The following is a 57,671-nucleotide window of genomic DNA, read 5'->3' on the forward strand; positions in this document are numbered from 1 at the left end:
AAGAGAAATTCGAATAGCTCGAGTTTCTTGCTGGCATCATTTAAGATGTCAATTTCGAATCCGAAGATTCGTTTTGTCCCTTTCACCGACAGGGTCGGCTCCAGAACTTTATTTGTTGACGTTTTGCTGTTCAGTTTTCAAGGTTCATTTGTTGGTTGTTCTTATCGAGAAGAACTTTACCAATATAACATCTATCATCTATCGAGTCAAGTGTTATTTTTAAAATAATTGGAGCGGGTGAAGGGAATCGAACCCTCATCATCAGCTTGGAAGGCTGAGGTTTTACCACTAAACTACACCCGCGTATTATATTGTATTATATTATATGGCGCGCCCGGCAGGAGTCGAACCCACAACCTTCTGATCCGTAGTCAGACGCTCTATCCAATTGAGCTACGGGCGCTCATTGTATAAATAGAAGTTGGTGCGGTAAAGAGGACTTGAACCTCCACGGGGTAACCCCCACTAGGCCCTCAACCTAGCGCGTCTGCCATTCCGCCACTACCGCGTTAATCTGCGACATAGTTTATTATACAACTTTTATTTAAAATGTCAATAACTTTTTCAAAGAGAAAGTTAGGATGGTGAGCCATGCAGGATTCGAACCTGCGACCCTCTGATTAAAAGTCAGATGCTCTACCGACTGAGCTAATGGCTCGTGTTGTAATAATGCTTTGATGTTTGTTTTTAGCTCTTTGGTAAGAACTTGGATTGCTTCGGCATTAAAACCGTTTGCTCCTTCGCTTTAATACCTATAATGCTTTGGCATTAAAACCTTTTGCTCCTAATCCCTTGCGGGATTACTCGCAAATCATTTTTTTCGCTTCTCGAAAAAAATGATTGGCTGGGGTAGCTGGATTCGAACCAACGAATGACGGAGTCAAAGTCCGTTGCCTTACCGCTTGGCTATACCCCAATAATTTTTATGTGAACTTCATGTTCTTCAGTTAAGGCGCTTATTACGTTTACCCTTTTTACTATGAACCTAAACATGGAAGTTATACATTTTAAAAAGTGGTGACCCCTACGGGATTCGAACCCGTGTTACCGCCGTGAAAGGGCGGTGTCTTAACCGCTTGACCAAGGGGCCGTTTTTATTAATTTGATAAGGAGTTTCAAACTGTTTTGTTCGCAGCGCCTTATCGACTTTTCCTATTATAGACACCCCTATCCAATTCGTCAACAGTTTTATTCAAGTTTTTTTCAAAGAATATTAAGCAACCTCGCCAAGCCTTGATACAATAAGCTTGGCGTGGTTGTTAGGAAGGGATATTTATTATGTTACCTTTGCATTTCCCACATCTATATCTCCGCACATCCATTCTTCTCTTGCGCCTATATTCCAGGCCACATAATTTACATCTATATAGATGGATCTTTTTCGGTTTAGGATTTTCTGTTGTCATCGGTTTGCAATATCGTGGTGAATTCGTTGCCTTTAATAACTCTTTGAAGTCCGAGTCGCCGTGGCGATAGCCTTTTCCTTCCTGATGCAGATGGTAATGGCAAAGCTCGTGTTTGATGATTCCTATCAGTTCATCCCTATCATACAGTTCAAGGACGTTCGGGTTTATCTCAATGGAGCCGTCCTGAAGTTTATATCTCCCGCCTGTTGTCCGAAGCCTTGGATTGAAGGAAGCGATATGCGTGAATGGCTTTCTGAAAACCTCAATTGATAGATTCTGGACGAGTTGCTGCAGTTCTTGTTGTTGCATTTATCCGTTCACCCCGGCAATCATTTCCCCGCTAACGGGATCATCGTCAAGGAGATTCTTCCTTTATTCTTATCAACGCTTTCTACCCATACAGTAACTATGTCCCCTGACGCGACAACATCCAATGGATGCTTGACGAATCCTTTTTTAAGTTTCGAAATATGGACGAGTCCGTCTTCATGTACACCGATATCGACGAATGCACCGAAATCGACAACGTTCCGTACCGTTCCTTGCATTTCAAGCCCTTCATATAAGTCTTTCATATCAAGGACATCCGCCTTCAATAGTGGTTGGGGATATTCGTCACGGGGATCTCGATTCGGACGTTGCAATGTGTCGATAATATCATGCAATGTCACTTCTCCCACTTCCAACTTTTTCGCCAATGCCTTAACATCCAAGTTCGCAAGGGCATCTATTGCCTCTTGTTTACCAATCATATTTTTATCAATAGTAGCTTCAGCCAACACTTGTTCAGCTACCGAATAACTTTCGGGATGAAGTCCAGTTGAGTCGAAGCGATCCTTCGCCTCAGGGATTCGAAGGAAACCGATTGCTTGTTCATAGGTCTTCGCACCAAGACGTGGAACTTTTTTAAGTTGCGTCCGTTTTTCGAAGTGTCCTACTTCCTCACGCGCTTTTACAATATTTTCTGCAACGGTCTTCGAAAGGCCCGCTACGTATTGCAATAGTGAAGAGGATGCGGTATTTACATTGACGCCGACTCGGTTAACAGCAGTTTCAACGACGAATGAAAGTGATTCCGAAAGCTTTTTCCGTGCAACATCATGCTGGTATTGACCAACGCCGATTGACTCCGGATCGATTTTAACAAGTTCGGACAGAGGATCCTGCAACCTACGTGCGATGGAAACTGCACTTCGTTGTTCCACCTGGAGATCCGGGAATTCTTCACGTGCTTGGGATGATGCGGAGTACACACTTGCCCCTGCCTCATTGACAATAACATATGATACCGGATTGGAATTTTCCCTGATACAGTCAGCAATGAACTTTTCGGTTTCCCTTGACGCTGTACCGTTCCCGATTGCAATGATCGGGATATTGTATTTCTTGAGTAACTTTAGGATTGTTTTCTTGGAACCTTCTTTATCCGGCTTCGGCTGATGAGGATAAATGACAGATACCTCAAGCATTTTACCGGTTTCATCAATTACCGCAAGTTTACACCCGGTACGGAATGCAGGGTCGACTCCTAAAACCATTCTCCCTTTCAACGGGGGTTGCAATAGTAAGCTTTTCAGATTTTCCGAGAATACATGGATTGCTTGGGCTTCCGCCTTTTCCGTTAATGCCGTTCTTATTTCCCGCTCTACCGAAGGAGCGATTAGACGTTTGAATGCATCCTCTGCAGCTTCGCTCACTTGAGCCGCTGAAGGAGAATGTTGTTTTTTGATCAATGCCCGTTCCAGCCCCGAAATAATTCGTTCCACTGGAAAGGCGACGCTGACACGGAGTACTTCTTCCTTCTCCCCACGATTCAAGGCAAGTACACGGTGTGGCACAACTTTTTTCAGGGGTTCTTCATATTCATAATACATTTCATAGACACTACGCTCATCATCGGCATCTTTTTTCAATGCAGAAACGATCTGTCCATCAGACCACGCAAGTTTTCGCACATTTTCGCGAAGGGCTGCATCATCCGCAATCCTTTCCGCAATAATATCGCGAGCTCCTGCCAACGCTTCCTCGATGGATGTGATTTTCTTCTCTTCATTCAGGAAATTCACAGCAAGATCCTCAGGCTTTTCCTGACCAAACGCCATTAAGCGATCCGCCAAGGGTTCAAGTCCATTTTCAATCGCAATCATTGCCCTTGTTCGACGCTTCTGTTTGTACGGCCTGTACAAATCTTCGACTCTTTGGAGGACAGTCGCTTCCTCAATTTCTTTTCTTAATTCATCATTCAACTTCCCTTGTTCTTCTATTAACCGGATGACTTCTTCTTTTCGCTGTTCAAGACCTTTTTCATAATGATAGGCATCTTCGATTGCTTTGATTTGTACTTCGTCGAGAGATCCTGTCGCTTCTTTTCGATAACGCGCAATGAAAGGGACCGTATTGCCTTCGTCAAGTAGCGAAATGACATTGGCGGTTTGCTTTGCGTTTAAGCCCGCTCTTTTTGCTGTTGCTTCTATAATAGTATTCGTCATTCATTTCCACCCTTTCTTTCGTTGTTACCAGTTTACCATTTAACAGCTCATCTACTCCAATCCAACCAAAAAATCACCAAAAGAAAAACCTGCGCCATCATTGAAGAAGGCTGCAGGCTATAAAAGTTGCGTCGTCGCCGGCTGTTGCCGAGTCTTTGACGTAGTTGTACAATTCTAAAGCATTCGAGCTTTGTTTCATAGTTGCTTTTGGGCTTTTCAGCAATACTCCATCTGAATGGAGAAAGAAAAGGTCTCCGATATCGTAGTTGTATTTTTGTGTATTCATCTTTTGAGGTTTTCCCGATAAAAACCCCATAACCGGCAATGGATAAATCATCTTTTCACGACCATGTAGTATATACATGCGAACGTTGCCTATGCAGTTATACTCAATCGTACTTTCAACATAATTCACCCGAACAATCGCAACCGCCGCACCGCGTTTTTGGACCATTAATTCATTACACCGATTCATAAGATCATCGAGTGATTCATGATGATATTGTTCAAGGATTTTCGGGATGACCTCGGCGGATTGCCTCGCAACCACTCCATTACCCAAACCATCTGCTATCGCACAGATGAAGTAGTCCTTTTCCGAATGGAGGAAATACATATCACCCGATTCGTTATTCCCTTGTTTTGCAGCATTATAGACATAAGCTTCGACATATTCGTTTATGAATTTCTGCACTAAGAAGCACCGCCTGCTGCCATTATAGCCTCTTGCAGTTTTTTAATTGCTTTTCTTTGAAGTCTTGAAACATGCATCTGAGAAATGCCAAGGCGTTCCCCGGCTTCTTTTTGGCTTAGCTGCTCGATGTATGTATACTGGATAATCTGCCTTTCACGCTCCGACAACACATTTAGAGCATTTGCCACAACAAGGCGATGATCTGTTCTTTCATAACCATCATCAGATTCACCAATAATATCGAACAATGTCACCGTGCCACCTTCTGAATCCGCTTCTAATGTATGGTCCATCGAAAGCGCTTGATAGCTTCTACCCATCTCCATCGCTTCAAGTACTAATTCCTCGTCCGTTTCAAGGTATTCCGCTATTTCGCTTACGAGTGGCGATCGTTGCATTTCAATTGTTAACGTTTCAACGGCGGCTTTGATTTTCGGACCAAGTTCCTTGATACGCCTCGGAACATGGACTGCCCATGTCTTGTCGCGCAAAAACCTTTTAATTTCACCTACGATAGTTGGGACGGCAAAAGCTTCGAAACTGCGGCCCAAATCCGGATCATACCTCCGGATTGCACCTAACAGGCCAAGCATTCCTACCTGCACAATATCTTCGTGATATGGTTTCCCGTTAGAATATTTTCGTGCGATGGAATGTACAAGTCGTTCATAATGAAGGACAAGATTCGTCTGCGCATCATCATCATTCGTTTCTTGGTATTGTTTGATCCATTCTAAAACTTGCTCTTTTGTATCCGGCTTATGAGTTGGCTGATCGTTTGACATTTTCTTCGCCCCGCTCTCTGCCGAGATATTTAGTCATTAAGACTGTCACGCCCTCCTCATGATGAATTTTAACTTCATCCATTAGCGTCTCCATTAAATAAAGTCCTAGTCCTCCCTCGCGCTGGAACCGTTCTTCTGAAGTGGTGCTATATGGCCCGATATGTTTTTTTGTTTCTTCAAAATCGAAACTTGCACCGTGATCTGCAATCATTATTTCGAGGCGTTCTTCATACATAGCGCATCCTACAACAATTTCTCCATCTTCACTATCTCCGTATGCATGTTGGACTGCATTCGTGATCGCTTCACTGGAGGCAATCTTCAAATCTTCGATGTCGTCGTATGTAAATCCAAGACGGCTTGCAATTCCAGAGATCATAAGCCGTGCTACGCCAACGTATTGTGCCTTGGCAGGTATTTTGATTTCTATATAATCATATTGTGCCATCATTGTCCTCACTTTCCCTCATTTCAATATCGATAATTTCATCTAATCCAGTAATCTCAAAAAGCCGGTTCAATCTTCTGTTCAAACCAGTTATTTTCACATGCCCACCATTAGCAGTGACCGCCTTATAGAATCCGACGAACACTCCTAACCCCGTACTATCCATATAATCTACTTCCGACAAATCGAGTTGAGCCTTAAGTCCTTGTACGCTTTGCACGGTGGCAAGCCTTTCCTTCAGAACAGGTGCTGTAAATGCATCTATTTCGCCGACCACCTTAAAATATTGAACACTGTTGTCTTCCAGTATATTAACTTGTAAATTCATTTCTACACCCCGACTCTCTATTTTCATAGTAACTAAATTACTAACTTATTTAATACCCCCATATCCTAAAACTAAACCTTGTTTTACTTCTTTTTGAAGATAACAATCGTAAAGTCATCACTTAGTCTATGGTTTTGGGCTTCCGTTAAATTATTGTAAACATGTTCAGCAATTTGGCTTGCAGATTTCTCTTTCACTTCTAATAAAAGATTTTGGATCTCTTTCATCTCAATAAAACCTTCTTCGGTTCTCGTTTCGGTTACACCGTCTGTCATCATCACGATGAAATCACCTTCCTGCATGTAAACCGAACGCTCTTCGTAAACCGAATCCACCTTGACACCTAACAGCAACCCTTTCGCATCCAACTCCAAAAAAGTTCCTGTTTCATTGCTGAAATGCCATGCAGGTTCATGACCCGCTGAAGCATAGGAGAACATTTTGTTTTCCGAATTATATTTTCCATAGAACATAGATATGAACATTGAATCATCTACGCTTTTTTCAACAATGCGATTAATAGTGGACAGCGCTTTTCCCGGATTTGAATTTTCGCCTACCAGGCCGTCCATTCCGAATTTGATCATCGACATGCAAAGTGCAGCAGGAATCCCCTTCCCCATAACGTCAGCAACCGCTACACTCGATTCATGCTCACGATTGATAAAATGGACGTAGTCCCCGTTCATCTGTCTAGCCGGCTCGGAAATCCAGCCGACATCCAATCCCTCAACTATAGGGCTTTCAGTTTTCAAGAGGGTATTCTGAACTTTTGTAGCAACGTTCATTTCCATTTGAATGATTTCTTGTTTACGTATCAGGCTTTGGCGTTCGCGCAATGTAAACCCGTAATGGATCATCATCTCAATAAGAAAGTCCAGGGAATCCCATACTTCATCCTGCAATTCGGGGTGAAGTTCAAGAAGGGCTGTTTTATGTATACTAATGACATCTTCAGGGGCAATTTCCTTTTCAATGAAACGCCTGCTGAATTGTTGTCCTACATAAAGATCCTCTTCACTATGGCTTTCCAAATACTTTTTCAATATTTCTTTGTATTGTTTACCAACTACTTGTGGCATTCCCTTTCACCTCCTTAGTGGAGCCATTTAGTCGCCGTTATCGTAGTACCGTTGTTAGGTTCGGAAATAACTTTGAATTCATCCATAAGTCTTTTCACGCCAGGCATCCCGGCACCTAACCCGCCAGATGTCGAGAAGCCATCTTCCATCACTTTACGCAAATCAGGGATTCCCGGACCTTCGTCTGATGCAACGACTTTAATGCCATCCTTCCCGCCATCCGTCACTCTTTCAATTTCGATCCTACCTTTTCCTGCATACAAATAAATGTTCCTTGCTAATTCGCTGATTGCAGTTGTGATTCTTGCCTGGTCAACAGTTCCAAACCCTGCTTTTTTTGCCTCGTTACGCCCCAATTGCCTTGCAGCAACAATATCCCATTCCGTGATTATTTCTACAGAAGACCTTTTCATTGTCAGGCCTCCAATTCTTTATTAAGTTTATCCAACCCGTTTTCCAAATCCAATGCCGTCATTACATTATTTAACCGAATCCCTAACTCGATCAATGTAATGGCAACTGCTGGTTGAATCCCCGTAATAACGACCTTAGCGCCCATTAAGCCCGTCATATTGATAACATCCCCCAAGACTTTTGCGATAAAGGAATCAATGAAATCTATCGGAGTCAAATCGATCACTACCCCGAGAGCGGCTGTTTCATGCATTTTGTTCAATAAATCCTCTTGGAATTGGATCGCCGTCTGGTCATCCAATTCCCACTGGATGGATACGATAAGAACATCATTTAATTTCAAAATCGGAATACGGGTTTTCATTGTTCTTCCACCTCCACAATCGCTCGGTTAGTCAAGCCTAAGGCTGCTTGCATTCCTTTTTGTAATGTACTTTTCGTTGTGAATTCATGCAGGTTGATACCTAAAGCTACGATTGTCTGCGCAATTTCAGGACGAATACCTACAAGCATGCATTTCGCTCCAACTAAACGAACTGCATCCGCCGCCTGTATAATATGATGCGCTACCATCGTGTCAACGACAGGGACCCCAGTAATATCAAGCAATACTACTTCAGCCCGTTGGCTGACAACACCTTCAAGAAGATTTTCCATTATTAATTTAGCCCGTTCAGTATCGATTGTTCCGACAAGGGGCATTACTGAAATCTTTTCAAATACCGGAATCAAAGAAGCCGATAATTCTTGCAATGCTATTTTCTGTAAGCTAACCGTTCTTTCCCATTCTGTTGAGTAAGCATCTATAATGCTTTCCCTGAGCGGGTTAATCCAATTTTTAAACAGTTGATTAAAAGATTTAAAGTTTGCATCATTAATGATATGTTTTTCTTCAAGTAATTCAAATACGATATCTGAAAAATTATCGATTGCTTTGTTTACGAACTTAATCGCCCATCCGAAGCGTACGACTTTTTCGGTAAAATCATTTATTTTCTCAGTACTTGCAGCATCTGATTCATCTATATTCGATGTCATTAATTCCGCAAATTCCCTGCTTGTCTTTTCGATAAGATGATCAGGCATGAAGTGGAAAAATCGTTCTCCTTTTTCTTCCTTCATCGTTTTTATCCAGCGTTCAATAATTTCATCCATGTTTTGACGGATGCCTTCTACTGTGATTTTATTCATATCTTTGCAAGCCTCCCAAACTGATTAAGAATCCCTTGTCCCTATTGTACAGAAAAATGCGGATGTGGGCATCTATTTACATTTAGGTAAAAAATAAAAAACACTCCGGAATCTTAGATCCAGAGTGCTTTTCTATATGTATTCTAAAACTTGACTAAACCAAAACTTATTTCAAGTGCTTCATCTACCTGCTCCATCACTACTTCGTCCAAATGGGTGATTTTATCCGTGAGCCTTGACTTGTCGATTGTGCGGACTTGTTCGAGCAGGATGACAGAATCCCGCTCGAACCCATAGCGTTCCGCTTTGATTTCTACATGTGTCGGCAATTTAGCCTTCTGGATTTGTGCAGTTATCGCTGCAACAATCACTGTAGGGCTAAACCGGTTACCAATGTCATTCTGGATGACAAGCACCGGTCTCGTCCCTCCTTGTTCGGAACCAACGACGGGTGACAGGTCTGCAAAAAAGACGTCTCCACGTTTTATTGCCAACTTTTCATCCTCCGCTTACGAGACGTTCCATCGTACGCTGGGCTTCGAGTTCCGCATGCAAGCATTCTTTGGCGATTCTAAGGTTGATTTGCGACATTTCAACGTAGCCGACCATCATCGCTTCTCGGATTGTATCCGCTTCGCGACCAGTCACGTACCGCTTTGTTGAAACATAAACGAATTCTCCACGCTCCGGCTCTTGATGAACGGCCGTATGTTCATTTTCATTTATATTCCTTTTTGGAACCTTTATGATTTTGACATTTTTTTCGCGCACTACTAGCACCTCCGACAGACCCCGTTCCCTCGATCGATTCTATTCAAGTCTATCTTACCATTGAAGTTCGACAATGAGAAGACAAAGTAGGGTTTTTATTGACAAGAATCTTCAAATAATGTGGTCATTTGTCGAAAGCCGGAACAGTATCATCTTATCCATGAGAGGTTCAATATATTCTTGGTACACGTCTTGCTATTGTTACTGCGATTTCGTATGGAATCGTTCCGAGGCGGTCCGCCCATTCTTCCATTTTTATTTCTTCATTGCCTTGGCGACCAATCAATGTTACTTTCTCGCCGACTGGCATTTCACATGGAAGTTTCACCATGCATTGATCCATGCAAATGGTGCCGACAATCGGCATCCTTTCACCCGCAATGAGAACTTCCTGGTTTCGGAGTCCACGTTTAAGCCCGTCCGCATAACCAATCGGCAAGGTTCCGATCCATTCACTTTGCTCCGTTTCGTATGCCCCGCCATAGCTGACCCCACTACCCTTTTCAAGGAACTTCACATAAGCAAGTTCTGTTTCCAATGTGAATGACCTCTTCAAATCGAATGGTAATCTTGTTTCAACATACCGAGATGGTGGGATTCCGTACATGCCGATGCCAAAACGCACAGCATCAAGCGCATAATCCGGATACAACAAAGCAGCTGCGCTATTCGACGCATGGATATGCTTTGGTCGTTCTGGGAATGCATCCACCAAATCCATAAAACGATTGAATTGCACTTCCGTCTTTTTGGAATCCTCTTCATCTGCACAGGCAAAATGTGTGAAGGCCCCTTCAAGACGAATCGCCGTTGTCCCCTTGATCACATCTACAAGATCATTTAATGATTTTTCATCCCTCAGCCCAATCCTACCCATTCCACTATCTATTTTTACATGCACTTTTAAGGAAAAACCTGAACCGATTTTCAGGATGGCCTCACGTAGCCATTCAGTATCCGAGACAGTAATATGAATCCCTAACACCGCTGCCTTATCTGCAACCTCCACGGGCGAGGGCCCCATGACAAGTATGTCCGCGGTTATACCCCTATTCCTTAAATCGACAGCCTCTTCCAGCGTGGCGACTGCCAACATCATAGCACCGGCGTTAATAGCTGTTTTCGCCACTTCAAACGCGCCATGGCCATAGCCGTCCGCTTTCACGACAGCTATGACCGAGGTGCGGGAAGGTAAATATTGCTTAAGACTTTTAATATTATCCCTGATTGCCTGTAAATCGATGATTGCCTTTGTCGGACGGTAATTTTCCATAGTGACCCCTCGATTGTAGGTTAATGTTTCTATCTATTATCAATCTGCAGGCCACCTCCGTCAATTAAACTTATTTGCTATTTTCCGGATGCATAGATGAAGCAACCGTTATCAATTCATCCGCTGTCAATGTGGATGAGGCTACGAAAAATGCCACTCCATTTTGTTCCCAACGGATTGAGTTTTCCGTTAAAGCGGCAACTGCGAAACCAAGGTCCACCGGATCCCCTTCGACTGATACCGCTACAAGATCGTTAGGGGCAGATGCCGGTTCTTGGATAACGACAAACTCCTTATCTCCGCCTCCATACGTCATGAATGTTCTCGTACCATTTTCGACCTCTACTGATTCCTCTTCAAGAACAGTTCCGTTCCAGTCAAGGTTCGGGTAGTACTTCATGCCTGTTTTTCCATCTCCCGTTGACTGTGGTTTTTTCTCAGATTTAATTTCTTCCATGTCGACCTGATAGTCCGACGCTTTATGCTCAACACCAAGTGTTATCTTTTTAAATGTCACACGGATTTTTTCATCCTTGTTATCATCCATTACAGACACAAACTTTGGAAGTAAGGTTTTCTTATCAATGTGAATCTGTTGAAGCGGTAAAACCTTCTTATGATTATTCCTGGAGGCCGTTTCGAATATATACGTCTTATCCTTCTCTTCCATCGTTGCGTTCTTATCCGCTTTAATGTCATCGGATAATGTGCCGATTAAATACGGCATGCTGTTTTGTGTCGGCCAATCACTTTGGAATTTATATGTTTTTCCAAGAGACGGCGTAATAACAAATACACCTTCTTCATTTCTGACGATCATTTGTGATTCCGAGCTGCCCGCTTGCGTTACATTGACTTTGTAAAAGTCGGGCTTCGTATGCCAAACGACAACATCATACATCCGCGGCTCGGAGCCCGTCTTTATTTCCATCGTCGCCTCCAATTCGTACCCTTTTGCCTCGTTCCACTTACCACTAAGCTTTTTCATGACGTCCTCTTTCGATGGTGATCCACATGCTGCAAGAAGTACCATGACTGCAACTAGCATTAAAACAAAAATTCGGCTACGCATTCAGTTCATCCTTTCTCATTTCAATCGGGTAGGTCATCTTATGAGAGTGGACAGTCATTTATGCGAGCTTGTTCAATTTGTATTTATTATTTCACTAAAACAACCTGCGCAGCTGCTACTGTTTGCGTATGTGTTATTGACACGAATCCTGCCACTTCCATATCTTTGAAGTATAAAATCGGCTTTCCGGACGGTGCCGGCAATATTTCTATCTGTTCAAATCGGCACTCTTTCCCAATCCCCGTTCCCCTCGCTTTGGCAAATGCCTCTTTTGCCGCAAAACGTCCTGCTAAAAACTCAGTTCGCCGGTGAGCCGTTTGTAACGTTGCATATATTTCTTGTTCACGAGCGGATAGGATCCTTAATCGGAATTTATCCGATGCGGTGTCCAGTCTAAAGATCCGATCTAATTCCACGATATCCAAACCGATTCCTTCTATCATGTATCTATCCCCTTTCAAGGTAAGTTTTTGGTACTTCAGACTTCTTATCCGATTGCAAACTATGTATAATGAATCCAAAGGTAAGGTGAAAAAATGTTTATCAGAACAGAAAGTTTTTCCCAATATATTCGTCTATATCCATTTGTAACTGCATTGTTAGCAATTAACATCCTTGTTTTCATCGTAACTGGTTTGCCGATACAAGCGAGCCGGGAGTTGTATTATTCAGGTGTCGGCGTCAACTATTTGATTTCCGATGGTGAATGGTGGCGGCTCATTACGCCGATGTTTTTACATGTCGGACTCATGCATCTTCTATTTAATATGTTTTCGTTGTTCATCTTCGGTCCCGAACTTGAACGGGTAGCGGGAAAGATGAGATTCTTGACGATTTACCTTCTCTCGGGGCTTTTCGCAAATGTTGCCTCATTCTTCCTTGGCGGATGGGATTTCTCCCATGTCGGGGCGAGTGGCGCGATTTTCGGCATTTTCGGTGCATTCGGAGCCCTTGTGCATTATACGAAAAAGGCATTCCCTCAATTACGCCAAATCATTTTGCCGATTATCGTTATTAGCATTATCATGACCTTCCTTCAACCCGGCGTCAATGTCATCGGCCATATTGCGGGTCTAATTGTCGGGTTCATAATCGGGTTGAGTTACTTCCATCCGAAGAGAATTATTAGCTGGAGATAATATATAAACAGGTGAAGGGGATGTTAATAGCCCCTTCACCTGTTTTATTAGTTTATAATCTCTTTATCCACAATCACTTCACTTGTCTTCTTACCCTTCTCGTACCAATCCAAAATCATCTCTGCATCCTCAACATCCATGTGCTGAACAGTGGCCTGGTAGCTGCCCATGCCGGATTTGACATTAACTAAAATAGTCGCGACCCCTTTACGTCGATGGAAGTAGCTTTGTTTCATCTCCATTGACTGTATCCTTTTTTTCATCGTGTAGGCTGTCTGCAAGCTAAACGTTCTGAAACGCATAATCAGTTGATGATCAACAATTTCATATGCCGCGGAACGATGTTGCCATATACCGTACGCTACGATGACAGGTATGATAGCGAGTGAAAATAGTCCATAAGGGAAAAAGAAATAAATTAGTGCCCCGATTACAGGCAACATCCACACGAAATCGATACGGTAATAATAAGGACGTCCTTTTGATGTCGGCTTTTTTGAGGGTTCTTCTAAATATAATTCAGGGAATATTTCGCTTAAATATGTTTCCACTTCACTTCTTTTGACGAGTGGGAATAAATTAATCCTAGAGCTTTCTCCAACTCCCCCACCCGCACTATGGATTTTCACGGAAACATAACCGAATACTTTCCGGAATGGGTTTTCGATGAGAACTACGCTTTGGATCCGTTTCAACGGGACGGTCACCCTTTTCTTCTCGAGTAACCCTCTTGTAATGATGATATCTTCCTTGTCCAAGGAAACTGTAAAATTATAATGGGAAAGGAAGGTCATCCCTACGGATAAAATCCAAACACCTAACAATCCAAGAAACACTGCTATCGCGACGATTAATACACCAAATTTGATAAATGCGGAAATCTCCTCATACATCCATTCAAACGGTATTAGATCCGCGAATTGGGACATAAAGATGGCGACCCCCGATAGAATGACCCCTATACCGCCTGATGTCGTTGCGAGTATCAATAAATCTTTTGTCGACATCGAGAAGATCTTTCGCACTGAAACCGTCTCTTCAACCGGAACTTCCCAACTGTCATCAGCAAGAAGAGTCACTTCCCCTTCAACAACCGGTTTTTCCTTTTTCCGTTTTTTTGCCTCTGCAAGCTCGATTTTAATACGTTCAGCAGCTACCTTCGTAATGGCAGTCAATTCACCTTCCGCCTTCTTCATCGAGGAGCCACCTGCTGTTTCCACCTTCACCTTGACAAGTCCAAACGGTCTGTGGAAAATCCCTTCAGTATAATCAAGGCTTTGAATTCTATCAAAAGGAATATAACGTTTCTTTTTGACGAACAAACCCGATTCAATCCGAAGCTCGTCATCTTCGAACCAATACTCGAACCGTTTCCACTTAATAATTCCGCTTACGAATAAACTTATGATCAATACTCCAAAGATGATAAAAGACAAATACTCAAAATACCACGGTCCCGTTCCGCCGCCTTTCCAGCCATTCGCAAATACCAGGACGACGAGGGGAAGAATTGCCTCTTTCATTGTTTTTAACATTTCAATAATAGCAGTTATCCAATGTAATTTATAACGTTGTTGTTCAGACATCGTCTTCCGCCACCCTTGCAAGTACCGAAATCCTTCCACGTAGTTCATCCGCTTCCGCCATTATCAATGCAGGAATTGTATGAACTGTGGCAGCTGTAGAAATCGAGATTTCCGCCAGCCCATATTTCCTTAGAATAGGTCCTTGTGATGTATCGACATGCTGGACCCGCACCATCGGGATCAACGTTCGTTTCACGATGAATATCCCATGTTGCAACTCAATTTCAGAGTCCCTCACCTCATAACGCCACCGCATCCATCGGACTTTCGGGAATAAAATAATAAGTAAATAACCGATTATCAAAAGAAACACGGTTTCAACAGCATAAATCCACCAAGGCCCCTCCAAAAAATAGGTCAGCACTCCGCCGCCAATTGCTAACACCGCAAGGATAATCGTTTGAATCAAGCCATACAATCTCCATACTTTCAAACCTTTTTTAGAAATCCTATTTGCCGGTTGTGATCTCATTCCCCTACCACCTCTTTCTATCTTCCTATTTTATACGTTTAGCCTACAAAAATGTTTCACTAAAAGAAAAAACCTCCGAAGATGATGTCTCATCAACGGAGGTTTTATGATTATCTTTCTGTTCTGCCGCCTTTTGAACGGTCTCTGCGACCATCGCGGTCACGGCTGCTACGGCGTGAACCACCGCCACCGCTTCCATATCCACGACCGCCACCGAAGGAACGTCCGCCGCCACGGCTGCCTTTAAAGCCGCCACGGTCACGGGATTGCGTTTTGCGATTAGGCAATGGACGCTCTTCCGTAATTTTTACCGGAGTATCATCTGGTTCTTTCGTTAATGATCTAATTGCAGCTGCAACGATTTCTTTCGCATCAAACTTCTCAAGAAGTTCTGAAGCCAATGGCAAGTAGTCATTTAAATTGTTTTTCGCAATAAGCTCTTCCAATTGTTCCACAGCAAGGCGTTGCTGACCGATCAATGCTTCGTCTTCTGTCGGCGGCTGAAGTGGAGTCATCCGCTTCTTAGTCGTTTCTTCAACGACACGGAGGTAACCCATTTCGCGCGGAGTTACAAATGTGACTGCCATACCGCTTTTGCCCGCACGACCTGTACGGCCGATACGGTGAACATAGCTTTCCGGATCTTGTGGAATATCGAAGTTGTATACATGCGTTACGCCTGAAATGTCCAATCCACGAGCTGCCACATCTGTTGCAACAAGGATATCGATTTTATTATCTTTGAATTGGCGAAGAACCGACATACGCTTCGCTTGCGTCAAATCTCCGTGGATCCCTTCAGCAAGGTAACCGCGGATGCTTAATGCGTGCGAAAGCTCATCAACACGGCGCTTCGTGCGTCCGAAGATGATTGCAAGTTCAGGTTGGTGAACGTTCAACAAACGTGAAAGGACATCGAACTTTTCCCTTTCTTGCGCTTTTACGAAGAACTGGTCAATGTTTTCGACTGTCATTTCCTTCGATTTGATTTTCACGATTTCCGGCTCTTTCATGAATGTTTCTGCAATCTTGCGGATTGCAGGAGGCATTGTAGCCGAGAAAAGAAGTGTCTGGCGTTCTGCTGGAACAGCTTCCAAAATTGTATTGATATCTTCGATGAAGCCCATGTTCAACATTTCATCCGCTTCGTCAAGGACAAGCGTCTGTACGTTGTTCAATTTCAATGTTCTACGGTTGATATGGTCAAGGATTCGTCCCGGAGTTCCGACAATAATTTGTGGATTGTTGCGTAAAGCTCGAATTTGTCGTCCGATTTCTTGGCCGCCGTACACAGTCAAAACACGCGCGCGTTTTCCATAACCGATTTTATAGATTTCTTCGGATACTTGGATTGCCAATTCACGTGTAGGTGCGATAACAAGGGCTTGCACTGATGGGTTGTTCACATCGATCTTTTCGATGATTGGAATCCCGAATGCAGCTGTCTTACCAGTACCTGTCTGCGCTTGACCGATTACATCACGGCCTTCCATGCCGTATGTGATCGTACCTTCTTGAATCGGTGTTGCTTCTTCAAATCCCATGCGCAGCAATGCATTTTGTGTGGATTCACTGATGTTAAGTTCTGAAAATTTCGTCAAACTTCTCAATCTCCTTTGATTTCTTCATTTAGCAATTGGTTACATTTGCAAATGAAAGCACGGCAAATTCGAGCCTTAAACTTCTATGGGAACGTTTCCGATATTTTTGATTCTCTGTAGTGGGCAAAAGTTCAAAGGGGCTTGAACTTCATAAATTTCAGAGGCAATAGTGAAAAGGAAAGCTGGTCTTTGCCGGTCGGTTTATTTGAAATGAGGCAAGTGACTATAAACCGTTTTATTCAAAAAAAAGTACTCTTCGCCACCGGAAGAGTCACGTGTAAATGTATCCAATACTCATAGTAGTTTATCACGGTCGTGCTTTATCCGCAATCATTCCGCATTATAAAGTAATAATCAGATTTCGCACTGGCCTTTTCTCATGAATTCATAAACGTGTGGAAACCATTCAAGATAATCATCACTGTAGCAAATATGGTGCTTCCCTTTTTCAGAAACGATCAATTGCTTTTGTACAGAGCCAAGGGAACGCAATAAATGCTCACCCGTCGAAAACGGGACAATTCCGTCTCTTTTCCCTTGCACAACACAAACGGGAGTAGTGATTTTACCGTAATACGGCTCCACCATTTTGACGACACGTAAAAATTCCTTCGTTGCATGCAATGGTGTATTCCGTAATTTATATTCATACAAATGGTAAAACGTGTTCGGTGGATAGTTTTTTGTCACCGACTCTGACAACATGACCGCCATATCTTCAAGTAGGATTCGCGGACTGATGTACTTGGCTGCAGCACTCAGCAGTACAAGCTTATCGATCGGGTAGCGAAGCGCTAAATACAGTGCAATGATACCGCCCATCGAAAAGCCGACAACAATGACTCGGTCAACCTCTTTCCTCAATCGATTCAGGCCAAGCTCAGCCTCCATCATCCACGCTTCCGCCGATGCTTTGCCCAAATCCATCGGGAAGTCATGCCCTGGCAACACCGGAATCTGAATGGTCCAGTCTGTCCTCTCCTTCAAATAGTCGATGAGAGGACGGACTTCAAAAGGACCTCCAGTGAACCCGTGGAGAAATAATACACCCGTTTTCACGCGTCTATTACGCCGTTCATGATTTTTTCAAGAGCCATTCCCCTTGACCCTTTCAATAAAATAATCGAGTCTTTGTCGGTGGATTTCACAAGTTCTTGAATAAGCGGGTCATAATTGTCTTCCGACCAAATAATCTTTGATTCGTTCCCGGTTTTCTTCAGCTCATCGTAAAGCCATTTCATTCGCGGTCCAAATAAAAGGATCCCCTTCAATGGTATTTTGGTGAGCTGATGGGCAATCGATTCATGGTAAGTCCGTTCATTATCGCCAAGTTCTAACATATCTCCTAAGACAGCCCATTTTTCAGGACGCAACTTTGTCTCTTGCAAGAAGGCAAGTGCCGCTTTCATGGACGTCGGTGCAGCATTGAAAGCATCATTGATGAAAAGGGCACCGCATTTTGAAATAACAGGTTGCATTCTCATATCTGTAAGGCTTGCTTTTTGAAGTGAAGTGCGAATCTGTTCTTGGCTAAGTCCCAATTCATTCGCAATCAGAATTGCCGCCAATGAATTTTTCACCTGATGTGCGCCGAAGACAGGGATAGTGAAACTGCCCTCGACTTCACCAGCAACCGTGAAATCGCTCCCCTCGTCACCGGACTCCATATCGATAATCGAAAGATCTAAAGCTCGTGTATAACCAAAAGTCACAGACTGTAGTGACGGGTGGGATTTAACAAGAGTCTGTAATAGCGGCTCATCTCCATCGAAGAATAGTTTGCCATCTTCCTGCAAGCCATCGATGATCTCGAATTTAGCCTTTGCGATTCCCTCACGTGAACCAAGATCTTGCATATGTGCTTCCCCAATATTTGAAATGACTGCATAATGCGGCTTCGCCAACTCCGATAAGAAGGAAATTTCACCGAAACCGCTCATACCCATTTCAAGAACAGCAATATCCGTATCCTCTTCCAAAGAAAGAATCGTCAAAGGCAGGCCTAACTGATTATTAAAATTACCTTCTGTTTTCTTTACCTTGAAATAAGGTGTAAGGACGCTTGTGATCAAATCCTTTGTAGACGTTTTGCCATTTGATCCTGTGACGCCTATAAATTTACATGTAAGTTCATTTCTGTACGCACGTGCAAGTTGCTGAAGTGCAATTTCAGAATCATCGACAAAGATCAAAGGCAAGTCTGTTGGCGCCCCCGGTTCATCCTTCAGCCATAAAGAAGCGGCCGCTCCTTTTTCAAATGCTTGTCGGACATATTGATGTCCATTCACCAGTTCACCACGGAACGGGATGAATAAGTCCCCTTTCTCCAACGTTCGCGTATCAATCGAAGCCCCTGTCACGATTGCCCCTTCCATATTCTGCCCTTCAGCTTTCAGCCATCCTGTAAGTTCAGTCAATTGTCTTTTCATGATCCATCACACTCAATCCATTGTATATTGTATCTGTTTCTTTTCCTCATGACGGTCCAATGCAAGTTCTATTAGTTGGTCAATCAATTCAGGATAGGAAATGCCCGTATTTTGCCAAAGTAGCGGGAACATACTTGTCGGTGTGAATCCTGGCATTGTATTTACTTCATTGATTAGCACTTCATCCTGATCTGTTACAAAAAAGTCAGCCCGAACAAGCCCTGAGCAATCGAGAACTTTGAATGCGCGTATCGCCATTTCCTTCAATGTCGTTTCGACAGCATTCGTGACCGGTGCAGGTATGAGTAATTCCGTATTGCCGTCCTGATATTTCGCTTCATAATCGTAGAATGCAGCGACAGGTTTAATCTCACCAAGGACAGAGCATTTAGGATCATCATTCCCTAAAACAGCTACTTCTACTTCTCGAGCTGAGACACCTTGCTCAACGATAATTTTACGGTCGAATTTCAAAGCGAACTCAACTGCCGCAATCAGGCTTTCGTGATCCACAGCTTTACTAATCCCTACACTTGAACCTAAATTTGCAGGCTTAACGAACATAGGAAAGGTCAATTCGCTCTCCATTTTTCGGATCCAGTGATCTTGATCCTTCCTCCACTCTGAACGGATGAAATAGACATAAGGAACTTGCTTCAATCCGACATGGGCGAAAAGCTGTTTCATGATAACCTTATCCATGCCGGCTGAAGACGCAAGTACTCCATTTCCTGCGTAAGGTATATTCATCACTTCAAACAGACCTTGTACCGTTCCGTCCTCCCCATTCGTACCATGCAATAGTGGAAGGATGATATCCGGCATGTCATTCCCATTCAGGAAGTCATCAATGCAATCCGGCTTTTCCACATCTTTTTTAAAACGCAGTTGTTCGATGGTTTCCGCTGGTGCAAGGAGTGGCTCCCCTTTCCTCCACTCACCTTCGTATGTTATATAGACTGGTATCACTTCATATTTTCCAAAGTCAATCGCATTTGTCACTGCTCTGGCAGTCGATAGGGATACTTCATGCTCCGCGGATTTCCCGCCGTACACAATACCCAGTTTCTTTTTCATATTTCTCCCTCGCTAACCGTTAGATTTCGTTATTATAGTTTACCATGAAAACTTTATTCCGATTAAGAAAATGCATAGTATAGAAGGACCTTTTTCTTTTAGGAACCTACTATTCTTAATGGCGTCCTTTGAAGGACATGATTAAGTCTGCTTTATACGTTATACTCTATATATATTTGTGTAGTGTAACAGAAAAGGTGATTTCTTTTGGATTTACAAAACAGACCGTCCGACCGTTTCGATTGGACGCTTGCTTTCATATTGGCCTTGCTTGCAATCGTCGGGTTTTTCGCCATTGCCTCTGCCCAAACCGCAGAACAGTACGGTCCTATCAACTTTGCATTTCTTCAATTCAGATGGTACATCGTCGGCATGGCCATCGTTGCCGTCACCATTTACTTGGAGCCCGAACAATATAAGAAACTCGCCTGGCCCCTTTACGGTATGGGAGTCCTCCTGTTGTTCTTCCTTATGGTTGCTCCTGGAGGTGTAGGCCAAATTGCGGAAATCAGGCTCGGTGCAAAAAGATGGCTAAACCTTCCGATGATCGGAAGGATTCAACCCTCTGAATTCATTAAGACATTTTTCATTTTAGGGATGGCACGCCTCGTTAGCAAGCATCAAGAGGTCCACTTGGTAAATACGATAAAAACTGATTTCATTCTATTAGGGAAAATTGCTATTACTTTAATCGTTCCGCTATTCTTCATCGTAAAGCAGCCTGACTTGGGTACATCATTGGTATTCATCGCAATTACGATGGCAGTCATTCTCGTTGCCGGAATTTCATGGAAGATCATCGTCCCCCTTTTCACAGGCGGCGCTGTTTTAGGTGGAAGTTTGCTTTGGATGGCAATTTATGCGCAGGACTTCATGGAGAAATTAGGCTTTGACCGTTATCAATTCCGCCGCGTCTATTCATGGCTCGACCCCTATTCCTATCCATCAGATGAGGGATATAATCTTATCCAGGCGATGTTGGCAGTGGGTTCAGGTGAATTGTCCGGTAAAGGTTTTCTTGGTCGTGAAGTATATATTCCCGAAAACCATACTGATTTCATCTTCAGCGTGATTGGAGAGGAATACGGATTTATCGGCGCAAGCATTGTCATTTCCCTTTATTTCATCCTTATCTACCATTTAACAAAAGTTGCACTTGAGTTGAAAGATCCTTTTAGTGTATATGTATGCACGGGAGTTATCGCGATGATCGCCTTTCATGTTTTTGAAAACATCGGGATGAATATCCAGCTTCTCCCGATAACAGGAATTCCATTGCCATTCATCAGTTACGGCGGCAGCTCGCTCTTTAGCAACATGCTCGCAATCGGCTTGATTTTCAGCATGAAATTCCACCACAAGACGTATATGTTTGATTCCGAAGATGAATGAAATAATAAATGCAAGATTTTACAATTAATAAATGCGTACAAACGAGCAATTTTCCGTTATACTTATACTCTGGTTTTCAAGCAAATAAACTTATATAAGGTGAACCTTGTGAAAATAGATAATAAACCCGTAGATCGTTTCGATTGGCCACTGGCATTCATTCTTCTTCTGTTTGGCACAATTAGCATCGTTGCCATCGCTTCTGCCCAAACAACAGGACAATACAATATAAACTTCATCCCATCCCAAATCCAATGGTACGTCGTAGGATCAATCATTATTGCGATGACAATGTATTTGGAACCGGAACAATACAAGAAAGCAGCCTGGATCATCTATGGCGGAGGAATACTCCTTCTTGTTACGCTCTACATTTTGCCTGATAGCATGGAACTTGTTGCCCGCCGGAATGGAGCGAAAAGCTGGTTCCACCTTCCAGGCCTTGGCAGCATCCAGCCGGCTGAATTCATGAAAACATTTTTCATCATTGGTTTAGCCCGCACGATTACTAAACACCATGAGCGCTACTTGGAAAAAACTTTACAATCGGATTTTCTATTGCTTGGTAAAATCGTAGCAGTTTTCATCATTCCATTCGCTTTCATCATGCTACAACCCGATTTAGGAACAGGACTCGTCTTCATCGCCATCACCGTTGCGTTAATCATCGTCGCGGGTATCACATGGAAAATAATACTTCCGATTTTCGCTGGAACCGCCACTCTTGGTCTTACTCTTCTCTGGATGGCACTTTACGCTCAGGAATTTTTGGCGAAGTTCGGTTTCAAACCTTACCACTTCGAACGGATTTACTCGTGGATTGACCCCTACTCGTACGCATCTAACGAAGGGCGTCATCTTATCACATCTCTTAATGCGATTGGCTCTGGAGAAGTTTTTGGTAAAGGATTTAAAGGGCGGGAAGTATATGTTGCTGAAAGTCATACCGATTTCATTTTCAGCGTAATCGGCGAGGATTGGGGATTTGTCGGCGCAAGCCTTGTCATCTGCCTTTACTTCTTCCTGATCTATCATATGACGAAAATTACACTTGAACTCAAAGATCCTTTCAGCACATATATCTGTGCAGGCATTATTGCAATGATCACATTCCATGTATTTGAGAATATCGGCATGACGACACAGCTCCTGCCGATTACGGGAATCCCGTTGCCATTCATCAGTTACGGGGGCAGTTCATTGATGGGCAACATGCTCGCAATTGGGCTTGTATTCAGCATGAAGTTCCATCATCGGACGTATATGTTCAGCTCAGACGACGATGAATGAACTAAACAGCTTCAAAAACGCATAAATTGCTGTATTCACGCATAACTTTATCTATAGAAGCATAAACCCCATTATTTACGCATAAGTCGGTACAAATGCTCATAAATCATTTTATTCACGCATAAATCAATTCAAAAACGCAATAAAAATCTCCCGCATAGCAATTATGCGGGAGATTTTTTTATGACTGTATTTGCGGGTCATTTACAGGTGGCGCGAGGGCTTTCAGCATTTCCAAACGGGATTTCGTAGCTGTTGCCGAAACACCCAACTTCGCCAAGTTGGAGATGATTTTTTTCAAATCAACCTTTTCATTCGCCATCTTTTCCACCTCGACCTTTCTATATAATGTTGACGTGTCGTAGCTTAAGTAAGTTTCATCGGCATGAAATTCATGCCAATTGTCATCTATACACATCATACCACTCCTGTCCACTTTTAAATCTTTCAATTCTGTTACAAATTGTTCGCTTTGTGTAAATACTTTATACATGTTTCGAAAATAAAGCTTGCATCCCGATAAACCAGCGAAAATTAAATAGTCAGGCTTTCTTATTGACATACCCTCCAAGGGTACCTTAAGATGAACAAGAAGGAGGCGGTTCGATGACTAAAGACTTGATGAATGACACGAAGGATGGACAAACGAAAATTTCCTGCAGGAGAAGCCATCATCCCGATGACGTGAAGACGAATCTCATACATCGATTAAATCGGATCGAAGGTCAAATCCGCGGCATTAAAGGAATGATTGAAGCGGATATTTACTGTGATGACGTCATTACACAATTATCGGCAACCCAATCTGCTCTGAATAGTGTTGCCAGGGTTTTGCTTGACGGTCATTTGAAAGGCTGTGTCAAAGATCGTCTCGCAGAAGGCGATGATGAGGTGCTTGATGAACTTATCGTCACGATTACAAAATTGATGCGAAAATAAGGAGGAAAAAATCATGGCAGATAAAGCAGTTTTAAATGTAAAAGGAATGTCTTGCGGACATTGTGTAAAGGCAGTAGAGGATAGCGTCGGCAAATTGACAGGAGTAAATGCAGTTAGCGTCAACCTATCAGAAGGTACAGTTGCTGTCGATTTCGAAGGCGGTCAAACAAGCGTGCAACAAATTACTGAAACAATTGAAGATCAAGGATATGACGTTGTCTGACTGCGGATTTCCGCAGTTTCTTTTGGATTTCTATATACCCCTATAGGGTAATAAACAATAGAGAAGGTGCATAGAATGAGTGAAGTGAAAAGAGATATTACCATTACAGGAATGACATGCGCCGCTTGTGCAAATCGGGTAGAGAAAGGGCTGCAACGCATGGACGGCATCGACTCAGCCACCGTCAACTTCGCCACTGAGAAGGCAGCCGTTTCATTCGATGATGAAAAGGTTGATATTCAAGCTATCCAGGAAAAAATAAAGGCTTTAGGATATGACACTGTCAAAGAAGAGGCCGACTTTCAAATTTCCGGAATGACATGTGCGGCATGTTCCGCGCGAATCGAAAAAGGGTTATCCCGCATGGAAGGCGTCCAGTTAGCGACTGTCAATTTGGCGCTTGAAACAGGAAAAGTTGAATACGACCCTTCCGTTATTAAAGCTTCCGATCTTATTGCCAAGATTAAAAACATGGGGTATGACGCCGAATTGAAGAGCGAAATACCTGAAGGAACAGAAGATCATCGTCAGAAAGAAATCCGACATAAAACAAGATTGTTTTATATTTCCGCGGCCCTTTCCCTTCCGCTTCTTTGGACGATGTTCTCTCACTTTTCATTCACATCTTGGATGCCTGTTCCAAATTGGCTAATGAATCCTTATGTGCAATGGCTACTTGCGACACCCGTACAGTTCGTCATCGGATGGATGTTTTATAAAGGGGCTTTCTTTGCTTTGCGCAATAAAAGCGCCAACATGGATGTGCTTGTTGCACTCGGTACATCCGCCGCCTATTTCTATTCGGTCTATTTAGTATTGATTGGTTCCAATCACGGACTTTATTTCGAAACAAGTGCTGTATTAATCACGCTTATTTTACTTGGGAAAGTATTCGAAGCTCGTGCAAAAGGACGTTCTTCGGATGCCATTAAGAAATTAATGGGCTTGCAGCCTACAATGGCGATTATTGAAAAAGACGGCGAGATTACTGAGATCCCAATTGATGACGTCCAAATCGGAGATGTCCTTGTCATTCGCCCTGGCTCATCCATTCCTGTTGATGCTGAAGTGATTGCTGGGGAATCTGCAGTGGATGAGTCAATGTTGACCGGCGAAAGTTTACCTGTCGATAAAAAGGTCGGCGATGCTGTATTCGCGGCCACTGTGAATTCAAATGGATCTTTACGAGTCCGTGCGAATAAAATCGGCAAGGACACCGTACTATCGAACATCATTCGAGTTGTTGAAGAGGCCCAAGGTTCGAAGGCCCCTATCCAAAGGCTTGCCGATCAGATATCAGGCGTGTTCGTACCTATCGTGGTTGGCATAGCTGTCGTTACGTTCTTAGTTTGGTATTTCGTCGCTTCACCAGGCAATTTTGCAGAGGCGCTAACTGCGATGATAGCAGTTCTCGTAATCGCCTGTCCTTGTGCACTTGGACTTGCGACTCCGACTTCTATTATGGCAGGTTCCGGCCGTGCGGCAGAGCAAGGGGTTTTATTCAAAACTGCTGAAGCGATGGAACAGACGAAAGCGGTTGACACGGTCGTGTTGGATAAAACCGGAACGATTACAAAAGGCATTCCGGAAGTGACAGATTTTCTTGTCGCTGAAAATGGGGATCGCAGACAGCTAATAGCCTATGCGGCGGCTGCGGAAAGTGATTCCGAGCATCCGGTTGCAAAGGCGATCACGTCTTTTGGATTAAATGAAGTTGAGAAATTGCCTGCGAATGAACAATTCGAAGCAATTATAGGACACGGTATCCGAAGTGTAATCGAAGGATCAACAGTATTCATGGGCACTCGGAAATTGCTTGCCGATGAAGGTATTGAATTGAATGTAGATACTTCAGATGTTGAAAAGCTTGAAAATGAAGGAAAGACAGTCATGTATATGGCAGTGGATGGCACGCATCTTGCGACGATTGCAGTAGCTGATACTTTGAAAGAGACTTCCAAACAAGCGATTCTTGAGCTTCAGGAAATGGGCCTCGACGTCATCATGCTGACGGGCGACCAGGAACGAACCGCAAAAGCAATTGCGGCGAACGCCGGCATTGATCATGTTATCGCGGGTGTACTACCAGAACGAAAGGCACAAGTCGTTGCTTCACTTCAAGCAGAAGGAAAACGAGTGGCAATGGTCGGCGACGGTATTAATGATGCACCTGCTTTGGCAGTGGCGGATATCGGGATGGCAATGGGCACAGGAACGGCAGTTGCGATGGAGGCAGCAGATGTCACGTTGATGCATGGTGATTTGTTACGGGTAGCTGATACAATCCGCATGAGCCGGTTGACTGTACGTAATATTAAGCAAAACCTGTTTTGGGCACTCGCCTATAACTCGGTCGGCATCCCGATTGCCGCAGTCGGTTTCCTCGCGCCATGGGTTGCTGGCGCGGCAATGGCTTTCAGTTCGGTGTCGGTTGTGTTGAATGCATTGCGTTTGCAAAGAGTGAAGTTGAGATAATTGATTCGCCCCTTCCGTGATGGCGGAGGGGGTTTTTGTGGTTACCACCGCCTCTCGGGGGTTTACCACCGACTCTCCACTCCCACCTCAAAAAAGGATGAGCTTTCCAATCCGCCATGTAAGATTATGAACAAATTTGGACAACCTTTGGACAACGCTTGTCATTTTCTGACACATATTTCTTTGTACGTATCAGAATAACAGAGTAAAATGGCAGTATTGATGGTTATAGAAAGTGGGTTGTCTATATATGAAAAAATCGATTCTTCTATTGATGTCTGTCCAATTTTTCGTTTATCTTGGATTTGGCATTATTATACCAATCTTGCCGGAAGTCATTGTGCAACAGAACCTCTCTGAAATCCATGTGGGCGGATTGCTAACTGTTTATTCGCTTGCCTCCTTCTTTACCGCACCGCTTTGGGGTGCATTATCCGATCGGACAGGTCGTAAGAAACTAATAATCGTAGGCCTTATCGGCTTCAGTCTCAGCTTCTTCTTGTTCGCTTTCTTCATTGAAAATCTTACGATGCTCTACCTTTCACGTGTAGTAGGGGGTATTTTCTCCGGGGCATTATATACTGCGGTCACAGGGTTTGTTGGGGATATGACAACTGAAGAAAATCGGAACAAGTATATGGGCTTGCTTGGCATGTCTATCGGTCTCGGGTTCATTTTCGGGCCTGCAATCGGTGGGGTGCTTGGTCACTACAGCCTCCAATTACCATTTATCGGATCAGGAATATTGACATTGCTATTGGTAATCTACGCGGGCGTAATCCTGAAAGAGCCTGAACGTCTTGGGGAGGCCAACAAGCGTTCATTGCTACCGAAGGGCGGAGCTATGCTTTGGCAATATCGGATTCGAAACTTGTTTCTACTCTCCTTTATGGTGACATTGATATTAGCTGGGATTGAGTCAACATTTCAATTATTCCAGATCTCAGCTATCAAGATTACCCCTAAACAAGTTGGGTACCTGTTCATGGCGAGCGGATTTGTCGATGCGGCCATTCAGGGCGGTGTTGTACGCCGCGTGAAGAACGGTTCAGAAACGAAATGGATAGTAGGTGCCCAGATTGTCACGGCTGTTGGACTGATTTTAATACCTTTCACAGGCAGCCTTTTCTGGGCAGGAGTCGCACTTGGCATATTTACAGCAGGAAACGCGCTTACACGGACAGTGCTCGTTTCATTGACATCGAAGGAATCGGGCGGAAAGTACGGGACTGCAGCTGGCATGACGTATTCCATGGACAATATGGGGCGCATCATCGGGCCACTGTTATTCACCTATCTCTTCACAAGGGCGACAGGCGAGATTTACTTTATCTCCGCAACGCTCGCCATCATTTCCATCGTCTTCATTTTCTTGTATCACAAGTCTTCGAAGACATTGCGTTCTGCTTAATTAACGTAAATAAAAGGCATAACATATCGTGAAATATGTTATGCCTTTTCATTTTCTATCGTAATTTAATCAACCGTAACCGCCAAGCCCTTAATTTTCAACGATGGTGAACCAATGTACCCATTGAAACTCATCGGCGAGAAGATCAGGTCACTGCCGATTTCCTCAATGTCCTGGAGCACTTCAAAGAAGTTCCCCGCTACAGTCATTTGTTTCGTTGGACCGGCAATCTTGCCGTCCTTTACGTAATAGCCGTCAGCCGCCAATGAAAAGTCGCCTGAAATCGGATCCGCTCCAGAGTGCAACCCAGCCAAACCGGTAATAATGATGCCTTCCTCAAGCCCCGCGTAAAGCTGCTCATACGGTTGACTCGCAGGTTCAATATAGAAATTGGACGGGCTCACTTCGACTGAACCCCGATATGAACCACGATGTGCATGCCCTGTTGTCTCCACGCCATCTTTTTTCGCTGTTTTCAAGTTGTGGAAGTAAGTTTGTAAGTTCCCTTCCTCTACAATGTTAAGCTTTCGCGTAGGAACCCCTTCCGAATCGAATGTCGCACTTTGAATCCCCTCTAGAAGAAACGGGTTATCCACCAAATTCACATGGTCTGCTGCAATCTTCTGATCCAGCTTTCCTTTAAGGCGGGATCGGTTATCCTGTACAGCCTGGGCAGAGAAAGAGGATGTGAATGTTGACAAAAGAGAAGCCGCTGCTTCATTTTTCAAGACAACAGGGTAATTTTTATTTGGATAATTCCTTCCTCCCAACATGCTTAAGCCTTGTTCTACGACCTCTTTTACAATCCCGTCTGCGTCAAGTTCATTAAAATCCTTAGTGATTCTAAAAACAAACCCGGATTTTAATTCATCGTTTTCCTCGACAAGGATCGATACGTAAAATAGCAGGAAGTTATTCGATTCCTTTAGCTCCAACCCTTTATCATGGAAAAGGCCCTTTTCCGATTTCTGGTTCTGCATTTGAGTTCCTGTGACCTTCTTCACTCTTGGATCGTATGAAAGAATTTTCTGTTCCACTTGCTTCAAGAACTCAATCATGTCTTCCGGCTTAACCGTATCCAATTCACTGCTATAGAATTGGACTTTTTCATACTCCGCTTTATCGGTAAATAACTCTTCCGGTTCACTCTCGATCAGTTCCGCATTTTCCACTGCATTTTCCAGCAAGAATGCAACAGATTCCTCATCGAATTTCTCTGTGTAGGCGTAACCTGTTTTCCCATTATACAATCCCCTCACCGATGCTCCTTGAACATCGGAAAAGTCGTATTTATCCACTTCACCTTCAAATAACCTAATCGTAAGACTCTCTTTTTTCTCATAATAGAGTTCAAGATCAGTAAATCCTATTTTCTCGCCTTCAGCAAACAGCCGCTCCTTCAATTGTTCAATGCTCATTTGTTATGCCTCCTTTCCGCCGACCGTAATTTCACTTACACGTACCATCGGTTGCCCTACATTCACTGGCAAGCTACCACTTGACGAGCCGCACATTCCAGCTCCGTGGCCTAAATTATTGCCGACGCGATCGATATCCAGTATCGTTTTCGCCCCGTTCCCAATCAGTGTCGCACCACGAATAGGCTTCTCAATTTTTCCATTCTTGACCAAGTACGCCTCATTAATGGCAAAGTTGAAATCTCCAGTTCCAGGATTTACCGAACCACCACCCATGTATTTCGCGTAAATGCCGTATTCCGTATCCGCGATGATTTCTTCTGGCGTAGATTTTCCTGGAGCGATGTACGTATTTGTCATCCGGGATGTCGGCGCAAATCTGTATGACTGCCTGCGGCTTGACCCTGTTGACTCCATTCCCATCCGTCTGCCGTTTAGTTTATCAATCATATAACCTTTCAGAATACCGTCTTCAATAAGCACATTTTTACGGGATTTCTCGCCTTCGTCATCAATATTGAGTGAGCCCCACTCGTTTTCAAGCGTCCCATCGTCAATGTATGTAACAAGATCTGACGCTACTTTTTCTCCTAATTTATTCGCGAATACTGAAGCATTTTTCGCAACTGAAGTCGCTTCAAGACTATGCCCGCAAGCTTCATGGAAAATGACTCCTCCAAATTCATTGTCGATAATGACAGGGAATTTCCCACTCGGCGCCGGATCAGCATGTAGCATCGTTTTGGCAATCCGGGCAGATTCCTTCGCATAATGATTTAAATCGAGGTTTTCGATAAACTCAAAGCCTTGATACGCGCCAGGACCATAAAAACCAGTCTGCATATCCGTTCCGTTTGAAGCGATGGATACCATAGACATCCGGCTTCTCACCCGCTTGTCCTCCACAAACTTCCCTTCGGAATTGGCAATTAGCACATTTTGCTCCTCATCAATCAAGTTAACGATAGCTTGCACGATTTCCGAATCATAGTTTCTGATAATATCATTCGCGTTACGCATCACAGCAAGCTTTCGGGATTTAGCTGCTTCAGTTGGCATGATTTTTATTGGATGGAGCATTGAAACCGATTCTTTGAGGAGCGGGATTATCGTCGTCTTCCCATCCTTCTTCCCTTGAATGGCTTGCGCAGCTGTATGAGCAGCTTTCAAAAGCCCCTCTCTTGTGAAGTCATTCGTGTAAGCATAGACGCTTTGTAACCCAAGAAACACACGTATTCCAACGCCAAAATCTCGTCCAGACAAATTCTTCTCTAAACGAGAATTTTGAAGGACCATATGATTCGTGTACCGATCTTCAACAAACACTTCCGAAAAATCGCCGCCCGTTTCAAGTGCAGCTTGCAACACATCTTCAATAAGCGCTTTGTTCAGCATAATTTTCCCCCTGTTCCTATTTTTCTAATAACGATACATATAGGTATACGTTTCATTATGAGAATAGTTTCATTTTTATATTTACAGAATCTACTCATTACGAATAGATCTCCATACTTTCCCTTAGACCTCAGTTCGCCAATATGCTGTTTCTCGATAAAAGCTCAAAAGCCTTCTTCACATCCAAATCTTCTCCAATATGCTTAGGTGTCCAAGGGATATGAATATGCGGCGTGACGCCGACACCTGTCATCCCTAACCCTTTGTCGATCCGGGAAAGACGAGATGACGGATACATCAACTCGATCCCTTCCTCCCACTTCATGCTCACCAAATTTGCGTAGTCATTCAACCCCATTGTCGCTCTGCCTATGACTGTCACTTTACTCGATTTCTTGACGCCTTCGACGAATGAATCACCCGAACTGCCGCAGAAGACATCTGCCAAGACAATGACTGAGGAAGGATTCTTGGATCCTTTTACGAATGTTTCACTTACCATGTCGCCAAAGTCGAATTCAACGAAGCCCTTTCCGCGGTTGCGTTCCCATTCACGTTTAAAGACTGACAAAAACCATTTTGACTGCTCATCATCTGTCGCTGCGAGCGCTTCCTCTAACTCAGGCAAAATACGATCTGCACTGGCTTTCGTACAATTGAATAACATTTTATCGCCCGAATTCGAAAACTCAACTCCCTCTTCAGGCATTAAGTATGGAATAAATGGATAAAAGCTCGAATCGCTCCCCCCATAATTCACACGCACATCGATAATCCACTGATCCGCTGTGTCAAGCATCTCTTTATTTTCTTCGACCATTTTCACGATGGCATCCGGATTTGCAAAGTCAGTCAACGTAATAAAAGCGACTCCTTCTCTTTCTTCCACCGAATAGGTCGGGACATAAGGCTTTTTATCAAATAAGCCGAATGTAAATGTCCGCGTTCCATTCTCGTCTTCTACTTCACCTTCCGAATAAAGCATTAGAATTGGTGCCCAACTTTCCCGCTCAGGATGGTTTTCATTCAACCGCGCATGATGCAACTCCTTCAATTCACTTATGCTTTTACCCCCCAACGAAACGAAACTCATTCCTAATTGAAGACGCTCTTCCGAATCCACTTCCGTGACGTACAGTCGCTCTTCATAGCGGCGCACTTTGAAGCCGCGATTTTTCGGCGTTTCATTTTCCGCATTTTCCATAACGAAATGAATATGTTGATCGTTGAAATCCAACAAGTATTCTTCAACGATTTCCTTGAATTCCATCTTCGACAGCCAATCATTTCCTTTAATCAATTCAAGGAAATGATCCGGTCTGTCACAACCTCGCTTATCATTGCAGCCCGCGTAATCGTTATGCATGATCTGAATAATTTCTTTAAAAATCTTCTCCAATTTCACACCCCTTTTTTATAGTTCTGATACAGCCTTTGCTTTCACAGCTTTCCGTTCTCCAAGCTCCGGATGCGCCTTTCGAACAACTGACGGCCTCGCTAACACAAGGACTACCCCGATTAGTAACAGACTGGAAACAATAAGAATCCACTGTGCTGGTAACACATCATATAGGAAGCCGTATAAAACCATTCCTAATGGCATGAGTGCCATCGCCATCGTTTCGAGAATGGAAAAGACACGTCCTTTGTAATCGTCATCGATCATCTTTTGCATCATAACCATGAATGGTGTATTGACAATGATTTGAGTCAATCCGAAGCCGAACAATAGCATTGCATAATATGCGAACATCAATGAGTATGGCATGGAAATGATAAGCGGTAATGCTACCCCACTCATAAGTAAAGCCATACCAATGATTCCTCGCTTCCCAACTAATAGGGGAAACTTCACTTCTTTCCGCATTGATAAGTAAAGCGACATGAGCAACATCCCTACAGCTAATGCACCATCAATTAGACCAAAATGCTCCGGCTCCATTTTCAGCTTTTCAATGAGGATGAAGGAGTGGCCGACCATGAACGCACCGAATAGGAAATTGATAAATAATGAAATCCAAATGATCGCCATGATAACCGGTTGTAGCTTCAAATAGGAAAGTCCTGCTCTCATACTTTGCAACATCGATTCTTTTGGCGCCCCTTCTACAACTTCTTTCCTTTTCGCGAAAAGCTTGAAATTCATCGTCGATTCAAGAAGCACTGCAACCATTGAAGCTGTCATGTACATAATGAGGAACACATGCATCGGTACTGTGCCATAGAGCACACCAGCAATTGCTGGACTGCCGATTGCCGCAAAAGAAATTGACATTTGATTCAATGACATCGCCTTTTGAATACGGGATTCATCGACCAGTCCTGTTATCGATGAACTGAATGTCACTCCAGAAAAAGTGGAAGTTACGGCTAAAACAGCTGTAGTAGCATAAATTGCAATAAGTGAAATTCCTGAAGTTAGACTGATCGTAAGAAGGCCACCTATAGCCAATGTTGAAGCAATCTGCGCTGTAATGATAATTGTCTTTCTCGAATATCGATCCGCAACATAACCGGCAAATGGTGCCATAAGTGTTCGAGGCAAAATGCTGCAAATCAAGTTTGTTGCAAAGCTTGTCGCAGACCCTGTCAATTGTAAAATATAAAAACTGACAGCAAATGCATATACTTGTGCGCCAAATGATGAAATAAGTTTGCTGATCGTAAACGTCCAAAGATGATACGTCGCTCTCTTTAATTTTATCACTTCACTCAAAATAGTCACTCCATTCAATAAGTTTAATCTGGTTAAACAAATAATACCATGGCCCCTCTTCCATTTCAAGCAAAAGTTTAATATAATTAAACAAGGTTCATAGAATTATTGTATGACAGTTTTTTTGCGAAGTTCTCGTTTACCACCAAAAAATCGGAGGTGTTCCCCATGCAAACATTAGGCGAACGGATCAGGGTGCTACGTAAACAGCGAAAACTTACATTGGAAGCATTGGCGGGAGAGCAGCTTACAAAAGGGATGCTCAGTTTAATCGAAAACAATAAAGCGAATCCATCGATGGAGAGCCTTTCATATATAGCCGAGCGTCTTGGCGTTGAAGTGTCCAAACTATTGGAGGAAGTGAATCCTCAGGAATTGCGGGATTTGTTGAAAACTGTAGAGAAACTTTTCACTGTTGAAGTTGACGAATTGACGGATGAATATAAGCAGATTCTTGCATTAGTGGAGCCTTATGTGGAGAAATTGTCGCAGGGATATGAGGCGGCCAGGCTTTTGGAGATTTATAGTCGCGCCCTTTATTATGAGAAGAAGGACGGCTGGCAGGAACTTTTAAATAAGGCTGGGGCTATATATGACCAAATGAATATTATTCGTCGTCTTGCAGCGGTCGGTATGTTCCGATCGATGGTAAAATTCACGGAGCATGATTACGAAAGCGCGCTTGAAATCTTATTGAAGGAGAGATCCGAAATAGAAGAGCGAAGCGTGTTCATCGACTCCCTCACCCGACTTGACTTCGACTATTTGGAGGCGGTGCTCCACTATGCAGTAGGCGATGCTGATGAGGCGATCCGCGTTATGAATGCAGGGATTGAATTTTCGAAGGAGAATCAGGTTTTCTATCGCATCGATCATTTGTACAGGTTGGCGACATTCCATGCGATGATGAACGAGGATATTGAGTCGATGGAGTATTACGAGCGCAAACTTTTGTTATATGGAGAGTTTGCTGATGATAAAGAAGCGATGTTTTTTACGAGATTCGCGAAAGTTCATTATTTGACCTCCTATAAAAAAGAGTATGAGGCAGCAATGGAGCTGATCGATGCCCATTATGATGAACATAATCTTACAAATTGGCATACTCCATATTCATACATGGAAAGAGGCAAGGCGCTATATGGCCTTGGCAAATTTAAAGAAGCGCTATCCTGTTTCGGGAAAATAATAATAGCAGATTACATCCACCATCCATTCGATTTATCCATCTTCTATGAAAAAGATGCATATGCTGCGCTTTGTCATATAGAGTTAGGGAATAAAGCGGAAGCACACCGTTCCATTGAGATAGCTGTGAACAATGTATCCAACATGCCAAGAACACCTTATAAAGACTTTATCATGCAAACCTTTGAATCCATCGAGAAATAAATAAAACGCCGCAAAAGCGTAAAAGCTTTTGCGGCGTTTTTTATTATGCTTCAATTGATTGATTTTCAATCGAACCGTTATAAATATCCTTATCCAATTCCCCACCGGCTCTTGCAGTTGCAACTCCAGCGGTCATTGAACCACTGACGTTCAACGCAGTACGACCCATATCGATAAGCGGTTCAACCGAAATCAATAGACCCGCTAACGCAACTGGAAGATTCAATGCAGATAGTACAAGGATTGCAGAGAATGTTGCCCCACCGCCGACTCCTGCTACCCCGAATGAACTGATGGCAACTACGACAATCAATGTGAGAAGGAAAGTCGGTTCCAGCGGATTTTGTCCGACTGTCGGTGCAATCATGATTGCAAGCATAGCCGGGTAAACCCCTGCGCAACCGTTCTGTCCGATTGATAAACCGAATGAGCCCGCAAAGTTCGCAACGCCATCCGGAACACCAAGACGATCGGTTTGCGTTTTGATGTTAAGTGGTAATGTACCTGCACTGGATCTTGACGAGAAAGCGAATAGTAATGCTTCCGCTGTTTTTTTCACATACGTAATTGGGTTAAGTCCGGAAATCGAGATAATTACCAAGTGAATGATGAACATGATAATCAATGCGACATATGAAGCAAGAACGAATTTACCAAGACTGTAGATGGCCGCGAAATCCGATGTGGCGACAGTTCTTGCAATGATCGCCAAAATACCATAAGGCGTCAAACGCAAAACGATTCGTACAACACCCATAATTAAGGAATAAAGGGCATCTATTCCCTTCTTCACTAAGTTCGCGTTCTCTTCATCACGTCTTACAAGTGCCAAATAGGCAAATCCAAGAAACGCTGCGAAGATGACGACACCGATTGTCGAAGTAGGACGCGCACCTGTAAAGTCAAGGAATGGATTTGCTGGCAAAAGATCAAGAATTTGATTCGGCAATGCCTTATCCGCCATACCAGCAGAACGCTCTTCTATGGAGAGGCCTCTTGCAGTTTCCGCCTCACCTTGAACAATTTCAGATGCGTCCAAGCCAAATAGTAATGAAGCTGAGATTCCAACGATGGCTGCGATTGCAGTCGTCCCTACAAGAATCCCTAAAATCATTCCCGCCATCTTCCCGAAGTTCTTGCCTATTGTCACTTTCGTGAAGGCGCCAAGTATCGAAATGAAAACAAGTGGCACAACGATCATTTGTAGAAGCTTCACATAGCCGGTGCCTACAATATTAAACCAACTAACCGATTCAGCAAGAATCTCCGAATCTGCCCCATACGCGATATGCAATATGAATCCGAAAAGGATTCCGAGTCCGAGGCCCGTAAATACTCTTTTAGAAAACGAAACCTTTTTGCGGTGCATAGTATAGAGAATCCCAACTAAAAGCAAAAAGCTAACGATATTGATTAACAATAAGAATGTATCCAATTCTTTCTTTCCCCCTTGTAAAGGTTTAACACTATAATATGACTATAATCCCCTAATTCTTATCTGTCAAGTAGGTTTTATTTTAAAAGAGTATTCTATTATTTTTCGAACTATTTTCTGTATACTAATAGGGAGTATCAGTAAAGGAGGGCGTATATGGCGGGTTTGATTTCAATTACAGTAACAGCCATTTTCACATTGAACATATTTCTAGCGATTGCGCTCATTTTCCTCGAAAGAAGAGATCCCACAGCAACATGGGCATGGCTTCTCGTCCTATTCTTCGTCCCATTTTTTGGCTTCTTCATTTATTTATTATTCGGAAGGAAGTTAGGTAAAAAGCATTTATTCAGATGGGAAGGTAAAAATCGCATCGGTATCGAAACATTGATCGACTACCAAATTGAGGCAATTGAAAAAGGAACGTTCGACTTCAGATTGGACGATACCGCTCATTACCAAGATATGATTTACTTGCATCTTCGTAACAACCATGCAGTATTGACGCAAGACAATGATGTGCAAGTATTTAATGATGGTGTGGCAAAATTCGATGCTTTATTGCATGATCTTGAAAATGCTAAAGACCATATCCATTTCCAATATTATATTTTACGGTTAGATGCTTTAGGCAATCGGATTTTGGATGTGTTGATCAAAAAGGCGAAGCAAGGGGTCAAAGTCCGAGTCCTTTTCGATGATATCGGCTCCAGGGGCTTGCGGATTAGACACTTAAAGGAGTTAATCGACAGTGGTGGTGAAGTTGCAGCGTTCTTTCCTGCAATACTTCCACTCATCAACCCGCGACTTAACTATCGGAATCATAGGAAAATCGTCATCATTGACGGAAGGATCGGTTATGTCGGCGGCTTCAACGTCGGTGATGAATACTTGGGGCATGATAAAAGGTTTGGTTATTGGCGTGATACGCATCTTCGTATCGAAGGAAGTGCGTTGCATCCACTGCAAACCCGTTTCCTTCTTGACTGGAACCAAGCCTCGGACAGAGATGATATTATATACGCGGAACGGTACTTCCCCGCAATTCCAAGAAAAGGTTCCGTCGGTTTGCAAATTGTTTCGAGTGGACCAGATGCGGAGTGGGAACAGATAAAAGACGGCTACTTGAAGATGATCTTTTTAGCGAAGGAATATATTTATATTCAAACGCCTTACTTCATTCCAGATATCAGCTTTCTTGATGCATTACGGATTGCGTGTCTATCAGGCGTAGATGTCCGAATCATGATTCCGAATAAGCCTGACCATATGTTTGTATACTGGGCGACGTATTCAAATGTCGGGAAACTATTGAAGGCAGGCGCAAAAGTGTATATTTACGAAAATGGATTTATCCACTCAAAGCAAATCGTAGTGGACGATGAATTGTCTACAGTTGGAACAGCAAATATCGATGTGCGAAGCTTCAAACTCAATTTCGAGATTAACGCATTTATCTACGATCGCGAAAAGTCACACGAATTAGCTGAGTTGTTCGAACAGGATATGCAACTTTCGACAGAGCTCACTTATGAGATGTACTTGAACCGTACTCGTTGGATTAAAATCAAAGAATCGGTTTCAAGATTGTTGTCGCCTATACTATAAGAACCAACAAAAAAGCATCCACCTGTCCGAAATGTTTCGGAGAAGATGGATGCTTTTTCAATTTAGTCCAAGGTATTCTTCAAGAGTGACGTTGCGTTTAAAGATCTCTTCCGCTATCTCTTCACCAACGTAACGGAAGTGCCATGCTTCGTACATATAGCCCGTAATCTCTTCCTTCCCTTTCGGATAGCGCATGATGAAACCGTACCGGTGAGCGTTTGCCGCCACCCATTTACCCGCCTCAGTTTCACCAAAAGAGGAAGAGGCCCAATGTTTTTCATAGTTCACTTCCCCGATGTCAAAAGCAAGGCCTGTTTGGTGTTCGGAATAACCAGGTCTTGCACTGTACTGATCAGCCCTCTCTACGCCGTCTTTCTTAACGTATCGGTCGTAAAGGGAAACTTGGTATTCATATGAGCGGTATGTGCTGAAAGCCGTTAGATTGATGCCAGATAGCTTTGCCTCCGCAGACATTTCTTCAAAGGCGTCCCTTGCCTCTTTACTTTCCCCTGGAGCAAATGTGCTTGGTAGCGGATATCTTTTATTGGCAATCAGGATTCCTTTTACATATGTCGGCTTATCCGGAAGTGTTTGACCCTCAATATAGCCACTTTTGTTTTGATTAACTTGAGGGGTCGTCCCTTCGGATTTATCTTCAGTTTTAGGTGTTGACTTCTCTGGAACTTCTTTTTTCTGGTCCTTTTTTGGTTCCTCTATCACTTCGGCATTCGGCTCTTCTTCAAGCGGCTCGTCCACAGTTGACGGCGACTCATCGTCAGTGTCCTCTTCAATTTCCGGCTCCAACGGATCAATCGGTTCCTCTGTTTCCTCAGGCTCTTGGACGATCAACGGTTGTTTTTCCGGTCCCTCAATGCCAATCTGTTTTAAACTTTTATTTACATCCCAATCATTCATGCCGACCCATACTACGATTGCGGTCATAAAAATTCCTACCAAAAGTAATGTAATCGTCAATGCTTTATTGGATTTTTTCGAAAACGTGCTTCTTCTCTTCCGGTTCATCTAGTTGGCCTTCCTTCTACTATAGGTGTCTCGTAACGTTTTATTATAAAATGACTTGCATTACAAGAATGTCAGTATGTTATTTCCAGTCTGTGTATGCTATCATTTATTTTCAAATGTGTAAATGTGATTGTGAGGATCCGACATGAATAATCAACGATGGCTTTCTATCAGCTTTTTGACGTTTTTCTTTACATGGGGCATATTTCTTCCCTATTGGACCGGTTGGTTGACAATCGAAAAAGGTCTCTCTGTCTCCACAGCAAGTATTATAATGGGTGCCGGGATGATCGCCCGCTCATTCTCAAATTTTCTTGTGTTTCCCTACCTGACGGCAAGGAAATCGTATATCCAAGTCATTAAATGGACATCTATTTTATCGCTTTTATTATTGATCCTTTATATTCCTGATTCGTCGTTCATTGTATTATTCATCATAACTGTGCTATTCAGTGCTGTATACCCTATCATTCTACCTGCTGTTGAAAGCGGTGCTTCCGTTCTTATGCAAAAGGAACACGTCCATTATGGAAAAAGCCGTTCATTTGGGTCAGTCGGTTACACAGTTGCACTTCTTATTGTTGGAACGGCGACAGCTCTTTGGAATGAACAAGCCATCCTCTATCTCATGATCATCGGATTAGGAATTGCTGTTTTCTTTTTCTCTCGACCTGGTCCCGGTATCTTACAAAGCATTCCTGATCGCAGTAATTCTTCTGTAGATAAAACAGGGGTGAAAGCGTTATTCGCAACGAAGGGCTTCCCTGTTATCATGATGCTTGCTATCCTTTTACAAGGAGCCCATGCCTCTTATTATAACTATGGATTCCTTTACCTTGACGATTTGAATGTCAATGGTTTCTATATCGGAATCATTTTGAATATTGCAGTTTTGTTTGAAATCCTGTTTTTCACTCAGGCAGATCGTTTTTTATCAAAAACAAGGATATCAACGATGTTCCTTGTCGCAGCAATCGGGTCAACGATTCGTTGGGTGCTTGTATTCCTTGTCCCGACCGCGGGCATGTTCATGGGAACGCAAATGTTGCATGCCGCTTCATTCGGGATTGCCCACTATGCCTTCATTCAATACATTTCAAAAAAGTTGCCGCATTCCCAGATTGCTGCAGCGCAAGGTTTTTACGCAGCATTTGCAATGAGCTTGAGTACGGCGATTTTGACGTTCCCTGCTGGCTTCCTTTACGAAATCTCGCCGGGCACAGCGTTTTTAGGAATGACCGTCTGTTCTGTGCCAGCAATTATTATTGTATTGATGACACGAAAGAAGTTAGCTTATTAAATAAACGACGTTCTTCGGAAACATTCAGTTTCCAAAGAGCGTTTTTTTACGTCATTTATCTTATCAAAAGAAAACAAGGATGAAAACGACAACAAATGCAATTGCAAATAGGATGGATAGGTAGCGCATCCATTTGGATTCGCGTTCGTGGCCTTGTTCCTTGAATGATTTGGCCCTTGAGGCATTTGTCAACGTGAAGAGAGCCATCATCATAAGGATTGCGTAATCCAACTTTCCTATTATGACGAAGAACAGAGTCACCAAAGCTATCAAGGTGATGCCTATGAAGTACACTTTCTTTTGATTCATATAAATTCCCTCCAAAAAAGGCCAGAGATTACTCTCCGGCCCCTAATATACCTTTGTTCAATCTTTCTTGTCGGTTTTTTTATCAGCTTTCTTTTCGGGTTTTTGTTCAACTTTTTTTTCATCCTTTTGATCTGTTTGCTTATCAGCTAAAACCGCCGGTTGAACTTCCTTATAATAAAACTTGCGTCCTAAATAGGTTTGGAAAATAAGCAGTAGACCCCCGACCGCCCAGTACAGTGGCAATGCAGCCATGACCGAGAAGGAGATGAACATAATCATGATTGGTGACATGTAGATGAATAACTTCATTTGTTGCTTTTGCTGTTCAGGCATTGTCCATAAGGATACGCGTGCTTGGACAAAGTAGACTGCACCCGCGACAAGCATCATGATGCGGTCCGGCTCGCCTAAGTTGAACCAAAGGAATTGGTGTTCTTTTACTTCCGGTGGTGCATACAGAATCGCGAAGTAAAGGCCCATGATGATTGGCATTTGGATAATTAATGGTAGACAGCCCATGTTCAACGGATTGACACCATGCTTTGAGTACAAGCCCATCATTTCCTGTTGTAGCTTCATCTGCTCTTCTTTGTCTTGCTTGTCCTTTGCTTCTTTAATCCGTTTTTGGATATCTGCCATTTCTGGGCGAAGGGCATCCATTTTGATTTTCATTTCCTGTTGCGCCTTATAGTTTTTCAACATAAGCGGCATGAGGACCAACCGAATTGCAACGGTTATCAAAATGATTGCCAAACCGTAACTTCCGTTAAATGTTTCACCAAGGTAATGGAGCAACCATTCCATCGGTTTTACGAAAATATTATAGAATGTACCTTCTTTGTTCTGCACTCCTGAACAACCGCTGAGGAAGACCGCGGCGGTCATCAATATCGTGAATAAGCCAAGTTTTTTCTTCAATAGATTCACCTTCACTATTTCAAACTACTGAAAAGTATACATCAATTCACTACGTAAATACAATCAATGTTCGTCGATTGTGTGGATTTATCGTTTTCATGACATACCATTCCTATTCTGATCGGGATAAATTCACTTAAAAAACGCTTCCGTTGTTGCGGAAGCGTTTATGTCATTCACTTTTTTGTTCGTTATTTTGCGGTGCTTGGCTTGGAATTTCTTTTTTGTGGTAAAGACCGTCCATACCCTCCGTTTTGTCTTCAACTTCTTGATTATAATAATGAACACTTGTTTGTGCACCTTCGCTTACCATTTTGTTATCCTGTAAGTCGTATGGATCTGAGTGGCCCACTTTCGTATCATCGCAGCGGTTCAGTTTTTGTGAAGTCATGAAGGAATCGACTTTTGTTTTCATATTATTGACCGCGACCATTGCTTTGTCACGATTTTCCTTTTTACTGAAATATGCGTATGCCCCTGCCGCCAATGTAGCAAGAAGTAATCCATTTCCACGTTTACGCGCCATACATATCATTCCTCCATTAATTTAAGAAATAGTTTTATACATGTAGTATACCCTATCTGGATATTTGGAAACTTCCACTTAGACGGATCATATCGATATGAGGTATCCCATCCTCATCATACGGCTCACTTTCCGCCTTAAAACCATGCGTTGCGTAAAATGACTCCAAGTGGGCCTGCGCTTGCAGTTTAATTTGCTTAGGTTTCCATTTTTCATCAATTAAACTAACGCATTTTTCAATTAAGTCATGACCGACTCCCTTCCCTCTATAATCTGATCTGATAATGACCCTCCCGATGGACGGGCAGTCATATTTTTCACCGGCCGGGAGCAGCCGTGCATAAGCTGCGATTCCTTTTTCATCTTTGCCGAATACATGTAATGCCGTTTCATCATGCCCATCGACTTCTTGGTAGGGACAATTCTGTTCGACGACGAATACCGCTACCCTTAACGCTAACATCTCATAAACGTCAATGCCACCAAGCTGATAAAATTCCGATGTTGTCCATTCAAGATGTTGATTCATGCAATTTTCACTCACTTTTTAGATAATTTCGTTTTTAATATTTCATTATGATTACAAACATAGTTTAATGTCAAAGATTTTGCTATTATAATAACAAAAGGAAGATTGCAGAGGTGATTCATCATGATCAGATCTATGACTGTCAAAGATATTAGATATATACAACACATTGCCCACGTTACATGGAATGATACATATGCGGGAATCATTCCTGAGGACATTCAAACAGCTTTTATCAATCGCTCCTATTCCGATGCCATGATGATGAAACGCATGGAAAAAACACATATGCTTGTTGCTGAATGTGAAAAAGGTACGCCAATCGGCTTTTTAAATTTCACGAAAAAGGATGAGGATGGCGATTCCGAGTTGACAGCCATGTATATATTGCCAACCTACCAGCATTCAGGCTATGGAAAAAAGCTTATTGACCATACAATTTGTTTGCTCGAAGGCGCAAAACAGCTATTTGTTTATGTCGATAGCAGAAATACAGCGGGACGAGCATTTTATGAAAAACAAGGTTTTCAATTGCTTGATGTCTTTGAGGAGACATTTGAGGGTCATCCTGTTGAAACTGCCCAGTATGTCTATTATATTCATAAACCTGCACTTGCCTACTGAAAAAAGACGCTATTCCCTGACATAATCGGGAAAGCGTCTTTCATTCGTTATAATGATCTCATTCCGTCACTGTCGTAAGATTGATCAGCATATTGCAGATCATCTTGTAGTGGCGGTTTTTTTGTAAAGCAAAGAATACCAGCGATATAAAGTAGGATTGAAGGTAAAGTTAGGATTCCTGCCAATATGCCCGCGATGATGAACATGATTCCCGCAAGTTTAGCATTTTTGTCTTTCCAGATATTCACGATACCAATGATATTCAATACAATACTAATAATTGAAAAGATGATTAGTATCCAAAGGAACCCCCCCGCTGAAGCTAATATGGACATAACCAAGTCAACATCCGCCGGGGATAATTCAGGGTTTGCCAATAAATCCATTTCAATTTGCTCTTTAAAAATCGGGTCATTTTTAAGCAGATTAAATACTGCCATAACCAAGAATCCCGTAATTGTTCCTATTGCCGTCAATATGACAGCAATAATAGATAAAACTTTTTCCGCTGTGCGTTTCAAAGAAAGCACCTCTCTTTTTCTTTTTTTCTATCTTAACAAGTATACGAAGACAAAAACCAATAGTTTCATTTTTATTTCTCGAAATCCGTTTCAAGAAGTTTCAAATTATTACAGGCGGGTAATCTAACTGTAATATGAACTATCCGGAAGCGAAAGGAGAGCATGAAAATGGGTAAAAAAATAATGTTCACCTCGACGGACATGCTTTATACCGTCGCAGGTGCATCTGCATTAACTGGAATCGTCTATGTCGTGACTTTGGCGTGGGGGCTTTAATCGCATACTAAAAGGCAATCCCTTGTATCATGGGATTGCCTTTTACTTTTGGTTAAGCTTTAACGTCATCATATTCCTTATACCGCTCAAACGCTGTGACAACATATGAGCAGACCGCTTCCATTTTATATCCTTTATCACGCGCGTACACTGCGGCACGATCAAGCAATTTCTTCGCTACCCCTTGTCCCCGCAGGCTTTCAGAAACATACGTATGATCCATGACCATTACATCCGCAAGAAGTGTCCATGTTATTTCAGCAAGCATCTTGCCATCTTGTTTGTTTTGGAACGCAAATGCGTCTCCACCAAGCTCTACAAATTCAAAATCCATGAAATCCTCTCCTTTTACAGTATATTACCATATTTCAGGTCATTCTTACTTGAACCATGCCTTGATGGAGTCAATTAGATTCTCAAAAAACCGCTTCACTTTCTCCCAGAAACCCGGATCGATTTCCCCGAATTTCTCTTTAATTGTTGTCGCCATCTCGGATAATTGATCAGACAACTTCCCGAAATCGATATTCAAACCTCGAATACGATCCATCAATTCAATCAGCATTTGACGATCCGCTTCACTTAAATTGATATTCATTTTCTTCAGTTGTTCGTTTACGATTTTCTCGACTTCTTCTTTCGTATTCGGTTTATTGTCCGCAATCGCTTTCTTGATTTCGGTCAATAATTCAGCCACTTTATCCTCATCGATTCCGGAGTCCTTCGCGAACTTTGTTGCTAAGTTCAATTCGTCATTCGCAACATCCGTTCGTTCTGTATCAAGCGTTTCACCAGAAACTTCATATGCTTTATAAATCCCCACTAAGGCTGAATGACCGGTTACAGGTTTTGGAGACGCCACTTCCACAATTGCATCTTCAATTCCTGCTGTCAGCATAGCGGTTGCATACATGCTATTTGTGACTTGTGTAATATTGTCAGGAGTAACAATCTTGATAACAAGACCTTTCCCTTTGTCCAATCTTGTAATTTTAGCGGATGAATACATTCTTGCCTGGCTATTGCCATCTTTTATATACTTCACAAGGTCGTTTCCATCGACTGTTATCTCTTCGACCTCAGCATCTTTTTCGACTTTCAGGCTTTCTTTAACACTTTCCTTTTCTGCATCTGTCAGATTAGCGCCCAATACAACGATTGGCAGTCCTAACTTTTCATCGATAGCCGTATCGGCTTTTGCTAGCGTCGGCTGTAATCCACAGGTAACGAGCAATAATGTGCACATTGCCACCAACATTTTCTTCATAATTTACCCCTCCTCATCTTATGAAGTAGTACGCCGGCAAACCTGAAAAGTTCCCATACAGGCTAAACCCAAGGTTCCCTTGACCTTTCTTATTTCACAGATGTCCAGCCGTCACTTTGTGTAACTTTGCCCTCTTTCATCAACTTTCCAAGGGCACGCTTGAATGCCGCCTTACTCAGACCGAACATTTCACTGATTTCCTCAGGAGTGGATTTATCCGAGAAAGGCATTCTCCCTCCCACGTCTGTAAGATACTGATACACCGTCTCTGCATCATCGCCGAGACGCTCTTCTTTTCGTGGAAGCAATGAACCATTCAACGTACCATCTTCTCGCACGTCAATTATCCGGATTTCAACTTCTTCACCGAGGCGGGGTTCCTGCTCCCGTTCTGTATGATGGACGAAAATCCTGTAGTTTTCCGGAATGCTTAAAAAGAATGAACCTACCGGCAATAACCGATATGCCCTTGCTTTCAAATTTTTGTTGAATAAATCCTTCGGTGCAACATCTATCAACTCGAGCACCCTTTCCTCCGTAGCAAGGCGAGCAAAGATATTGCCACCCAAGTCTGTTCGCAATGTCATGAACAGTTCATCATCCGTTTGAGGCCACAGCGCTTTCACCCTTGGCAAATCCGCTTTATTCACAAGCACTTCGAATGACGAGCCGATGTCTACGTAAGCACCTTCTTTTTCATCAATCCGAATGACACGACCCCAGCCAAATGTACCAATCGTCATATTTGGAATATGCACTGTAGCCGCTAATTCACCGCGTCTATTCATATAAAGGAAAACTTCTATCGCCTCTCCGATTTCAGGCGTTACTTCGAATTCGGATGCATTGACTAAAATGTCCTGCTCCCCGCCATCCAATACCCATCTGGATCCTTCCTGTCCTCTTACAGTCAACTGAGCAAGATAGCCCGGTTTTAGTTCTGTCATGTGTACATCTACCTCTTCCGTCAAAATTCTTGTCTCTCTTTTAGTTTTCGTACAAATTCTTTATCGTCTTCCATCGCTTCAACAAGATCCGTTATACGATCCATCGCATTCCAACTCAAATGATGCTCGATACCTTCCACATCACCGTAAATATTATGCTCTTCAACGCCGATTATTCTAAGAAATTGTTCAAGGAGGTCGTGCCTTCGTACAAGCTTCTTCCCGAACGCAAGCCCTTTTTCTGTCAGTTCAAGGCCTCTGTAACGTTCATAGATAACGTATCCTTCGCGATCGAGCCGCTGGGCCATTTTAGTTACGGATGAAGGCAGTACCGCTAAGGCTTCCGCAATGTCAGTTACACGCGCTTCCCCCTTGGCTTCAATCTGCAAATAGATCTGTTCAATATAATCCTCCATACTTGGTGTTGCCAAACGTTCCACCTCCAGTATGTACATTCCCCTTTCTCAGGGCACTGAACCGTCATAGTCCCCAAATATACGACAGACGGTTTACATTTTCCATTCAATGGGTAAATTCACTATACCACTTCAAAGGAGTGAATTATATGGGTAAAATACTTTGGTTTGTTATAGTTGCTTTAGTTGCTTTCTGGCTACTTGGGTTCGTGATGAAAATTGGCGGCGGACTTATCCACCTCCTATTAGTCATTGCAGGTATCATCTTTGTTGTCCAATTGTTGACCGGGCGACGATCGGTTTAAATAAGGTGAAACTTCAATCAGTGGGCGAACTTCCCACTGATTGTTAGTTGAACCGATCGGGCATTTACTGGCTGTTGATTCCCAAGGGGATCTTACAGCCAGTCAATGCGGGAGAAAGGGTGCCGTTCTCGGCACCCTTTCTTATTTGTAATAGAATCCCTATTTATTGTACCTTTGCGTAGATGCATGTATTCCGTAATTGCTCACCGTTGGCGGATAAAGAATCGGACTTCAATATCCCTTCCAGTTCATATCCAGTTCGGACTGCGACTGACCGACTTTTAACATTCTCTTCATCGCACCGGATTTCAACACGGCGGGCACCCAACTCTTCAAATGCAAAACGAGTTAAGCGTTCGACTGCTTCAGTCATAAGCCCACGTCCTTCGAATTTCGAATCGAGCCAGTAACCGATTTCGAATTTCGGAATGGACCAATTGATCCGATGAAGACCAGTCGATCCGATGAATTCTCCAGTCTCTTTTAAAAAGATATGCAGACGCAAATCCTTTCTTGTTATGAAATCGGCAATTGCCTGGCGAAGATTTTCTTCTGTCGAATGAAGTTCCGCTTCCTCTTGCGCCCATGGCATCCATTCTTTTAAGGATGCGCGCGAATTGCGTTTTGCATTCCACAAATCCAGCGCATCCTCAACTTCAGGCATGCGGATCAGAAGGCGTTCTGATTCAATTTCACTCGGTAAGTTCGGAATGCGTTTTGTCTTTTTCGGTTGCTTTTCATCTTCCCACATGACCGGTGTTGTTGTTCCTGCTATGAAATCCTCACGCGTCATTCCGTATGTTACAGCATCATAATACGATTTTTCTTTTGGCGAGAACCAAGCATTACGCAGATGAGCCTCTTTTACGAAGCCAGCTCGTTCAAATGTTTTCCGCATCGCCAAATTGTCCTGCCTTGTATGACCTTCCAACCTGATTTTTTCCTCAGGTAAGCCGAATACGAATTCCGTAATGAGCCGAAGTGCTTTCGGCCCGTAGCCGAATCCTCTATATCGGTCCGCAATTCGCAAATCGAAAAGCGGAATCTCATCCTGCAAATCGTAGATCTTGACGATTCCGACGATGTCTTCTTCTTCGTTTTGCACCCAGAACGTTTTCACTTCATCCGATTCATAACCGCCCTCTTCAATCGTCTTCTCAATTAGTTCGCGTTCAGGATGTGCATTCCCATGAAAAGGCCATGTGTTCGTCGTTAAAAAATGGATAAGCTGTTCCTGTTCTTCCATTGTCCACTCACGTAATTTCATTTAAATCCCCCGTTCGGGCTGCGTTATCATCTATGAATCCGCATTAATCGCAAGGAATTCAATACGACTAATAGTGTCGCACCCATATCCGCGAAGATCGCAATCCATAGTGTCAACCATCCTGGAATGATCAAAAGCAGCGCTACAATTTTCAACCCTAATGCAAACATAATATTTTCTTTAATAATCTGCAACGTTTTTCGGCTTAATTTCATTGTATATGGCAATTGTCTTAGGTCATCTGCCATTAATGCGATATCTGCGGTTTCAAGCGCAGCATCCGTCCCGGCTCCCCCCATCGCAATTCCGATTGATGAAGCTGCGAGCGCCGGTGCATCATTTATCCCATCCCCGACCATTGCAACCCGACCATATTCGCCAGTCAATTCATTTATGGCTGTCAATTTGTCTTCAGGCATCAGGTTAGCACGCACATCTGTCACTCCCGCAGTGGATGCAATTGCCTCAGCCGTATGTCGGTCGTCTCCAGTCAGCATTACTGTGTGACGGATACCGATGTCGTGCAATTGGGCAAGAACATCTTTACTTTCTTCCCTAAGTGGATCGGTGACCGCCACAAGTGCCTGAAAAGTCTTATCCATAAGTACCGCCATTACAGACTTTCCCTCTTTTTGCAACGTTTCCGCGCGTTGCTTCATTTCTAATGGAATTTCAGCCAGTTCCAACGCCCAATGCAGGCTTCCGACATGTACAAGGGACCCACCTACTTCTCCGTATGCCCCTTTACCAGTGACCGATTGGAAGTTTGCCATTTCAGCTTTTTGAACACCTTTACTTGCGGAGTAAGTAACAATTGCTCTTGCCAACGGGTGCTGAGACATCGATTCGACTGCTGCCACCGCTTCAAGAATATTTTCACGGGCCGCTTTATCCGTAATAAAATCCGTCACTTCTGGATATCCTTTCGTCAACGTTCCCGTCTTATCGAAGGCAACGGCGTTGATGCGACCCATTTCTTCAAGATGAACACCGCCTTTTATCAATACACCTTGACGGGCGGCGTTACCGATTGCCGTTACAATCGCTACCGGGGTTGATACAACGAGCGCACATGGACATCCGACTACAAGGACCGCAAGCCCTTGATAAATCCACGTGTGCCATTCCCCTCCGAAAAGGGGGGGAACGATGGCGACCAAAATCGCAATTATGATTATGATCGGCGTATAATACTTTGCAAATTTATCAACGAATTTCTGGGAAGGGGCTTTTTCAGCTTGGGCTTCTTCGACGAGATGAATGATTTTAGCAATTGTCGTATCTCCGACAAGCTTCGTCACCGTCACCTCAAGTGCCCCTTCTTCATTCAATGTCCCTGCAAAAACTTCATCGTCCTTTTTCTTCAAGACCGGAACCGATTCACCGGTGATTGGTGCTTGATTGACAGTCGATTGCCCACTCAAAACAATACCGTCCATTGCAATCTTTTGCCCGGGCTTCACAAGGAGGATGTCTCCGATTTGGATATCTTCGGTCGCTAATTCCTGAACAATTCCATTTCGACTTACAGCGGCGGACGGTGGTGCGATGTCCATCAGCTGACGAATTGATTGTCGTGCCTTATTCATGGAGTATGCTTCAAGCGCCTCACTAACTGCGAATAAAAAGACGACAACCGCCGCTTCCTGCCACTCTCCGATGATGGCTGCACCAATTATCGCGATGGTCATTAACGTTTTCATGTCAAAGTCAAATCTCACAAGGTTTTTTATTCCCGTTATAAACATGCCGAGACCACCGACTAAAATGGCTGCAGCGAATAGACCAGTGGCAACAGTTAAATTCGGTATACTGCGGTGAGTGAAGTAAAGACCCGCTATGACAAATATGAAGGCAAGAAGAGTGACGATATTCTCTTTTCTTTTGAAAAACGGGATCTTTGGATCCGGATTCCTTTTCTCCACCGGTACTACTTTAATGCCGTCGAATGCTCCCGCGGCTTGAAGCTCTTCCACTGTCGCGGCCCCCGTAAAAGATAGTTTTGACGCTCCGAAGTTAACGGTCGCTTCCGATACGGACGGGATGTTTTTTACATTATTTTCAAACTTCATCGCGCAGTTTGCGCATGTAAGATTCTCGAGTCTATACTCTGTCTTTTCAGCCATGTTCAGTTCCCTTCCCTTCATTAGCGTGCTCATGGGTGATTCTCACAAGATCGAACACATGGGAATCCGATAGTGAGTAATAGACCATTTTCCCTTTTCGCTCTGATTTCGCAAGGGCTTGTTCTCGTAAGTAGCGAAGGTGATGTGAGGCAGTGGCGTTGGAAGCGCCAATGACAGCCGCCACGTCACAAACGCACATTGCTTCTTCCAATGTTAATGCATAAGCGATTTTCAACCTTGTTTCATCAGCAAGCGCCTTGAATATTTGGACCATTCCACTGACATCCGGCAAGTTTTTTTGCACTTGTTCTACGATATCTTCATGGACAACTGTTATTTCGCATGTATCCTTCAACTTCACCGTATTCACCTCATTCAAATAGTCGTTTGATTGTAAGTTCAGTATATGCAACTCATTTCCCGAAAGCAAGGATATTCAAACAGGTATTTGAATGAATTTTTCATGTTGAAAATAAAGGATTATCGGATTTTTTATTGAAGTTATAGGTCGTAAGGAAAGGAGTAGATTGAATTGCAACGTGGAAAATGGAATGCCATAACAGATGTACCCGGGGTGAAAGTCGGCCATGTAACCTTATATGATGAAAGCGGTATGGGAAGTGCTTGTACAGGCGTAACCGCCCTATTACCGCATGATAGGAATTTATTCGAAGAAAAGGTTCCGGCTGCAAGTTTTGTCTTGAACGGGTTCGGAAAATCAGTAGGACTTATCCAAGTAGAGGAATTAGGTGTTATTGAATCCCCTATTATGCTATCAAATACATTTAGCGTAGGGGCTGTGCTTGAGGGGACTTTGCAACATATGCTTGCAGAAAACCCTGCAATCGGCGACTCCACGAGTTCCTTGAACATCGTTGTAGGTGAATGCAATGACAGCTATTTGAATTCCATGCGAGAGTTGAAGGTTCGAGCAAACCATGCCATTGAAGCCATCCGTAACGCAGAGGAAGGCCCTTTTGAACAAGGGGCTGTAGGTGCAGGGAAAGGAATGGTCTGTTTTGGCAGGAAAGGTGGAATCGGTTCCTCTTCACGGACCGTTCCCAACGAAGGTGAAGAAGTACTCACGGTCGGTGTGCTGACTTTGACCAACTTCGGAAGGGCTGATGAGTGCAGGATTGATGAATGGCTTGCAAGAAATTCAACGGAAATTAAATCAGCTTCAAGGCCGTTGAAGATATCGGAAGAAATGGAGCATGAAAAACCAGATGGCTCCATCATGATAATTGTTGCGACGGATGCTCCCCTGAATGACAGGCAATTGAAGAGACTCGCGAAACGTGCTTCTATCGGCCTTGGCAGAACCGGCTCTACTGTACATAACGGAAGCGGTGACATTATAATTGCTTTTTCCAACGCCTACACAATTCCGCATAAAAGTGAAGACGTTACGAATAACTATACTGTTTTGCGCGATGACGCTCCAATCATGAACAAACTTTTCAAAGCAGCCATCGAGGCAACGGAAGAAGCGGTTTATCAATCAATGATCCATGCACAAACGACAGTTGGCAGAAAGGGCCGTGTTGTTGAGCGCTGGCTATTTGATGTGGAATCAGGTGCAATACAAAATAAATAAATTGCGTTGTGTTTAAAAAGTTATAGTCAAGCCATATTAATAAGCGATGAGCTATTTTGGAATTCCCCCCCAAAAAGCAAAACGCCACGCTTGAATTTTCATTCATGCATGGCGTTTTTTATTTATTGTGCTGGATTTGCTTGAAGATCAATTGAAATTTTGATGTCGTCGCCGACAAGAACTCCGCCTGCTTCAAGTGCTTGGTTCCAAGTTAGTTCGAATTCTTTACGTGAAACTTTACCTTCCACTTCAAAGGCTGCTACCTGTACACCCCAAGGATTTACCCCAGTTCCTTCGTACTCTGCCTCCAACGTAACTTTCTTAGATACGCCTCTCATCGTCAAATCACCAGTGATATCGTATTCGCCTTCACCTTTTTTCACGATGTCTGTAGAAACAAAAGTGATAGAAGGGAAGTTTTCTACGTCAAAAAAGTCAGCTGAACGTAAGTGATTGTCACGATCAACGCTATTTGTATTAATAGTTGAAGCATCGATTGTGAAACTAATTGAAGCTCCAGTCAAGTCTTCTATGTCCCCTTCAATTGTACCCTCTACTCCCGAAAAGCTGCCTTTTACTTTTGAAACCATCATATGTTTTACCGAAAAACCTACACTCGTATGTGATGCGTCTACTTTCCATGTTGCCATTGTCAAATCCAACCTTTCTATTTTTAGATTATATATACTAAATTTCCTTATTCCCTACTCCAACCAAGATCGTCATACTAATACCTCGAATTCAAGGTGTATATTCATAGTAACGCTAAATTATCTCGAAGTCAAGATAGTTTGGTTGAATAGTTAGTAGCATTTTTAATCGTAGCTGATAAAACCTAAATGAGACGCCCTTTTTACAAGAGCGTCTCATTTATTACTTCGCTTTCAATTTCAATGTATGGCCTTTTCCAATTTCACCGTCTAAGACGGTTTCATGATAAATGCCTTTTGCCCAATCCTTGGCTTGGTCGTGGAACCATTTCGATTTCATATGTCCGCTTTGACCAGGTCCGACAATGTGGTGAGCTGTCGATAGATCTGATAAGTCCGCCACGAAACGCCATGATGCACCGTGATTGACAGTTCCATCATCTTTGAATGCCGCTGCCTGCACAGTTACGTTCGAGCCGCCAATTGCCTGTTTATCCGGATTCAGGAAATAGGCGAAAATCGGTGAGGCTGCCGATAGGGAATGCGGGAAGGCCAATTGGTGGAAATCCCCCCACTTCCATTTCGTCGGATCATTTCCAAACTGCTTTTCAATTTCTTCAATGACTATTCCAAATGAATCATAGACCCATTTGTTAACACCGCCGTAGTTGGTTACCCAAACCCCGGACTTCCCACTATATGCATCCCTCAACATTTGGTCCACAATCTGGCCTTTTCCTGGCATGAGTTTATAGACATCCTCAGGCATTTCACCGCTAAACATCGTTTTCGGCAATTGCTTCATTAACTTATGGAAAACGAGAGGCGCCCCTACATTTAATGAATCAACCTGATTCCACTCTTCAAGCATCTCGATAACATCGATATAGTCCCCTTCACTATCCATAACCTTTATAGAGCCAATCAAGTCTTGCAAAAACTCCCGCGCGTACAGATTTACTTGATCCATTTGCAAATCCATCATGTCTTGTGCCGTGAAGTTACCTCCATCACTTAACACTTCAGCAATTCTCATATATCGATAAGGTTGTGACCAGAATTTCGTTATATGGTATGGGTACGTGTTATCCACGACTTCATTGTTTGCAGTGGCGATGAAGCCTTCCTTCGGATTGACGACCCTCGGAAGTTCGTCATAAGGGACGTATCCCACCCATCCATATTCGGATGAATCGCCGGGTACCGGCAGTTGCGCATCCCCTTTTTTACGAATCGGAATCCGGCCGTTTGCCTTATAAGCAATTGTGCCATCCTTCGCGGCAAACACAAAGTTTTGTGCGGGTGCGTGGAAGTCTTCTAAAGCCGCTTCAAACGTTTTCCAATCAGCGGCTTTATTCATTCGCATGATCGCCTCAAGTTCTTTCGTCGGTTCAAGTGCCGTCCACTGCATGGAGAATAACGCACCTGGATCCTCCGATTTGTACAAAATATTCGACATGATAGGTCCATGTCTTGTGACGATCACTTCAAACGGGACATCTTCTTCTCCTTTGACTTTAATTGTCTCATCTCTCACCTCAGCCTGCTCCCACTTTCCGTCATAGCGGAATTGAGTAGGGTCTTCCGGATTCGGAATTTCGATGTATAAATCCTGCACGTCCGGTCCGACATTCGTAACACCCCATGCGATATTCTCGTTATGGCCAAGGATGATACCCGGAACGCCTGCGAAAATAACCCCACTGACATTTTGTTCGGGTGACTGCAAATGCATTTGATACCAGATGGATGGCGTATTCAACCCAAGATGTGGATCATCCGCTAAAAGCGGCTTACCTGATGCCGTTTTATCGCCCGAAACGACCCAGTTATTACTGCCATTGAATTCATGCGGTACCAAATCTGGATTGAAGCGGCCTGCCACTTCTACAGGTGTTTTCAAATTCGCTTCAATAATTGAAGGTGCGTTTTCCGGATAGCTTACGAATAATTCACGTGCCTTTTCCTCTGGAAAATTGTTCAGAGCCCAATGTCTGACCGCAAGGCTATCCCAGTTCCCCCCCAAGTCGTAGGCCATATACTTTCCGATTGTCAGTGAGTCGATTGGTGTCCAAAGTTCCGGTTCATAGGCCAAAACCTTGAACTCATAAGGCAGCTTCCCTTCTTCCTTCGCCTGCTCGATATAAGCATTGACCCCCTCCGCGAACCACCCTAAAACCTTCTTCGCTTCCTCACCATATCCGTCATAAGATGCTTCCGCAGCATTGCGCAAACTGAATGTACGGAATGTCTTATCCGTGTCAACAGCCGCCGCACCAACTACTTCAGCTAACCGTCCGCTTGCCTGCCTCCGTGCCAAATCCATTTGGAATAAACGATCCTGCGCCTGAACATAGCCTTGGGCCCGATACATATCAGCGTCCGAATCCGCCTTAATATGAGGCACACCATTTGCATCCCTTACGACTTCAACATCTTTCTCTAAAAAATTAACGCTAACTTCCCCATCAATAATGGGCTTCGATTTACCTATGTACATATTGATGCCAATCAGCCCGACAATCAGTATTGCAATTAGCCCGACAATGGCGGATAACAATACCTTTGTCCACGTCCCCATTCTTTTCTTTTTCACATTTCATCCCTCCCGCTATATTATTCGATGAACAGACATTCATTTCCTTTTTTAAGAGAACTCGATTATTATTTCTTGTCAAAACAACCAATACCCAGCATACTTATATAATGGTGAAGCCTATATTTTTCATCGGGAAGTAAGTTTTAAAGCATTAGAATTGAAGGGATTGGATGTTGATGTCAAAGCATCAGTGGTTTGAGGAATTACGTGGATTAATTACAGAGGGCATTATACTAATAGATGAACCATTAAATAAATATACAATGACAAAACTTGGCGGCGTTGCGGATATACTCGCCATTCCGGGAACAATCGAAGAAACGGAAGCAATTGTGCGTTATGCATACGAAAAAGAAATTCCGCTTTTATTATTAGGTAACGGGTCGAATATGGTCGTTCGGGACGGTGGAGTCCGGGGGATCGTTCTTCATTTATCCAAATTGGACGGAATTCAAGTGGATGGAAACCGAATCCATGCGGAAGCTGGAGCTCTTATCATTGATGTATCAAAGCGGGCAACTGAAGAATCATTGACTGGACTTGAATTCGCTTGTGGAATCCCTGGTTCAATCGGCGGGGCAATGGCTATGAATGCAGGTGCCTACGGCGGGGAGATCAAAGATATCATCTTGCAATGTACCGTCTTAACGAAATCCGGGGAGCGGCTTGTTTTATCCAAGGATGAATTGGAGCTTGGCTACCGGAAGAGCATTATTGCGGCTGAGGGCTACTATGTATTATCTGCAGATTTCACATTGGCGGAAGGTGACCAGGAAGCGATTCGTGCGAAAGTGGCGGACTTGACATACCAACGTGAATCCAAGCAACCATTGGAATTCCCTTCTGCAGGAAGTGTATTCAAAAGGCCACCAGGCTACTTTGCAGGTAAATTGATCCAAGATTGCGGATTGCAGGGAAAGGGTTGCGGCGGTGCAGAAGTGTCAACGAAGCATGCGGGTTTCATTATAAATAAAAACCGTGCAACCGCATCCGATTACATCGCCACGATCAATATGGTAAGGTCTGAAGTAAAGAAGCAGTTCGACGTGGAGTTGGAGCTCGAAGTTAAAATAGTTGGAGAAGAAACCTAAAGCGGAGGGCGGCGGTTAGCTGGTACAGTTACGGTAACGATGTGCTCGTAACGCTTCGCTTTTACTCGCAAACGCCGCTCTTCGTGGCGACGTTCGCTGCCGCCCGTAGCTGGATGATAACAAAAACGTAGGACCCTTAAACATATTAAAAAGCGGATGACCTTGAACCGGCCATCCGCTTATATTTAAGTTCGCTGTTTTCTATCATTGTTCCGTTTTGCAGACAAATTGAGTTGCTTCGGTGACACTGTCATCTGTAATCTGCACTTGGCACATTTTATTATTATTCATAAATTTGAAGATCCCATTATTGAAATCCGTTCCGATTTCTTTGAAGAAGATTCCTTCGAAACGCGCCTCTTTGGAGTGCGTAAAACTGATTTGAAAGCCTTCGCCTTCTTCGACTAAGTAAGCCCGTACGCCTTTTTCAAACATGCCCTCAATTTCATCTTTGATGGCACGGTCGACGGATACAACATGGAAATCAACAAATGTTATTTCTCTTAAAAGCACGTTCATAAATGAACCCTTTGTGATTTCTTCCCATCTGCTTTGAGCAGTTTGACCGATAATAATTTGCGTAATATTATGTTTGTGAGCTACTTCTTTGATCGCCTTTGCAACTGGTCGTTTCTCATTATCCAGAATGATAAACTCTTCAACATCAAGCTCATCAGCAAGTTCTTGCCATCTTTGGATATAGTCGGATTTTTCGGCGTCAAATTCATCGAATGGCAATGGGTCAATCGTTAAAATATATAGTGGACAATCCATGATGGATGCCATTTTATGCCCACGTCTAATGAGACGTTCACCATTTGGACCGTAGTAGACACAAACAAGAATGCTTTCGTCCATACGTCCTTTTACTTTGCCCATGACCGTAGTCACCTCTTACAATTATTTTCGTTTCGTAAAACGAATCTAAATATGAAAACCACAACATTATACATGAGTCTCGGTAGACTGACAAGTTATAATCGCATCATCGGCGATTATAAAAACTTTAGTGTATAATTCAAATATGAACTTGTAGCTACTTATTATGTCCCCAGTTTTGCAAGTAGTCAAGTCTATCCTCGATAATTAAGAAAAAATTTACATAGGAAGTTGAAAACCCTGTTTAACCTAAATCAGCGGTTGTCCCCTAGGAGGTTTTCTGTTGTTGACGATTACATTATCCATATTCATCCCCTTTTTAGCAGCGATTTTCATCCCATTAATTTATCAACGGATTAAAAGCCGGCATATCGGCTGGTTTGTCATTATCGTTCCAATCGCGCTATTCGTTTTTCTTGCAAGCTATATTCCTTCCATAGCAAATGGAAGTACGTATATACATACGATTCGGTGGGTCGAGTCTGTCGGAATCCATTTTACTACGTATTTAGATGGACTTAGTTTAATATTCGGCCTTCTTATTACAGGT

General features: G+C 43.2%; 59 protein-coding genes and 6 tRNA genes (1 of these 65 running past the window's edge). 16 read left to right on the forward strand and 49 right to left on the reverse strand.

Annotated features, from left to right (window positions below; all coding sequences use genetic code 11):
• The coding region (locus tag P5G49_RS02330) for a hypothetical protein (protein WP_301241874.1) at positions 1-228 on the forward strand (228 nt) is incomplete at its 5' end.
• 1 nt (position 229) lies between these two features.
• Here the strand turns inward: P5G49_RS02330 and P5G49_RS02335 are convergent.
• The 21 genes from P5G49_RS02335 to acpS all read right to left on the reverse strand — a co-directional run bounded on the left by P5G49_RS02335 (position 230) and on the right by acpS (position 12,396).
• Positions 230-303, reverse strand: a tRNA-Gly gene (locus tag P5G49_RS02335).
• 23 nt (positions 304-326) lie between these two features.
• Positions 327-403 (reverse strand) — tRNA-Arg (locus tag P5G49_RS02340).
• A 19-nt stretch (positions 404-422) separates the two neighbouring features.
• Positions 423-508 (reverse strand) — tRNA-Leu (locus P5G49_RS02345).
• 74 nt (positions 509-582) lie between these two features.
• Positions 583-658 (reverse strand) — tRNA-Lys (locus tag P5G49_RS02350).
• Between the two features lie 183 nt (positions 659-841).
• Positions 842-916, reverse strand: a tRNA-Gln gene (locus P5G49_RS02355).
• Positions 917-1,015: 99 nt separating this feature from the next.
• A tRNA-Glu gene (locus P5G49_RS02360) sits at positions 1,016-1,090 on the reverse strand.
• A 169-nt stretch (positions 1,091-1,259) separates the two neighbouring features.
• Entirely contained in the window at positions 1,260-1,715 is a 456-nt protein-coding gene (locus P5G49_RS02365) for a SprT family protein (protein ID WP_301241875.1), read from the reverse strand.
• 20 nt (positions 1,716-1,735) lie between these two features.
• Entirely contained in the window at positions 1,736-3,895 is a 2,160-nt protein-coding gene (locus P5G49_RS02370) for a Tex family protein (protein WP_301241876.1), read from the reverse strand.
• Positions 3,896-3,992: 97 nt separating this feature from the next.
• A complete protein-coding gene (locus P5G49_RS02375) occupies positions 3,993-4,589 on the reverse strand; it encodes a PP2C family serine/threonine-protein phosphatase (protein ID WP_301241877.1) in 597 nt (198 codons plus the stop codon).
• Entirely contained in the window at positions 4,589-5,374 is a 786-nt protein-coding gene (sigB, locus tag P5G49_RS02380) for an RNA polymerase sigma factor SigB (RefSeq protein ID WP_301241878.1), read from the reverse strand. The genes P5G49_RS02375 and sigB overlap by 1 nt, the downstream gene beginning before the upstream one ends.
• A complete protein-coding gene (gene rsbW, locus P5G49_RS02385; protein WP_301241879.1) occupies positions 5,349-5,822 on the reverse strand; it encodes an anti-sigma B factor RsbW in 474 nt (157 codons plus the stop codon). Before rsbW ends, sigB begins: the two co-directional genes overlap by 26 nt.
• Positions 5,809-6,150: an STAS domain-containing protein gene (locus P5G49_RS02390; protein ID WP_301241880.1), complete on the reverse strand. Its 342-nt coding sequence runs from the start codon at positions 6,148-6,150 to the stop codon at positions 5,809-5,811. Before P5G49_RS02390 ends, rsbW begins: the two co-directional genes overlap by 14 nt.
• Before the next feature lie 83 nt (positions 6,151-6,233).
• A complete protein-coding gene (locus P5G49_RS02395) occupies positions 6,234-7,232 on the reverse strand; it encodes a PP2C family protein-serine/threonine phosphatase (protein ID WP_301241881.1) in 999 nt (332 codons plus the stop codon).
• A 14-nt stretch (positions 7,233-7,246) separates the two neighbouring features.
• Positions 7,247-7,645 (reverse strand): anti-sigma regulatory factor, encoded by a 399-nt coding sequence (locus P5G49_RS02400; RefSeq protein WP_301241882.1) that lies wholly within the window; start codon positions 7,643-7,645, stop codon positions 7,247-7,249.
• Positions 7,646-7,647: 2 nt separating this feature from the next.
• Positions 7,648-8,010 carry an STAS domain-containing protein gene (locus P5G49_RS02405; protein WP_301241883.1) on the reverse strand — a complete coding sequence of 121 codons (363 nt, stop codon included), beginning with the start codon at positions 8,008-8,010 and terminating at the stop codon, positions 7,648-7,650.
• Positions 8,007-8,837, reverse strand: a complete 831-nt coding sequence (locus P5G49_RS02410) for an RsbT co-antagonist protein RsbRA (protein WP_301241884.1) — start codon at positions 8,835-8,837, stop codon at positions 8,007-8,009. Before P5G49_RS02410 ends, P5G49_RS02405 begins: the two co-directional genes overlap by 4 nt.
• Positions 8,838-8,980: 143 nt before the next feature.
• Positions 8,981-9,331 (reverse strand): type II toxin-antitoxin system PemK/MazF family toxin, encoded by a 351-nt coding sequence (locus P5G49_RS02415; protein ID WP_301241885.1) that lies wholly within the window; start codon positions 9,329-9,331, stop codon positions 8,981-8,983.
• Between the two features lie 4 nt (positions 9,332-9,335).
• Positions 9,336-9,608 (reverse strand): transcriptional regulator, encoded by a 273-nt coding sequence (locus P5G49_RS02420; RefSeq protein ID WP_301241886.1) that lies wholly within the window; start codon positions 9,606-9,608, stop codon positions 9,336-9,338.
• Between the two features lie 169 nt (positions 9,609-9,777).
• Positions 9,778-10,881 carry an alanine racemase gene (alr, locus tag P5G49_RS02425; protein WP_301241887.1) on the reverse strand — a complete coding sequence of 368 codons (1,104 nt, stop codon included), beginning with the start codon at positions 10,879-10,881 and terminating at the stop codon, positions 9,778-9,780.
• A gap of 70 nt (positions 10,882-10,951) precedes the next feature.
• Positions 10,952-11,953 carry a LolA family protein gene (locus P5G49_RS02430; protein WP_301241888.1) on the reverse strand — a complete coding sequence of 334 codons (1,002 nt, stop codon included), beginning with the start codon at positions 11,951-11,953 and terminating at the stop codon, positions 10,952-10,954.
• An 86-nt stretch (positions 11,954-12,039) separates the two neighbouring features.
• Positions 12,040-12,396, reverse strand: a complete 357-nt coding sequence (gene acpS / locus P5G49_RS02435; RefSeq protein WP_301241889.1) for a holo-ACP synthase — start codon at positions 12,394-12,396, stop codon at positions 12,040-12,042.
• 93 nt (positions 12,397-12,489) lie between these two features.
• Between acpS and P5G49_RS02440 the strand changes: the two genes are divergently transcribed.
• Positions 12,490-13,092, forward strand: a complete 603-nt coding sequence (locus P5G49_RS02440) for a rhomboid family intramembrane serine protease (protein WP_301241890.1) — start codon at positions 12,490-12,492, stop codon at positions 13,090-13,092.
• 47 nt (positions 13,093-13,139) lie between these two features.
• Here the strand turns inward: P5G49_RS02440 and P5G49_RS02445 are convergent, their stop codons facing one another.
• The 6 genes from P5G49_RS02445 to P5G49_RS02470 all read right to left on the reverse strand — a co-directional run bounded on the left by P5G49_RS02445 (position 13,140) and on the right by P5G49_RS02470 (position 20,257).
• The gene (locus tag P5G49_RS02445) at positions 13,140-14,678 is read right to left on the reverse strand and encodes a PH domain-containing protein (protein WP_301241891.1); all 1,539 of its coding nucleotides are present in this window, start codon (positions 14,676-14,678) and stop codon (positions 13,140-13,142) included.
• Entirely contained in the window at positions 14,671-15,150 is a 480-nt protein-coding gene (locus P5G49_RS02450) for a PH domain-containing protein (RefSeq protein ID WP_301241892.1), read from the reverse strand. The genes P5G49_RS02445 and P5G49_RS02450 overlap by 8 nt, the downstream gene beginning before the upstream one ends.
• Positions 15,151-15,260: 110 nt before the next feature.
• Complete coding sequence (gene cshA / locus P5G49_RS02455) at positions 15,261-16,751, reverse strand: degradosome RNA helicase CshA (protein WP_301241893.1); 1,491 nt, start codon at positions 16,749-16,751, stop codon at positions 15,261-15,263.
• Between the two features lie 354 nt (positions 16,752-17,105).
• Positions 17,106-17,810, reverse strand: coding sequence for an alpha/beta hydrolase (locus tag P5G49_RS02460; protein WP_301241894.1), 705 nt, complete (start codon positions 17,808-17,810; stop codon positions 17,106-17,108).
• Entirely contained in the window at positions 17,807-19,180 is a 1,374-nt protein-coding gene (locus tag P5G49_RS02465) for a UDP-N-acetylmuramoyl-tripeptide--D-alanyl-D-alanine ligase (protein WP_301241895.1), read from the reverse strand. Before P5G49_RS02465 ends, P5G49_RS02460 begins: the two co-directional genes overlap by 4 nt.
• A gap of 12 nt (positions 19,181-19,192) precedes the next feature.
• A complete protein-coding gene (locus tag P5G49_RS02470; RefSeq protein ID WP_301241896.1) occupies positions 19,193-20,257 on the reverse strand; it encodes a D-alanine--D-alanine ligase in 1,065 nt (354 codons plus the stop codon).
• Between the two features lie 207 nt (positions 20,258-20,464).
• Between P5G49_RS02470 and P5G49_RS02475 the strand changes: the two genes are divergently transcribed.
• Both P5G49_RS02475 and P5G49_RS02480 read left to right on the forward strand, forming a co-directional pair.
• Positions 20,465-21,649, forward strand: coding sequence for an FtsW/RodA/SpoVE family cell cycle protein (locus tag P5G49_RS02475; RefSeq protein ID WP_301241897.1), 1,185 nt, complete (start codon positions 20,465-20,467; stop codon positions 21,647-21,649).
• A gap of 108 nt (positions 21,650-21,757) precedes the next feature.
• Positions 21,758-22,939 carry an FtsW/RodA/SpoVE family cell cycle protein gene (locus P5G49_RS02480; protein ID WP_435877171.1) on the forward strand — a complete coding sequence of 394 codons (1,182 nt, stop codon included), beginning with the start codon at positions 21,758-21,760 and terminating at the stop codon, positions 22,937-22,939.
• Positions 22,940-23,120: 181 nt separating this feature from the next.
• On the opposite strand, the gene P5G49_RS02485 is transcribed toward P5G49_RS02480, so the two are convergent.
• Complete coding sequence (locus P5G49_RS02485) at positions 23,121-23,261, reverse strand: Lmo0850 family protein (protein WP_301242269.1); 141 nt, start codon at positions 23,259-23,261, stop codon at positions 23,121-23,123.
• A gap of 284 nt (positions 23,262-23,545) precedes the next feature.
• On the opposite strand from P5G49_RS02485, the gene P5G49_RS02490 reads away from it, so the two are divergent.
• The 4 genes from P5G49_RS02490 (at position 23,546) to P5G49_RS02505 (ending at position 27,987) form a co-directional block, all read left to right on the forward strand.
• Positions 23,546-23,878, forward strand: coding sequence for a metal-sensitive transcriptional regulator (locus tag P5G49_RS02490; protein WP_301241898.1), 333 nt, complete (start codon positions 23,546-23,548; stop codon positions 23,876-23,878).
• Between the two features lie 13 nt (positions 23,879-23,891).
• Entirely contained in the window at positions 23,892-24,101 is a 210-nt protein-coding gene (gene copZ / locus P5G49_RS02495; protein WP_301241899.1) for a copper chaperone CopZ, read from the forward strand.
• Between the two features lie 75 nt (positions 24,102-24,176).
• The gene (locus P5G49_RS02500; protein ID WP_301241900.1) at positions 24,177-26,576 is read left to right on the forward strand and encodes a heavy metal translocating P-type ATPase; all 2,400 of its coding nucleotides are present in this window, start codon (positions 24,177-24,179) and stop codon (positions 26,574-26,576) included.
• 250 nt (positions 26,577-26,826) lie between these two features.
• On the forward strand, positions 26,827-27,987 hold the full coding sequence (locus tag P5G49_RS02505; protein WP_301241901.1) for an MFS transporter: 1,161 nt from the start codon (positions 26,827-26,829) through the stop codon (positions 27,985-27,987).
• A gap of 65 nt (positions 27,988-28,052) precedes the next feature.
• On the opposite strand, the gene P5G49_RS02510 is transcribed toward P5G49_RS02505, so the two are convergent.
• The 4 genes from P5G49_RS02510 to P5G49_RS02525 all read right to left on the reverse strand — a co-directional run bounded on the left by P5G49_RS02510 (position 28,053) and on the right by P5G49_RS02525 (position 33,516).
• Complete coding sequence (locus tag P5G49_RS02510; protein WP_301241902.1) at positions 28,053-29,405, reverse strand: TldD/PmbA family protein; 1,353 nt, start codon at positions 29,403-29,405, stop codon at positions 28,053-28,055.
• 3 nt (positions 29,406-29,408) lie between these two features.
• Positions 29,409-30,800, reverse strand: a complete 1,392-nt coding sequence (locus tag P5G49_RS02515) for a TldD/PmbA family protein (RefSeq protein WP_301241903.1) — start codon at positions 30,798-30,800, stop codon at positions 29,409-29,411.
• A gap of 130 nt (positions 30,801-30,930) precedes the next feature.
• Entirely contained in the window at positions 30,931-32,199 is a 1,269-nt protein-coding gene (locus P5G49_RS02520) for a S41 family peptidase (protein WP_301241904.1), read from the reverse strand.
• A gap of 15 nt (positions 32,200-32,214) precedes the next feature.
• Positions 32,215-33,516: an MFS transporter gene (locus P5G49_RS02525; RefSeq protein ID WP_301241905.1), complete on the reverse strand. Its 1,302-nt coding sequence runs from the start codon at positions 33,514-33,516 to the stop codon at positions 32,215-32,217.
• A gap of 168 nt (positions 33,517-33,684) precedes the next feature.
• Here P5G49_RS02525 and P5G49_RS02530 point away from each other — a divergent pair, with 168 nt between their 5' ends.
• A complete protein-coding gene (locus P5G49_RS02530) occupies positions 33,685-34,908 on the forward strand; it encodes a helix-turn-helix transcriptional regulator (RefSeq protein ID WP_301241906.1) in 1,224 nt (407 codons plus the stop codon).
• A gap of 43 nt (positions 34,909-34,951) precedes the next feature.
• Here P5G49_RS02530 and P5G49_RS02535 read toward each other — a convergent pair whose 3' ends face one another.
• Positions 34,952-36,277 carry an L-cystine transporter gene (locus P5G49_RS02535; protein ID WP_301242270.1) on the reverse strand — a complete coding sequence of 442 codons (1,326 nt, stop codon included), beginning with the start codon at positions 36,275-36,277 and terminating at the stop codon, positions 34,952-34,954.
• A gap of 222 nt (positions 36,278-36,499) precedes the next feature.
• Here P5G49_RS02535 and cls point away from each other — a divergent pair, with 222 nt between their 5' ends.
• Entirely contained in the window at positions 36,500-37,951 is a 1,452-nt protein-coding gene (cls, locus tag P5G49_RS02540; protein ID WP_301241907.1) for a cardiolipin synthase, read from the forward strand.
• Positions 37,952-38,008: 57 nt separating this feature from the next.
• Here the strand turns inward: cls and P5G49_RS02545 are convergent, their stop codons facing one another.
• Positions 38,009-38,974, reverse strand: coding sequence for a M15 family metallopeptidase (locus P5G49_RS02545; protein ID WP_301241908.1), 966 nt, complete (start codon positions 38,972-38,974; stop codon positions 38,009-38,011).
• A gap of 145 nt (positions 38,975-39,119) precedes the next feature.
• On the opposite strand from P5G49_RS02545, the gene P5G49_RS02550 reads away from it, so the two are divergent.
• On the forward strand, positions 39,120-40,274 hold the full coding sequence (locus P5G49_RS02550) for an MFS transporter (RefSeq protein ID WP_301241909.1): 1,155 nt from the start codon (positions 39,120-39,122) through the stop codon (positions 40,272-40,274).
• Positions 40,275-40,337: 63 nt separating this feature from the next.
• Here P5G49_RS02550 and P5G49_RS02555 read toward each other — a convergent pair whose 3' ends face one another.
• The 4 genes from P5G49_RS02555 to P5G49_RS02570 all read right to left on the reverse strand — a co-directional run bounded on the left by P5G49_RS02555 (position 40,338) and on the right by P5G49_RS02570 (position 42,556).
• Positions 40,338-40,583: a hypothetical protein gene (locus tag P5G49_RS02555; protein WP_301241910.1), complete on the reverse strand. Its 246-nt coding sequence runs from the start codon at positions 40,581-40,583 to the stop codon at positions 40,338-40,340.
• Positions 40,584-40,640: 57 nt separating this feature from the next.
• Complete coding sequence (yidC, locus tag P5G49_RS02560; protein ID WP_301241911.1) at positions 40,641-41,501, reverse strand: membrane protein insertase YidC; 861 nt, start codon at positions 41,499-41,501, stop codon at positions 40,641-40,643.
• Between the two features lie 172 nt (positions 41,502-41,673).
• Complete coding sequence (locus P5G49_RS02565; protein ID WP_301241912.1) at positions 41,674-42,027, reverse strand: hypothetical protein; 354 nt, start codon at positions 42,025-42,027, stop codon at positions 41,674-41,676.
• Positions 42,028-42,079: 52 nt separating this feature from the next.
• Positions 42,080-42,556, reverse strand: coding sequence for a GNAT family N-acetyltransferase (locus P5G49_RS02570; protein ID WP_301241913.1), 477 nt, complete (start codon positions 42,554-42,556; stop codon positions 42,080-42,082).
• A gap of 123 nt (positions 42,557-42,679) precedes the next feature.
• On the opposite strand from P5G49_RS02570, the gene P5G49_RS02575 reads away from it, so the two are divergent.
• Entirely contained in the window at positions 42,680-43,180 is a 501-nt protein-coding gene (locus P5G49_RS02575; protein WP_301241914.1) for a GNAT family N-acetyltransferase, read from the forward strand.
• A 47-nt stretch (positions 43,181-43,227) separates the two neighbouring features.
• Here the strand turns inward: P5G49_RS02575 and P5G49_RS02580 are convergent, their stop codons facing one another.
• The 5 genes from P5G49_RS02580 to mntR form a co-directional block, all read right to left on the reverse strand.
• Entirely contained in the window at positions 43,228-43,701 is a 474-nt protein-coding gene (locus P5G49_RS02580) for a DUF4064 domain-containing protein (RefSeq protein WP_301241915.1), read from the reverse strand.
• A 328-nt stretch (positions 43,702-44,029) separates the two neighbouring features.
• Complete coding sequence (locus P5G49_RS02585) at positions 44,030-44,311, reverse strand: GNAT family N-acetyltransferase (RefSeq protein WP_301241916.1); 282 nt, start codon at positions 44,309-44,311, stop codon at positions 44,030-44,032.
• Positions 44,312-44,356: 45 nt separating this feature from the next.
• Positions 44,357-45,244 carry a DUF1002 domain-containing protein gene (locus tag P5G49_RS02590; RefSeq protein WP_301241917.1) on the reverse strand — a complete coding sequence of 296 codons (888 nt, stop codon included), beginning with the start codon at positions 45,242-45,244 and terminating at the stop codon, positions 44,357-44,359.
• 89 nt (positions 45,245-45,333) lie between these two features.
• A complete protein-coding gene (locus tag P5G49_RS02595; protein ID WP_301241918.1) occupies positions 45,334-46,191 on the reverse strand; it encodes a CvfB family protein in 858 nt (285 codons plus the stop codon).
• A 20-nt stretch (positions 46,192-46,211) separates the two neighbouring features.
• Positions 46,212-46,622: a transcriptional regulator MntR gene (gene mntR, locus P5G49_RS02600; RefSeq protein ID WP_301241919.1), complete on the reverse strand. Its 411-nt coding sequence runs from the start codon at positions 46,620-46,622 to the stop codon at positions 46,212-46,214.
• Between the two features lie 134 nt (positions 46,623-46,756).
• Between mntR and P5G49_RS02605 the strand changes: the two genes are divergently transcribed.
• Positions 46,757-46,912, forward strand: coding sequence for a lmo0937 family membrane protein (locus tag P5G49_RS02605; protein WP_301241920.1), 156 nt, complete (start codon positions 46,757-46,759; stop codon positions 46,910-46,912).
• 163 nt (positions 46,913-47,075) lie between these two features.
• Here the strand turns inward: P5G49_RS02605 and P5G49_RS02610 are convergent, their stop codons facing one another.
• Genes P5G49_RS02610 through P5G49_RS02620 form a run of 3 tightly spaced genes read right to left on the reverse strand, consistent with a single transcriptional unit; the run spans position 47,076 to position 50,660 of the window.
• The gene (locus tag P5G49_RS02610) at positions 47,076-48,179 is read right to left on the reverse strand and encodes a GNAT family N-acetyltransferase (protein ID WP_301241921.1); all 1,104 of its coding nucleotides are present in this window, start codon (positions 48,177-48,179) and stop codon (positions 47,076-47,078) included.
• Between the two features lie 26 nt (positions 48,180-48,205).
• Entirely contained in the window at positions 48,206-50,305 is a 2,100-nt protein-coding gene (locus P5G49_RS02615; RefSeq protein ID WP_435877172.1) for a heavy metal translocating P-type ATPase, read from the reverse strand.
• On the reverse strand, positions 50,298-50,660 hold the full coding sequence (locus P5G49_RS02620; RefSeq protein ID WP_301242272.1) for an ArsR/SmtB family transcription factor: 363 nt from the start codon (positions 50,658-50,660) through the stop codon (positions 50,298-50,300). The genes P5G49_RS02615 and P5G49_RS02620 overlap by 8 nt, the downstream gene beginning before the upstream one ends.
• Before the next feature lie 177 nt (positions 50,661-50,837).
• On the opposite strand from P5G49_RS02620, the gene P5G49_RS02625 reads away from it, so the two are divergent.
• The gene (locus P5G49_RS02625) at positions 50,838-51,902 is read left to right on the forward strand and encodes a DmpA family aminopeptidase (RefSeq protein WP_301241922.1); all 1,065 of its coding nucleotides are present in this window, start codon (positions 50,838-50,840) and stop codon (positions 51,900-51,902) included.
• Positions 51,903-52,024: 122 nt separating this feature from the next.
• On the opposite strand, the gene P5G49_RS02630 is transcribed toward P5G49_RS02625, so the two are convergent.
• Both P5G49_RS02630 and P5G49_RS02635 read right to left on the reverse strand, forming a co-directional pair.
• Positions 52,025-52,552 (reverse strand): YceI family protein, encoded by a 528-nt coding sequence (locus P5G49_RS02630; RefSeq protein WP_301241923.1) that lies wholly within the window; start codon positions 52,550-52,552, stop codon positions 52,025-52,027.
• A 223-nt stretch (positions 52,553-52,775) separates the two neighbouring features.
• Entirely contained in the window at positions 52,776-55,133 is a 2,358-nt protein-coding gene (locus tag P5G49_RS02635; protein ID WP_301242273.1) for a penicillin acylase family protein, read from the reverse strand.
• A 194-nt stretch (positions 55,134-55,327) separates the two neighbouring features.
• On the opposite strand from P5G49_RS02635, the gene murB reads away from it, so the two are divergent.
• The gene (gene murB, locus P5G49_RS02640) at positions 55,328-56,242 is read left to right on the forward strand and encodes a UDP-N-acetylmuramate dehydrogenase (protein ID WP_301241924.1); all 915 of its coding nucleotides are present in this window, start codon (positions 55,328-55,330) and stop codon (positions 56,240-56,242) included.
• A 204-nt stretch (positions 56,243-56,446) separates the two neighbouring features.
• Here murB and P5G49_RS02645 read toward each other — a convergent pair whose 3' ends face one another.
• On the reverse strand, positions 56,447-57,121 hold the full coding sequence (locus tag P5G49_RS02645) for an adenine nucleotide alpha hydrolase family protein (RefSeq protein WP_301241925.1): 675 nt from the start codon (positions 57,119-57,121) through the stop codon (positions 56,447-56,449).
• A gap of 283 nt (positions 57,122-57,404) precedes the next feature.
• On the opposite strand from P5G49_RS02645, the gene P5G49_RS02650 reads away from it, so the two are divergent.
• Positions 57,405-57,671: the 5' portion of a Na+/H+ antiporter subunit A gene (locus P5G49_RS02650; protein ID WP_301241926.1), read on the forward strand. It continues 2,145 nt past the right edge of the window; the window shows 267 of its 2,412 coding nt (coding positions 1-267); it begins with the start codon at positions 57,405-57,407; its stop codon lies beyond the right edge, outside the window.

It is taken from the genome of Sporosarcina highlanderae, from assembly GCF_030433715.1.
Lineage (GTDB): Bacteria > Bacillota > Bacilli > Bacillales_A > Planococcaceae > Sporosarcina > Sporosarcina highlanderae.

What these genes read in the sequence shown, in the direction of transcription:
- P5G49_RS02545 (WP_301241908.1), bottom strand. Translation starts at nt 38,974, where the DNA reads ATGAACCGGAAGAGAAGAAGCACGTTTTCGAAAAAATCCAATAAAGCA.
- P5G49_RS02400 (WP_301241882.1), bottom strand. Translation starts at nt 7,645, where the DNA reads ATGAAAAGGTCTTCTGTAGAAATAATCACGGAATGGGATATTGTTGCT.
- copZ (WP_301241899.1), top strand. Translation starts at nt 23,892, where the DNA reads ATGGCAGATAAAGCAGTTTTAAATGTAAAAGGAATGTCTTGCGGACAT.
- P5G49_RS02445 (WP_301241891.1), bottom strand. Translation starts at nt 14,678, where the DNA reads ATGTCTGAACAACAACGTTATAAATTACATTGGATAACTGCTATTATT.
- P5G49_RS02555 (WP_301241910.1), bottom strand. Translation starts at nt 40,583, where the DNA reads ATGAATCAAAAGAAAGTGTACTTCATAGGCATCACCTTGATAGCTTTG.
- P5G49_RS02565 (WP_301241912.1), bottom strand. Translation starts at nt 42,027, where the DNA reads ATGGCGCGTAAACGTGGAAATGGATTACTTCTTGCTACATTGGCGGCA.
- P5G49_RS02610 (WP_301241921.1), bottom strand. Translation starts at nt 48,179, where the DNA reads ATGAAATTACGTGAGTGGACAATGGAAGAACAGGAACAGCTTATCCAT.
- P5G49_RS02395 (WP_301241881.1), bottom strand. Translation starts at nt 7,232, where the DNA reads ATGCCACAAGTAGTTGGTAAACAATACAAAGAAATATTGAAAAAGTAT.
- P5G49_RS02645 (WP_301241925.1), bottom strand. Translation starts at nt 57,121, where the DNA reads ATGGGCAAAGTAAAAGGACGTATGGACGAAAGCATTCTTGTTTGTGTC.
- cls (WP_301241907.1), top strand. Translation starts at nt 36,500, where the DNA reads ATGGCGGGTTTGATTTCAATTACAGTAACAGCCATTTTCACATTGAAC.
- P5G49_RS02635 (WP_301242273.1), bottom strand. Translation starts at nt 55,133, where the DNA reads ATGGGGACGTGGACAAAGGTATTGTTATCCGCCATTGTCGGGCTAATT.
- rsbW (WP_301241879.1), bottom strand. Translation starts at nt 5,822, where the DNA reads ATGGCACAATATGATTATATAGAAATCAAAATACCTGCCAAGGCACAA.
- P5G49_RS02430 (WP_301241888.1), bottom strand. Translation starts at nt 11,953, where the DNA reads ATGCGTAGCCGAATTTTTGTTTTAATGCTAGTTGCAGTCATGGTACTT.
- P5G49_RS02405 (WP_301241883.1), bottom strand. Translation starts at nt 8,010, where the DNA reads ATGAAAACCCGTATTCCGATTTTGAAATTAAATGATGTTCTTATCGTA.
- P5G49_RS02410 (WP_301241884.1), bottom strand. Translation starts at nt 8,837, where the DNA reads ATGAATAAAATCACAGTAGAAGGCATCCGTCAAAACATGGATGAAATT.
- P5G49_RS02515 (WP_301241903.1), bottom strand. Translation starts at nt 30,800, where the DNA reads ATGCTGAACAAAGCGCTTATTGAAGATGTGTTGCAAGCTGCACTTGAA.
- sigB (WP_301241878.1), bottom strand. Translation starts at nt 5,374, where the DNA reads ATGTCAAACGATCAGCCAACTCATAAGCCGGATACAAAAGAGCAAGTT.
- alr (WP_301241887.1), bottom strand. Translation starts at nt 10,881, where the DNA reads ATGGAAAATTACCGTCCGACAAAGGCAATCATCGATTTACAGGCAATC.
- P5G49_RS02550 (WP_301241909.1), top strand. Translation starts at nt 39,120, where the DNA reads ATGAATAATCAACGATGGCTTTCTATCAGCTTTTTGACGTTTTTCTTT.
- acpS (WP_301241889.1), bottom strand. Translation starts at nt 12,396, where the DNA reads ATGATAGAAGGAATCGGTTTGGATATCGTGGAATTAGATCGGATCTTT.
- P5G49_RS02450 (WP_301241892.1), bottom strand. Translation starts at nt 15,150, where the DNA reads ATGAGATCACAACCGGCAAATAGGATTTCTAAAAAAGGTTTGAAAGTA.
- P5G49_RS02615 (WP_435877172.1), bottom strand. Translation starts at nt 50,305, where the DNA reads ATGGCTGAAAAGACAGAGTATAGACTCGAGAATCTTACATGCGCAAAC.
- P5G49_RS02530 (WP_301241906.1), top strand. Translation starts at nt 33,685, where the DNA reads ATGCAAACATTAGGCGAACGGATCAGGGTGCTACGTAAACAGCGAAAA.
- P5G49_RS02490 (WP_301241898.1), top strand. Translation starts at nt 23,546, where the DNA reads ATGACTAAAGACTTGATGAATGACACGAAGGATGGACAAACGAAAATT.
- P5G49_RS02465 (WP_301241895.1), bottom strand. Translation starts at nt 19,180, where the DNA reads ATGAAAAGACAATTGACTGAACTTACAGGATGGCTGAAAGCTGAAGGG.
- P5G49_RS02590 (WP_301241917.1), bottom strand. Translation starts at nt 45,244, where the DNA reads ATGAAGAAAATGTTGGTGGCAATGTGCACATTATTGCTCGTTACCTGT.
- P5G49_RS02535 (WP_301242270.1), bottom strand. Translation starts at nt 36,277, where the DNA reads ATGCACCGCAAAAAGGTTTCGTTTTCTAAAAGAGTATTTACGGGCCTC.
- P5G49_RS02440 (WP_301241890.1), top strand. Translation starts at nt 12,490, where the DNA reads ATGTTTATCAGAACAGAAAGTTTTTCCCAATATATTCGTCTATATCCA.
- P5G49_RS02390 (WP_301241880.1), bottom strand. Translation starts at nt 6,150, where the DNA reads ATGAATTTACAAGTTAATATACTGGAAGACAACAGTGTTCAATATTTT.
- P5G49_RS02605 (WP_301241920.1), top strand. Translation starts at nt 46,757, where the DNA reads ATGGGTAAAATACTTTGGTTTGTTATAGTTGCTTTAGTTGCTTTCTGG.
- P5G49_RS02470 (WP_301241896.1), bottom strand. Translation starts at nt 20,257, where the DNA reads ATGAAAAAGAAACTGGGTATTGTGTACGGCGGGAAATCCGCGGAGCAT.
- P5G49_RS02575 (WP_301241914.1), top strand. Translation starts at nt 42,680, where the DNA reads ATGATCAGATCTATGACTGTCAAAGATATTAGATATATACAACACATT.
- P5G49_RS02510 (WP_301241902.1), bottom strand. Translation starts at nt 29,405, where the DNA reads ATGAGCATTGAACAATTGAAGGAGCGGCTGTTTGCTGAAGGCGAGAAA.
- P5G49_RS02370 (WP_301241876.1), bottom strand. Translation starts at nt 3,895, where the DNA reads ATGACGAATACTATTATAGAAGCAACAGCAAAAAGAGCGGGCTTAAAC.
- P5G49_RS02630 (WP_301241923.1), bottom strand. Translation starts at nt 52,552, where the DNA reads ATGGCAACATGGAAAGTAGACGCATCACATACGAGTGTAGGTTTTTCG.
- P5G49_RS02485 (WP_301242269.1), bottom strand. Translation starts at nt 23,261, where the DNA reads ATGGCGAATGAAAAGGTTGATTTGAAAAAAATCATCTCCAACTTGGCG.
- P5G49_RS02595 (WP_301241918.1), bottom strand. Translation starts at nt 46,191, where the DNA reads ATGACAGAACTAAAACCGGGCTATCTTGCTCAGTTGACTGTAAGAGGA.
- P5G49_RS02505 (WP_301241901.1), top strand. Translation starts at nt 26,827, where the DNA reads ATGAAAAAATCGATTCTTCTATTGATGTCTGTCCAATTTTTCGTTTAT.
- P5G49_RS02365 (WP_301241875.1), bottom strand. Translation starts at nt 1,715, where the DNA reads ATGCAACAACAAGAACTGCAGCAACTCGTCCAGAATCTATCAATTGAG.
- murB (WP_301241924.1), top strand. Translation starts at nt 55,328, where the DNA reads ATGTCAAAGCATCAGTGGTTTGAGGAATTACGTGGATTAATTACAGAG.
- P5G49_RS02570 (WP_301241913.1), bottom strand. Translation starts at nt 42,556, where the DNA reads ATGAATCAACATCTTGAATGGACAACATCGGAATTTTATCAGCTTGGT.
- P5G49_RS02585 (WP_301241916.1), bottom strand. Translation starts at nt 44,311, where the DNA reads ATGGATTTTGAATTTGTAGAGCTTGGTGGAGACGCATTTGCGTTCCAA.
- P5G49_RS02500 (WP_301241900.1), top strand. Translation starts at nt 24,177, where the DNA reads ATGAGTGAAGTGAAAAGAGATATTACCATTACAGGAATGACATGCGCC.